This window comes from Shewanella ulleungensis, assembly GCF_014648315.1.
Taxonomy (GTDB): domain Bacteria; phylum Pseudomonadota; class Gammaproteobacteria; order Enterobacterales; family Shewanellaceae; genus Shewanella; species Shewanella ulleungensis.
In genome coordinates, this window is the sequence record NZ_BMQW01000008.1 from 1 (window position 1) to 57,671 (window position 57,671).

Below are 57,671 nucleotides of genomic sequence, written 5' to 3' on the forward strand. Positions count from 1 at the left end.
CCAGTCTTGATCAAGAGCGGAGTGGACAGATTTACTTGACCACATCAGTGCTGGCAATATCCTCACGCACTAGGTTGTAAAAAACAAAAAGCCCCGCATTGCTGCAAGGCCTTTTATTTCGAAAGAGGTGAGTTGGCCGATAAGCCGGGTCCTGTCGTGGACAGTTATTCATCTAGGCCTGCAATCGCTCACAGGCTCAAGCAACCTACCCGGTTCCTACGCGAGCAGCGCATATACTATTTAAAGTAATGGAACCCTATTTGGTCTTGCTTCGGGTAGAGTTTACCTTGCTACGAACTATTGCTAGCCGCACGGTGCGCTCTTACCGCACCCTTTCACCCTTACCATTTGAGCCAAAGCTAAAATGGCGGTCTCCTCTCTGTTGCACTTGTCGTCGGTTCACACCGCCCAGGCGTTACCTGGTACCCTGCTCTTTGAAGCCCGGACTTTCCTCCCCGTACCTAAGTACGCGGCAACTGTCTGGCCAACTCGGCGCGGATTATAGCCTAAGCAAGCCGACAAACCAATGCTAAAAAGCATTCGCGGTTATAAATCCAATTCTAGGCCGTATTTATACAAGGCATTTTTCTTTAAGCCGTGGATCTGAGCTGCAATAGCGGCGGCTTTTTTAAGCGGTAACTCTTCATTTAACAATTTTAATGTGGCCACAGCAACGGCAGGTATACCTTCTTCATCAGATAACGCAAAACCATGACACATTAAGACAATTTCACCTTTTTGCTGATTGTCATCAGCTTCAACCATAGCGAGCACTTCTGCAGCGGTACCCGTTAAAAAGGTTTCAAAGGTTTTAGTCACTTCTCGCGCCATAACCACTTGCCTATCGTCGCCTAATACTTGTGCAATTGCGTTTAAACTGTATACAATCCGGTGCGGTGATTCATAGAAGATTAGCGTGCGTGGATCTTCTTTTAGCATTTCAAGCTTATCGATACGGGCTTTTTCTTTTGACGGTAAAAAACCTTCAAAACTAAAGCGATCTGATGGTAAGCCAGATGCACTTAGCGCCGTAATAGCAGCACACGCGCCGGGTAACGGCACCACGCGATGACCAGCTTGACGAACATGATTCACCAAATGATATCCAGGATCAGAAATAAGCGGTGTGCCCGCATCAGATATAAGTGCAATGGATTTACCTGCGGCCAATTGCTCAACAATCCATTGAGCACGATCGCGCTCATTGTGGTCATGTAATGCCGTTTTACGGGTTTCAATACCAAAGTGACTCAGCAGTTTTCCGCTGTGCCTAGTGTCTTCACAAGCGATTAAATCGACTTGCTGCAACACCTCTAATGCACGAGCGCTGATGTCGCCTAAATTACCTATAGGGGTGGGAACAATATACAGCGCGACCATTTGGTCCATAATTACCTCGATAATGAATCTACCTGATACTTTCGCCCAGCGTAAGAGCAGGTTAAACTAGTGCCAGTATCTTAACAGAGTGAAGCCAAGTGTTAAAAAGACTGAATACAACAAAATTAGTGTGCGCGATGATTTTCTCTGTCTTATTGGTAGGTTGTGCTACCGAGCAACAGCGAAAGCAAAGAGAATATGTTGAAATAAGCACATCATTGGTTGCCGCCGAACATCCGGCTAAAATCTACTTAACCGAAGCCAAAAATAGCAGTTTACCAGAAAAGCGTGACCGTTATTTATTACTGGCAGCCCATGCTTACATTAATAATGGTAACGTCAATTCGGCTACGAGCATTTTAACCTCGATGCAAAAATCGATGGTGAATGTACCTACGTTACAAGCTGAACATATATACTTGCGTGCTCGCATTGCAGAAAAAACAACAAGCCCCGAAGCCGCATTGGAAATATTACAATATCCTCCACATTGGCAACTTCCTCGCTGGCAAATGGCAAGCTATCACCAATATAAAGCGAAGCTGTATAAAAACACTCAACAATCGATTGATCAGGTTAAACAACTGAGTTTACTCAGTAACTATTTACCTAAGTCAGAAACCACTGCTGTAAACAATGTGATTTGGTCAATATTGCAACCGCTGCAAGAAGAAACGATACAGTCGTTTATGCGCGATCCGTCAAACCCTATTTTTGCAGGTTGGTTACAGTTAACCTATATCGCTAAACATTATGCCGTTGAACCAACGCAGTTAGTGCGTTATTTAGGTGAATGGCAGCGAAATAATCCCTATCACCCCGCCGCCATTAAGCTGCCTGCCGATCTTGAAAAAGCATTAAGCGCTAAGCCATTTAGACCACAAAACATTGCCGTTTTATTGCCTTTAACAGGTCCGAGAGCTGTTGTGGCTGAGCCTATTCGTCAAGGCATTATCGCCAGTTACTTGTCTGAATATGACAATAATGTCGCAATTAATTTTTATGATACTCAGTTAGGTGTCGTCGCGGCTTATAATGAGGCTGTCACCCAAGGTGCTGAATTTATTATTGGTCCTTTGCTGCCTAATGAAGTAGAAGAACTACAAAAAATAAACGACAAGCAAAAGAGCACGATTCCACAGCTCTATTTGAATCAGACAGAACATTTTAATCCGCAGCCAAATCAGTTTTATTTTTCGCTATCTCCTGCACAAGAAGCTAGCGACGCTGCACATAAACTGTTTAGTGATGGTGTGAAGTTACCGCTTTTATTAGCCAGCAATGACCCTATTGGTAAACGCATGGCTGAAAGCTTTAAACAAACTTGGCTTACGTTAACCAGCGACAATGCCGAAGTGCATTATTATGATCCGGGTGACCAAATTAAAGTTGCGGTACAAGAAGCATTGGGCGTAAACGACAGCCAGGCACGTATTAGTAGAATGCGAGATTTACTAGGCAGTCGTTTAGAGTCTGATTTCCGCTCTCGCCAAGATATTGATGCGATTTATATGATCTCAGGTTCACAAGACTTGGCGTTATTAAAACCATTTTTAGACGTTAACTTTAGCGTGTTCTCTGAACCTGTTGCGTTATACACCACCAGTCGTAGTCGTCTAGAAACCGAGTCAACCCAGGCGGCTCAAGATCTAAACAACTTGATGATAAGTGATATTCCGTGGTTAATGCGTCCTAGCAGTGAGACTCAAATGGTGTCTGAATTATGGAGCTCTTGGAACAACAGCCAAAAACGACTCTATGTAATGGGGTTTGATTCACTTGAGTTAGTCAATCGCTTAGCACAAATGCGTGCGTTCCCTGGCTACCAATTTATGGGGCGTAGCGGTGCATTATCGGTGAAGTCTAATGGCATTATTGAACGCCAGCTATCATGGGGCCAATATACTCAGGGGCAACTCAAACCGTTATGAACCGCGGACAATTAGCTGAACAACGCGCCAGAACTTATCTTGAACAACAAGGTCTGATGTTTGTAGATGCTAACGTACGTTATCCATTTGGTGAAATTGATTTAATAATGCGCCAACAGGATGTTTGGGTGTTTGTTGAAGTGAAATTTAGGGCGTCAAACCAATTTGGTGGCGCCATCAATGCATTAACCTCTAAGCAAATTACTCGCATTCGTTTAGCAGCAGACCATTATCTACAACGACAAAAATTAAACCCACCTTGTCGCTTTGATGTCATTGCGATGAGTATTAATGAAATAAACTGGCTACAAGGCTGTTTTTAAGCCACAACTGATTACCATAACTTGGTTTTGTGGCATCATATATCTAACTTACCAACGCGGATTGATTTGCTAACAAAAAGCTTATCACCGGCATGGTAGATATTATTTTATCGTAAGGATTGTTGCATGTTAGAACGTATTAAAGATAGTTTCACCGAATCAATTCAGACCAAAATTGATGCTGCAGAAGCACTACCTGAGTCAATTGAAAAAGCAGCAGAGATGATGGTGCAATGTCTTCTTGGCGGCAATAAAATTCTATCATGTGGTAATGGCGGTAGCGCTGGTGATGCACAACATTTTTCAGCGGAATTACTAAACCGTTATGAAATAGAGCGCCCACCATTACCTGCTATTGCATTAAGTTGCGACACTTCTACAATTACTGCTATTGCTAACGATTACAGCTACGACGAGATTTTCTCGAAGCAAATTTTAGCCTTAGGTCAACCTGGTGATATTTTACTGGCCATTTCAACCAGTGGTAACTCAGGCAACATCATTAAAGCAATGGAAGCAGCATTAAGCCGTGATATGACCATTGTAGCCTTAACTGGTAAAGACGGTGGTGCAATGGCTGGCTTAATGAGCGCTGGAGACGTGGAAATTCGTGTACCATCAAACGTGACTGCGCGTATTCAAGAAGTTCACTTGCTGGTGATTCATTGCCTATGCGATAACATCGACCGCACCTTATTCCCACAGGATGAGCAGGCATGATGAATAGATTATTCGTCGTCTCTGTATTTGCATTGCTGCTTCAAGGATGTGCCGGTGCCGTTATGGTTGGCGCTGTGAGCGGTGCTAAAATGGCAAATGATGAACGCAGTATGAGTACGCAAATTAGCGATACTAACGCTGACTTTACGATTGCTAGCGCCTTGTCTAAATACGATGACTTGAATAATCAAACCAATATCGCTGCTGTTGTGATGAATAACAATGTATTGATGATTGGCCAAGCGCCAAACTCAATGCTGCGCGATAAAGCGATTAGCGTTGTGCAAGACTTACAAATTGGCGGTAAGATACATAATCAAATACGAATTGGTACGCCAACTTCTTTTACCACGCGCAGCAATGACACTTGGGTAACGACCAAAGTAAAAGGGCGCATGTTAAACGAAAAGTCGCTCGATATAACCCGCATTAAAGTTATTACCGAAAATGGTGAAGTATTTTTACTTGGGTTAATTGACCGTAAACAAGCTGATTTAGCGGTAGAAATTGCTCGCAACACTGCCGGGGTTCGTAAAGTGGTTAAGGTTTTTGAGTACACCGAACTTTAACCGCAATAATGATAATCTACTATGTAAAAGCCATCGATAATCGATGGCTTTTTTGCATATAAAAAAGCCAGTAAATCATCACTGGCTTTAGGTATTTATCGATTGGGTTTATACAATCAACCCAATTTTTTCATACACTTTTTTAATCGTCACTTCAGCACGAGCTTGCGCTTTTTCAGCACCTTCTGCCATGACTTGTCTTAAGAATGCATCATCAGCACGGTAATCTTTAAAGCGTGCTTGTAATGGCTCTAACATCCCCACAACAGCTTCACCGGTAGCCACTTTCAAATGGCCATACATTTTACCCTCAAACTCCGCTTCTAGAGACGCAATTGACTGGCCAGTACAACCAGACATTAAGCTGAGCAGATTAGATACTCCTGGCTTTTGCTCAATATCAAAACGCACAACTGGTGGCTCTTCGCTATCGGTCATGGCTTTTTTTACTTTCTTTAAAATTGCCTTTGGGTCTTCGAGTAACCCAATAACATTATTGCGATTATCGTCAGACTTAGACATTTTCTTTAGCGGGTCTTGCAGCGACATAACCTTAGCACCATGTTCAGGAATAAAAGGTTCAGGAATAGTGAAAGTATCACCATAAGCATTGTTAAAACGAGTAGCAATGTCGCGAGTCAGTTCAAGGTGTTGTTTTTGATCTTGCCCAACAGGGATCTCATTAGCTTGATATAATAAAATATCCGCAGCCATTAAAACCGGGTAGCCGTATAAGCCAACGTTAATGTTATTAGCGTGCTTTTGCGACTTGTCTTTAAACTGTGTCATGCGATTCAACTCACCCATTTGGGTGTAACAGTTTAACGCCCAGCCTAATTGAGTATGCTGTGGTACTTGCGATTGAATAAACACAGTGCTTTTTTTAGGATCAACACCACAAGCAAGATAAAGCGCTAAGGTGTCTAGGCAGGCCTCACGTAGTTTTTGCGGGTCTTGACGAACCGTAATGGCATGCAAATCAACTACGCAGTATAAGCAATCATGGCTATCTTGCATGGCAACCCATTGACGTAGTGCGCCCATATAATTACCTATGGTTAATTCACCTGATGGCTGTGCACCGCTAAGAACTATGGGTTTGGTCATGTGTTTTATTGCTCCAGATTATCTTATAAAATTCAAATTATTGAGAAAGTAAGTATTGCGCTATATCGGCAAAGTTTTCGCATACCGCATTAGGTTCACTTAAGCCGATATCTTCGCCGTAGTTATAGCCGTAGGTCAAGCCAATCGACATGACATTTGCCGCTTTGGCCGCTAAAATATCATTCTTTGAGTCGCCAACCATCAGTAATTGCTGAGGGGTTAGCTGCCATTGCTGTAATAAATGTTGCAACGGCATAGGATCTGGCTTCATTTTAACTAATGAGTCGCCACCTAGGACCTCAGAAAATAATCCATCTAGACCAAATGCGTCGAGTAATGGCACAGTGAAACGATACGGTTTATTGGTCACAACGGCGAGTTTATAGCCCGCTTGCTTAAGCTTTTGCAAAACAGTAAGTACATCAGAGTATAAACGACTGTGCTGCTGTAAATGCTCACCATAATGATGCATAAAGCGTGGCATAATGTGTGCTAACTGTGTTTGTAATTCAGCGCTATCTTGTGCCATAGAAGAGGCATGGCTTAACGCTCTTTGCATCAGCACTTGTGCACCATTGCCTACCCAACTTCGGACAAGATCTTCAGATACCGAGGCTAAATGACATTCAACCAAAGTGGCATTAGTCGCAGCAGCTAAATCCGGTACGCTATCAATTAATGTTCCATCCAAATCAAACGCAATGGCTTGAATATTTGCCCATTGATTCATCGACAACCTCACTTTGGTTTACATGTATGGGTTAAACTTTGGCTAATTCAGCACGCATTTGGTCAACAACGACTTTGTAATCTGGTTGATTGAAAATAGCAGAACCCGCTACAAACATATCAGCTCCAGCAGCAGCGATTTCAGCGATATTGTCAACTTTAACGCCGCCATCGACTTCTAGGCGAATATCAAATCCACTGACATCGATACGTGCACGCACTTGACGTAGTTTATCTAATGTTGCTGGGATAAATGATTGCCCACCAAATCCAGGATTAACTGACATCAACAAAATGACATCTAACTTGTCCATGACGTGATCAAGGTAATGCAGAGGGGTCGCTGGATTAAATACTAAACCTGCTTTACAACCTGACTCTTTAATTAACTGTAATGTGCGGTCGATATGTTCTGAGGCTTCTGGATGAAAAGTAATAATAGATGCACCCGCTTTAGCAAAATCAGGAATTATACGGTCAACCGGTTTAACCATAAGATGCACATCAATCTCTGCTGTGATCCCATAATTGCGTAAAGCCGTACATACCATAGGTCCAATTGTTAGGTTAGGAACATAATGATTATCCATTACGTCAAAGTGGACGACGTCTGTACCGGCATCTAATACCGCTTTAACATCATCACCTAAACGGGCGAAATCGGCAGACAAAATCGATGGTGCTATTAAAAATGGGCGCATAATCTTCTCTATTGGCAGATCAAAGTGACGACATTTTACCCTTTGCAGCAGCAAGCCTCTAGGTTGAAAAGCTAAAAAAGCCCTTAGAGTTTCAGATATTTGTCAAAAAGTAGAGCATAAGTCGGATTTGTTATTTTTTACGGATAAAGCAGTGTTCAATAACTAAGCTATTTTGCTATAATAAAAAATGTTACTTATTATGTCAGTCCGTATACAAAGTAACATTCATAAAGTAACAAACGATATACATGAAGTGCAGGGTTGAATATAGTCATTAAATACAGCCCATGAATAGGATTGATTAGATTTTAGAGACTGAATACTAATGTAGGCATATAACCCTCAGTTCCGCTTTAGGTTATAATCACAAGTGTTCAGCCGCAGAGCATAAACCACGGATAGGGTACACCTTATGGTTAAGCAATTATTGAGCAAGATTTCTGGTCGTGATGGTAAATTATTGCCAACACCGGTTTATGCTGTATTTGCAACCTCTGCTTGCGTACTGCTGATCAGCCAAGTAATAATGGCAAATGAAGCAAAATCAGCAAACACCAAAGCCTGTGTATGCGATAGTAATAACAGCTACAATGCCAGTTTACCAAGCAGTCATCCTGCTAACCGTTGTGCAGAACAATCTAGTAACGTCAGTTGGGGGAATTGGGTAACAGGTAATAGTCGTTCTAGCCAATTTCATTTTATCGATTTACTAGAATTGATCCACGGACATAAAGATAAACCGCTTCAAGATATGCCAACCTCTAGTAGCCCTAAGCAGATTTAAGCATCATGTCTTTATGGCGAATTTTCTGTAGTACTGTTGCAGCCTTTTTTGGCGTGCAAACAGAACAAAATCGACAACAAGACTTCCAATCACAATCCCCACTGCCTTTTATTATCATGGGCATCATTCTAGCCATTGGCTTAGTGTTAACTTTGGTATTAATCGTTAAACAGGTTTTGAGCTAACGCTTCCATTCGAGTAAATTCAATGGCTAATCATCATGACGATAATGGTGATCATATAGCGCCATAATTTCATCGACTTTGTTACGTGAACTGCCTTTTTGACTGATATTACGTTGTACTGATATCGTCGAAAACTTGGCACCGCGGTACAATTCACGAGTGAGAGGAATATCATGATTACTAATTAATACAGGGATATTACGCTCGTGCGCAATATGTCTTGAGTGACGAGCTAACAGCGCTTGATCATCTAAACTAAAACCCGGACCAGCATAAGTCGTAAAACTTGCTGTGGTAGATAAAGGTGCATATGGCGGGTCACAATAAATCACATCCCCAGCTGCAGCTAGTTCAAAGGCTTGCTCATAACTAATGCACTTAAACGTCGCCTTTTTTGCCTTTAAAGAAAAATTTCGAATTTCGGCTTCAGGAAAATACGGTTTTTTATATGAGCCAAATGGCACATTAAAACCACCTTTACGGTTATAACGGCACAGGCCGTTAAAGCCATGACGGTTCATATACAAAAAATACACAGAACGAATAAAGGGATCAAGAGTGGCATTAAACTCTGTTCGCACTCGATAGTAAGCTTCGCTATTATTCATATCATCGACAAACATAGCCTTAGCCGCTTGAATGTAAGCATCCGGCTGCTGTTTAACAATGTTATACAGATTGATTAAATCTTGATTGATATCGCAGAGCAAGTAATGCTCATAATCGGTATTAAGAAAAACCGATCCCGCTCCCACAAAAGGTTCAATCAGGCGATTTCCTGCTGGAAGGTGTTTTGCTAGCTCATCAACGAGTTTATATTTTCCGCCTGCCCATTTTAGAAAGGCTCTATGCTTTTTTATCATGAATAGGAACTATGCCAGCAAAATTAAAGCTGATGATTGTACTCTGTTTAATGGTAATTATCATCGGGTAAAACCGATTAAATATCTATAACATGCACATTTTTGAAACAAGTCAAAAATAAGCTAAATATTAGTCTACACGTTGATAATCGGTTAAGTCAGCCCATTTTCTTACCCAGGGAGCAGCTAAACGATATTGAGTTTGAATTTGTTTCGATTTAGCTTCAGCTGCTGCAGAAGTATCAAAATCGCCAAGCAAAATCACAAATCGTTGCTTATAACTCATAATATACACATGTGGCTCTTGAGTTAACTTAGTCAAAATAGGAGACAACGAAGACTTATCGTTAACGCTAGCAAGTTGGAGTGTAAAGCCTTTTATTTTATTCTGAGTCTTATCTCTCTCTACAATCTGTTGAGGCTGGCTAACCGCTTGAGGCTGTGCTTTTGGCAGCTTCCCTTGAAAAGACAACCCTTCTACCGATGAATTAACCACTATATCGGTATGATTATCGATAGGGACCACATCAGGGTCAACACTGATGTCTATATCCAGCAGTTTAGCATCGCTTTGTTGTTTAATCAGCAAATCAGCTTGTTGATTAGCAATCTGTTTAGTTTGAGCTAAGCGACGTTGTGTAAAATATGGCATTAACTTAAGTTCGCCATATTCAACCAAGAATGAATGAGCTTGCTTTCTAATCTTTGCCTGCGCAGCAGTTAGTTCAAGTGATGGTTTTGATACATTTACTGTGGAAAGGTAATTATTGATAAACCATCCAAATACCAAAGTACATAATACCACTACAGTGAAAATCGCAAGCTTAGCCATTATAGATTGTGGTTTTTGCATCTCTTCAGGAGACTCTATCGCTAGCATCAACAAATCAACGACTTCTTTAGGAGTGCCTAGCTGTTTTTCGAGTTGTTTATGAATTATTTCACGAGGAATAAAGGGTGTTTTTTGGCTACGTAATAATAAGCTTTGATATAAACCGTCGCGCTCTGCAATGGGGAGTGATTCAATATTTACTTGTAACAATAATGCTCGAGTCTTATCTGCTAGATCGGCGGTTAAGCTACGCCAAAAACCAGGCTCAATTGTCATAGTGACAGCTACAGGTTTACCGGCACAGCGAATTTGACTCAATAAAATACATTCCGCCCAGATATCTTTAGGCAGCAAATGAGCATCATCAATAATTATGTGTAGCGGTTTATCTAGACTGGACTGGATCCTAAGCACAGTATCCATCAGAGGACGCTCATCATCAAAAATAGGGGCGGAAATTAATTGCACCAATATTTTACGACGTATTTCAGCGCTGTCAGCATGCTGAGGACACACAACTAGAGCAGAATTATAGTCATCTAACTCACTCGCCAATGCGGCAACAAGCGTAGACTTTCCTGCACCTTTATCGCCACACAAGACCAGTAGCTGTTCGCTATAACTGGCAATATGTTGTAAACGCTGAACTAGCGCTTCCTGAGTAGGTAGTAATAAAAGTCCTGAAGCAGTCAAAGAATCACCACACTTGAGTTTACGCGCGGTTAATAACCTGTTTGAGTAAGTCTTCGCTGACATCAGAGAACACATCAGCCTGACCGATTTGAGTCGGTAATATTAACCGAATTTTGCCACCTAACACTTTCTTATCACGACGCATATGCTTAATAAAACTTTCAAAATCCATTGATTTAGGCGCTTTAATCGGTAAATCAAACGCTTGCATAAGCAGAGTAATTCTCTCCACATAGGCTTCATCGAGTAAGTTTAACACTTGGGCAGTTTGAGCAGCCAAAATAGTTCCTGCTGCAACAGCTTCACCATGCAACCACACTCCGTAGCCCATTTCAGCTTCAATAGCATGGCCAAAAGTATGACCCAGATTCAACAACGCGCGTACACCCTGCTCGGTTTCATCTTGTTCTACAACGTCAGCCTTGATTTGACAACATTTTGCTATTGCATAAGTTAATGCATCGGTATCAAGTGCTTTTAATGGCTCAACATTCTGCTCGAGCCATTGAAAGAAATCTGCATCCCAAATGATGCCATATTTGATCACTTCAGCCATACCTGCAGCAAACTCCTTTGCGGGTAATGTCTGTAAACATAGTGTATCAATAATGACTGATTTAGGTTGGTAAAAAGAACCGATCATGTTCTTACCTAGAGGATGATTAACCGCAGTTTTTCCCCCAACAGATGAGTCAACTTGCGATAGCAGCGTCGTAGGAACTTGAATAAAATCGATACCTCGTTGATAACATGCAGCAGCAAAACCTGTCATATCACCAACTACACCACCACCTAGAGCAACTAATACTGAATCTCGAGCAAAGTTATGCTCAAGTAATCCACTAAAAATTAAATCGAGGTGTTGTAAATCTTTGTATTTTTCGCCATCAGGCAAAATAACTGTTTCAATAGACGTGCAAACGCTCATCGCTTGTTGTACCTGTTTTAGGTACAACGGAGCAATGGTATCGTTTGAAACAATTAGGGCTTTTTTATGTTGTAGGTAGCGAGTAAAAATCTCGCTTTCATTCATCAAATTCTGGCCAATGTAAATGGGGTAACTTCTATCACCTAATTGAACCTGAATCTGTTGCATGTTTTTTACCTAAAAGCCAAGTTGCTCGATAATTTGGTTAGCGACGATCTTTGCGCTTTGTTCGTCAGTCTTAACAATCACATCCGCAATCTCTTCATACAAAGGATTACGGATCTCAGCTAAGCTTTCGAGCACTTCACGGGGATCATCTACTTGTAACAACGGACGACGCTTATCACGCTGAGTACGCGCAACTTGCTTGTCTATCGTTGTTTCTAAGTAAACAACTATACCTCGAGCAGAAAGATAATTGCGGATATCTTTACTCTGAACAGAACCACCACCTGTTGCGAGAACGATACCTTGCCTTTCTGAAAGATCAGCGATGACTTGAGCTTCACGACGACGGAAACCCTCCTCACCTTCAACATCAAACACCCAGGCAATATCTGCACCGGTACGTTGTTCAATCTCGTGATCTGAATCGTGGAAATCTAAATGCAGCATTTGTGCCAGATGGCGACCAATTGTGCTTTTACCTGCGCCCATAGGGCCTACCAGAAAAATATTACGTTTTTCAGCCATTTCGTATACGTCTGAATCTTATATGGAAGAATGCCTTATCGACTTAAACTCAAGCCGACCTATAATTTAACCTTGCTCTAATGAGACTTGACGGAGGATTATCTCAGCTAAGGGCTATTACTTGCAAGCCATCGGCGCTATTTAAACTGATTTAATTAATTTACACCATAAAACACCGCTAAGCACAGCTTGCTGAAACAGCGCAATTTGCAATAAAAAACCAGCTACAAGTAGCTGGTTTTATTATACTCAACATATGTAAATCGTGTTGATTTAACTTACAATTTCTCTGTTACGATTTTAGGAGTAACGAATATCAACAACTCTTGGCGCTCATTAGAATCTGATGTGTTTCTAAATAAAAAACCTACCAACGGAATGTCGCCTAATATAGGAACTTTGCTTACGCTGCTAATAAGATTTTGTTGATATATACCACCAAGTACAATTGTTTCACCATTATTGACTAGCACTTGAGTGCCAATCCGTTGAGTGTCAATTGCAACTGCGTCACCTGTACCAGTAGATACGGTTGTACCTTGAGAGTCCTGGGTAATCTCAAGATCTAGGATAACACGGTCATCTGGTGTGATTTGAGGCGTTACGCGTAATGATAATACCGCCTTTTTGAAGCTGACTGTTGTTGCACCACTAGAAGCTGATTCTACATAAGGTATCTCAACACCTTGCTCAATGTATGCCGATTTCTGATTTGAAGTCGTAATACGAGGGCTGGCAATAATTTCACCTTTGTTTTCTTGTTCTAATGCGCTTAACTCAAAATCTAAAACAGTACCATCTGCAAGTTTCGCTACATGGAATGCGATACTAGATGCAGAAGTCGCGGCTGAAGGTAAGTTCACATTTAAGCGATCATCAATACTAGGAATTGTTCCACCGGCAATGCTAGCTGCGCCCTCAAGCGTCCCAGAAGTTCCGTCAGACCCTTGTTGATCAGTAATCCCCCAACGAACACCTAGGTCTTCACTGACATCATCTTTTACTGTCACCATTCGTGCTTCGATTAATACTTGCTTAATAGGAATATCAAGCACTTCAATTAAACGGTGTATATTTTCTAAAATTTCAGTCGTATCTTTCACTAGCAATGTATTAGTACGCTCATCTACAGCGACACTGCCACGATTAGATAACAAAGAAGAGTCGGTCGTTTTCAGCAATTCTGCAATATCGATAGCTTTTGCATAATTAATTTGTAAATACTCTGAATACAGTGGTGCTAACTCTTTTACTTCTTGTTTATTTTTAAGGTCATTACTTTCACGGATCGCAAGTTCTTCACTTGGCGCAACCATCAAAATATTACCTTCAATACGCTTATCAAGACCTTTGGTTTGTAAGATTAAATCTAACGCTTGGTCCCAAGGCACATCATCTAAACGTAACGTAATCTCACCCTCGACAGTATCACTCGTAACGAGGTTAAAATTGTTATAATCAGCAATAATCTGCAGCACTGTTCGTACAGAAATATTTTGGAAATTTAATGATAATGAACGGCCATTATATTTCTTAGCTTCTTTAGCAACGGAAACTCGTTCAACTTTATCAATGCTAACTTTAAACACATCGCCATCTTGGCGATAGTTGTAATCATAGTTGCCATTAATATCTACCATTACTCGCGCAGTTAAATCGTCTTTAAAAGTCTCGAAGCTACTCACTGGCGTCGCAAAATCTTGTACGTCCATGACATACAATAAATCGTTACCAATATCAGTATTGTATAGTTTGATCTCGAGTTTAGATCCGACTTGCTCAACATTCGCAGCGACTGAACGATTATTTAAATTAAATAGTATCTCTCCGCCGCCGGTTTTATTACGACGAAAATCAATACTCTTAATGCCATTCACAAAAGGATTATTAGCTTGATCTGGACCTGCGACATCGTCGTTAATCGTTAATCGATAGCTATTACCTACAATTTTACCTTGATAAGGTTTAACCTTATTTAGGGCGACAACAATTTGTAAATCTCCACCTTGTTGTTGCGCTGTAAGTTTTTCAACACCAACACTATCTACAGGTATTACACCCTTATTTAAATTAGAAATTGTGTCTGCAAAGTTAAGCATAATTTCTGCAGGTTCTGCTGAAAGATCAACCGTAGGCGACGTCACTTCCGACTCAAAAACAAGTTCTAATTCTAATTGGTGATCCACCATAGAATGGTATTTTACGTCCATAAGACGATTGGCAGCTAATGCATTTGGCACAATACCAACGATTAATACTGCACCAATAAGCGCTCTACAAAATGATGAGTTTGTTATTGCTTTTTTCATCGCGGCAGAAGATTCCATTATTCCCTCATCCTTCGCACGTTATTTTCCTGAAAGTTCTAAGTTACTGGATCTTTCTGCCCAGCAACCTGAACCATCAGGGATTAATTCAATAATTTCGATAAATTGCGGAGTTACTTTAGCAATTCGGCCATGATAAAGCCCTAAATATTCACCTACACCTAAACGATAAACATTGGCATCAGTTGATTCTACTAAAGCCCATATTGTACCGTCTTCACTTAGTGTCCCGCGCATTCTTAAATTATCAAGAGCGTAAGTTTCTAAACGCCCTTTTCGACGTTTTAAGTCAGGTTGCAAACAGTCCTTAGACGTATCGATAACTTCTTCTGTTAACTCCCTTGAAGGAGGAACAAAAGGGCTACGCATAAGTTCTGCTTGATATGCAAAATGTTCAAATTTTGGCGTCTCTTTTAAAGGCGGAATACGTGCGACATGTTGCGCCTTAGTAGTAGTAACAAATAGCTCTAAATCACTACGATCGCCAATACAACCTGTTAATAAAAACACCATAACCACAAAAAGAGATAATAACTTCATTATTTTATCCCCTTATTTGCAGGCGTTAACTCAGCACCTTCTTTAAAGCGATATGTTTTAGCAAGAATATCCATGGATAACTCGCCAGCATCGTTTCGCTTAATAACAAAGTCGTGCAAACTGACAATACGAGGCAGTTTTGCCACACCGCTAACCATATTACCAATTTCGTGATAATCGCCTTCTACAGCCATTTTAATTGGGAATTCGATATAAAAATCACGCTCAATTTCAGCATCCCAATCTAAACTATTTATGCGTAACCCTGCATCAGTGGCAACAAATGTTAAGTCATCTAAGAGACCTGGCATTTCGTTTTCAGAAGGTAGCATTTTTAATAACTCTGCAAACTGTGCCTCCATTACTACAAGTTGTTCACGATATAATTTTAGGTTAGCAGCTAAACGATATTTATTTTCAAAATCTTCACGTAATTGAATTTCTTTAGCTTGTTCTGCTTCCATGATATCAATTGAGTCAGCAATAAATAAATAATAACTACCTCCTATGACACAAAGCGATAAAAAAGCAGCAAAAACAACTTTAACTAATTTAGGCCAGCCACCAATATTCTCAAAATCGATATCATTAAATTGATCTAGGTCGAGATTCATTTTCTCGCTCCTTGGCTGGTATCGACAGCAGTTGCCTGAGAATCATCACGGATCGTTACACGTAACTTAAAGCTTTGTAACTGCCTTAATTCCTCGTTTTGTGTCACGATTGACTGCATATTAGGATCATTTAAATAAGAAGATGTTTTCACCTTCCTCATCATATTAGCCACGTTATTGTTGGACTCACTGCGCCCCTCTATCCATAAAATACTGCCTTTCTTTTCAATACTAGAAAGGTAAATTCCTGGTGGCACAATTCTCACTAATTCATCTAAAACATGAGTTGGTAAATTACGCGATTGTTGTAAATTAAGAATAATCTCCGTACGACGCTCAATATCTTTTTTACGTTCAGTGATTTTTCTAATTTCAGCAATTTGGGTGTCTAATAAATCAATTTCAGATTGCAAATAAGCATTGCGCTGACGTTGATCATCGGTCACGACTTCTAAAAAGCTCAGAAATAAATATACCAATAGTGATGTCACCAAGAAAACAAGCGCTAAAACACCAATATAATCACGCTTTTGTTTTTCTCTGGCTTCTTCACGCCAAGGTAATAGATTTATGTTCGCCATTGAGCATAACTCCTCAGCGCAAGACCACATGCCACCATATACTTACTCATAGTAGGTTGAAGTTGGCTTTTCATCACATCGTCTGCGTGTAAACAGCCTTGGAAAGGATCGGCAACAATGGTGAGAGCGCCTAATTCATTTGTTAGTAGCTCCGCCATGCCTTCTAATTTTGCAGTACCACCACATAACACAATGTAGTCGACTTTTTCACGGCCGCTAGCGGTACAATAAATTTGAAGAGTGCGCTTTATTTGTTGTAATAATTGGGTTTGAAAAGGAGATAATACTTCGAACATATAATTTCGAGGTAGCTGTCCTGATACTTTTGCTCTTTCGGCTTCATCGTGTGGCATGCCATAAAACGATAAAATAGATTGAGTAAATAATTCACCACCGAAAGCTTGCTCACGAATAAACGTGGTCTCACCTTTTTCAACAACTGAGAAAGTTGTCATGTTGGCGCCAATATCTACCATTGCAATAGATTTTTGTTTCGCACCTTCTGGCAATTGACCATAAATTAGCTCAGCAGAACGGCCTAATGCATAGGCTTCAACATCTACAACTTTAACATCCAGCTCAACGGCATCTAATGCGTCAACTCTCGAGTCAATGTTTTCACTTCGACATGCACTTAACAACACATCGACTTTTGTCGGGTCAGTGACGTTGGGACTCAGGCGTTCAAAATCAATGCTTACCTCATCAAGCGAGTAAGGAATAAGGTTGTCAGCTTCAATTTCGATCTGAGCTTCCATCTCTTCTTCGTTTAACGCTGCATCCATATAAATGACTTTGGTCATTACAGCTGATCCAGAAACAGCTACCGCAGCAAATTTCACCGATTTAGGTAAAATACGCTTAATTTGCCGTAGCGACTCCATTACAGCTTCGGAATCTCGAATATCATGATCGACTACAGCTCCCTTTTTAACAGGAACTGACGCATGATTTTGAATTTTATATCCATCCGCAGTCTTGCTCAACAAAATGGCTTTTATTTCATGAGACCCAATATCAATCCCAACCATCTGAGGTGCTTGACGCTTCCATAGTTTAGAAAGCATAGTCCGTCATCACAATTCTATTATTATTTTGTAAGAGATTAGCACATAATCAACTCGTTATAAGTATTTGTATAAAATGTTTCGACATTTTACAAATACTATTTTAACTAGATCATGTTTTACTTCACCAAAAACACTGTGGCTTATATACTAGCACTACTATTTTTGTTTTTTCTTGGAATTATCGAGTGAAGTGGTTTAAACGTTTATTAATCGCCTTTTTTAGCCTATCACTTTTAGGAGTCGCTGCTATAACTGCGGCTTACTTCTATGTGCTCCCTGACTTGCCCGATGTTAATTCATTAAAAACGGTCCAATTACAAACCCCACTGCGAATATACAGTCAGGACGGCAAACTTATCTCTCAGTTTGGTGAGAAACGCCGTATTCCTGTTGAATATGATGAAGTACCAGTGCAATTAATTAATGCAGTACTTGATACCGAAGATGCTCGTTTTTTTGAACATAGAGGTATCGACCCTATTGGGATTATCCGCGCAGCAACCATTTTGATTACTACGGGTAAAAAAAGCCAAGGTGCGAGCACGATTACTCAACAGGTTGCCCGTGGTTTCTTTTTATCAAATGAAAAAACTTATATTCGTAAAGTTAAAGAAATCTTTTTAGCTTTAAAAATTGAAAAAGCATTAACTAAAAAAGAAATTTTAGCACTTTATCTAAATCGATCATTTTTAGGTAACCGTGCTTATGGCGTTGGTGCTGCAGCACAAGTTTACTACGGCAAAGAATTAAACCAATTATCATTACCTGAAATGGCTATGATAGCAGGTCTTCCTCAAGCTCCATCAGCAGCAAACCCAATACGAAATCCTGAGCGCGCCATCGCACGACGCAATTGGGTGCTTAGCCGCATGCTAGAAAAACGTAATATTACCCAAGCTGAGTATGAAGAAGCCATAAGCAGCCCATCAACCGCTAAATATCATGGCGCTGAAATTGATTTATACGCGCCATATGTTTCAGAGATGGCACGTGATTACATGATTCAGAAATACGGTGAAGAAGCGGCTTACACTAATGGTTATAACGTATATACCACCATTTCATCAGATTTGCAGTTAATGGCACAAGAGTCTTTACGCGATAATGTTTTTGCCTACGACCAACGTCATGGCTACCGTGGAGCTACGGCCGAATTATGGACTGACAGCCCATTACAGCGCGATGAAATTATTGATAGATTACAACGCACCTCTTCGATGCAGGGCATTATTCCTGCTGCTGTTATGAATGTGAGTGAGCAACAGGCACAGGTATTAGACAGTGATGGTCAACTTATTACTTTAGAGTGGAAAGGCTTAAAATGGGCACGTAAATTTATTAGTGACAAACGACAAGGCTTACCACCCAAACAAGCAAGCGACATTCTGACTGCTGGCCAACAAGTGTGGATCCGCAACAACGGTAAACACTGGCAGTTATCGCAAATACCATTGGTATCTAGCGCAACTGTCTCACTAGAACCACATAACGGCGCAATAAAAACGTTGGTGGGTGGATTTAGCTTTAGTCAAAGCCAGTTTAACCGTGTAACACAAGCTAAACGTCAACTCGGCTCAAACATTAAACCATTTATTTATGCTGCTGCGCTTGAAAAAGATTACACCTTAGCAACTCTTATTAATAATGCACCTATTAACAAACCAGATACTCGCCAAGGCACTGCATGGCGTCCTAAAAACTCACCTGATATTTATGGTGGCCCTACGCGTTTACGTGTCGGATTAGCTCAATCTATCAACGTAATGTCCGTTCGCGCGATGCGTCATGCTGGATTAGACAACACCATTAAAGAATTGGTTAAATTTGGCTTTGATCCTAATGATTTACCTCGTAATGAATCATTAGCTTTAGGTTCGCCATCGGTCACCCCTCTACAGGTTGCTACCGCATTTAACGTATTTGCAAATGGTGGCTACTTGGTTGAGCCGTATTTTATTGACCATGTTACTGATGGCTATGACAATATGATTGAGCAGACCATACCTGCTATTGCATGTGATATGCCTCAAGACACAGCACAAACGGTAATAGAAGTTGATGATCCGTTTGCTGCAATGGCTGATGAGCTATCTCAACCGCAAATAGAACAACCTTTTGCAACCCAAGAGACTGATGAATTAGACACGCAAACAGCATTAATTACCGCAGAAGAAAACGTCTGTAGTAACCCTAAGGCACGCTTTGCTAAAAAAGTGGTTTCAGAGCAAACCGCCTTCTTAATTACGGAAGCGCTGAAAAGTGTAATTTGGGGTGGGGGTGACTGGAGCCATGGTACAGGTTGGAACGGCACCGCATGGCGCGCAGCAAAGTTGATTAAACGCCATGATATCGCGGGTAAAACAGGTACAACAAACGAAGCTAGGGATACATGGTTTAGTGGTTTTAATCCAACGTTAACAGCCACATTTTGGGTTGGTTTTGATGACCACGGCCGCCAGTTAGGTCGTTCAAGCTGGGTAGCAAATGGTGAACCAGATCAGATTTCTGGCGGAGAAGCTGGAGCCAAAACAGCAGGCCCTGGCTGGAATGATTTTATGAATAAAGCACTAGCTGGCACAGCTGAATACGCGGTTATCCCGCCAAAGGGAATTGTATCTGCACGGATAGATTTAGCTACGGGTAAACTCACGCGTAAAACCGACCATACAACAGAATTTGAATATTTTGTCGAAGGGACCGAACCTAAAGAGTACGTGCCAGATACTCAACAAAATGGCGATATCTTTATCGACAATGTCGCTGAAGATTTATTCCAGTAAATAATATCAAATGACAGTTAATAAAAAAGCCATTCAGTTGAATGGCTTTTTACTCTTTGATTAATTCTCAGATTAATTTGAATGCAACAATTGATGTAATTCAGTTAAGTTATTGACTTGATAACTAGGCGAAATATCATCACTCACAGCTGCGCCATAATGATTTAACCAGCAGGTATCAATTCCCGCATTATTACCACCTAAAATATCGGAATGAAGGTTATCACCAACCATCAACACTTGATGCTTTTCAGGCTCTCCCATTAAGCTAAATGCATGGTTAAAGATAGCAATATCAGGTTTTGCTTTACCGAGCTGCTCGGAAATAACCACAGGACTAAACGCATCTTGAAACCCAGTACGGCTTAAGCGGATACTTTGTAATTCAGTAAAGCCATTGGTGATAATACCTAAATTGACTCTACCGCTTAATGAGTCAACTAGTTCACGTGCGCCAGGTAAAGGCTGACAAATATCTGCCATTGCGGCTAAAAACTGGCTATTTAAATGTTGAGGCGTAACAGACAACTTACTAGCCCACTCATTAAAACGCGTATGCTGCAAATGAGCTGCAGTAATTAAACCATTTTGATACTCAACCCAAAGTGGTTTATTGACTTGCTGATAAAGCGTAAAGTCGTTGGCACTAAAATCAATATCAAAACGCGAAAACATTAATTTTAATCCAGCAAAAGCATCAAAATGAAATAACGTTTCATCTGCATCAAATAAAATCCATTTATACTTATTCAGTAAAGTAGACATTCAAAATAACCTTATTTTTTATACGTCATCAAATCTAAATCGAGTTAATTAAATAGAGATATTAATTGCGGCTCTTGTTTAACTAGGCTTTGATAAATAGTTAACTGGTTTAATGCACGGTCTAGATTATGCTGCGGATGTTCAATAGTAAAATAAACATCCCCACTTAAATAGTCGCTTAAAAAACGCGTACCAAGCATCAATGCCATCACCTTAATACCCAACCATAAGCTCTGTTTTTCTAATGGTGTAATAATTGTGCTTAGTGCTTTTACATAGGCATTTGTGGCGCTAATAATAATCTCAGGCCGGGCATAAACATGATTTAGTGCGGTTGAGTCTTCGGGTTCAGGAGAACAAAATGCCCGCACCATATCACCAAAGTCATACATTAAATAACCAGACATACAGGTATCTAAGTCAATAATTGCCATGCTAGACATATCGCGTTTATCAAAGAGCATGTTATTAATTTTGGTATCATTGTGACATATGCGCCTAGGTAGTTTCGCCTCAAAATCTGCTAACAATAGCAAAATATCTGTTTGCGACAACACGAAATCAACCCATTTTTGACACGTTGATAATCTGCTATGAGTATCGCCTGCCGCAGCTTGAGTTAATTGATGGATACGCTGAGGTAGATTTAAAAAGTTGGGGATGACATCAACGATGCTGTCTGAGGGCATATCGCTAAGAGCTGATGCAAAATGACCAAAAGCATGAGCGGCCACTTCAGCTTGATGTACCTGAGTCACCACTTCAATTGTATGGCTGTATTCGATGTAATCAATCGCGCGCCAAAAACCTTGCGTACCCAAGTTGAGTCCAAGGTCGCCGCTGTCAGTCATCACAGGGCTCACCACTTGCAACGCATACTGGTTATGTTGGCGTTTAGATGATAAATGCCGACTTATTTTAGCGGCATTATTCACTACCACTTCAGGCAAAGTAAAGACTGAAGTATTGATTCGTTGTAGTACTATTTTTTTAGCTGAATCGGTCACAAAAAAAGTGTGGTTAATATGCCCATTACCCAGGCGGCTAATGGTTGCATTAACCGAATCAATACCAAACTGAGGCAACACAACTTGCCTAATAAACTCAATCAATCAAACACTCCACTGACATGATTAGTAGCCCGCATCTTACTCACGTTCTAGGCTCTTAAAATAGAGGTTTCTACAAACAATAGCCTTATATATTATTGACTCAATAATGATTCAAACTGCGAGTTTTGCATCAATGCTGCTTGGCTACCTTTTAGGCTAAATTCATAACCACACAATTTGAAATTACCACGCAATGCCACATGATTCACCATGACTGTTTTATCTAATGGGGAAAATCTCGCTTCGGTTGCACCATCGGCAACCAAGTCTACTGTCATGGGTCTAAATTGACTGCCATCATTAAACTCAAGATTTGCGCAGGTTTTATCACCCACAGCGCTAGCTAAACGCCATAAGTTCTGCGCATCACTGGCATCACCTAACCAACGTAAAATAAGCACATCACCTTCAAGCGCAAGCCAAAAACCATCGGGCAGCTTAACCATTTGCCGAGTCATACTCATGGGCTCAATAACACCTTGAGTCATTTGTGACTCGCCTTCATCATCAGAATTTGAAAAAGCATTGACCATTAGCATCACAAGGTAAATCACTAAACAAACAACCGCTATACCAGCTAAAATTTTACTGGCAAGAATCAACTTCGCCTGATGCGACTTAGCCACATTAATCCATGATTTAGCCAACTCTGTAATCGATCCAGATTTTAATGCATCTTGATCTACATACAATGGCTGATGACTTCGTTCGCGATTTACTGCAAAAATATCATCGTCAGATTTATCGTCAATGTGGCCATGCATATATGGTTCATCGTGCATGCTGTCAGTATTCGTCACAACGGTGTGATCGTCCTCTTCCGTTGCTGAATGTGACGTAGCAACGGCCTGCAAAACGCTCTTCTGTTGCTCCGCATAGTCATGTGAATCATGGTCAAGCTCATTAACAGGCGCATCGTCAGGAGACGTAGGTAAAAATTGGCCTTTCAGTACCGGATCTTGTCGGCGATGCATCGCACTAGGTGCCGCCCCCATAACCATATTAGGGCCATAATAACCAAGCACATACTGGATTTGATTTTTGCTCGGTAAAAAACTCAAATAAGCGCCACAAGCCAAGCCAAATAAAAATAATCCCGCTAATGCACCAAATGGCGCCATAAAGTATGCCGATATACCAAAAATCAATATCGGTAATAAGCAGACAATAGCCAGTTTAATGGTTTTGTTCGCATCAATTAAACGTCGCGCTGCAGACAAACCTACTACTGGTAATGACATTAAAGTGAATATCAAAATGATGACACTTGCAGGAAATACTATGGTTGCAATACTCAACAACGCAAATGCTGCAAATACTATGGCCATTAACCTTAGACCCGTGTCACGACCTTCGCGGCACAGCAGGGTTTTTACTAACATCAAACATTCCTATATTGGTTTACTGAGTCGATTTGTAATAAATGTTTTAAATACAATGCATTAACCTTGTTAATTACCATAAGCATTGCAGATACAACGTTGGCAAACGTGACAAATAAGACATAACAAATTGTCATTTCACATAATAGCGCAAAGCCTACAGAATTTATCTTATAAAGCCAGACCCAATGCGAGTTTTAAGCAATTATTTTATTGAAGACATATCTTAGTATCTATCTCAATATTTCTATTGTTGCATCACACTTGTTAGACGTAATTCTAAAGGTTTATAGCGCTAGCATAACCTTACTATTAACGAGTATAATATTAAGCTTTCTTAATGAATATTCGGATGAGAAACCCAATTTATGAGCACTCGTGGAAATCTTTTTATTGTGTCAGCCCCTAGCGGCGCAGGTAAATCATCTCTTATCTCGGCACTATTAAAAGATAAACCCAGCGATAAACAGGTTTCTGTATCGCACACCACTCGTCAGCCTCGCCCAGGCGAAATTAACGGCCAACATTACCATTTTGTCGACGTTGAACAATTTAAAGCATTAATATCTCAAGATGCATTTATTGAGTGGGCTGAAGTTTTTGGTAATTATTACGGCACATCAAAAACCGTAATAGAGCAAACACTAGAAAAAGGTATTGACGTATTTTTAGATATCGACTGGCAAGGTGGCGAGCAAGTTAAAAAGCTCATGCCTTATGCTGTTGGAGTGTTTATTTTACCTCCATCAAAAGCCGAACTTGAGCGCCGCTTAACGGGCCGAGGTCAAGACAGCCAAGAAGTCATCGACTCACGTATGGCGCAGGCAGTATCCGAAATGTCACACTTTTCACAATATGAATTTGTGATTGTAAATGATGACTTTGACAATGCTTTGGCAGATTTAACCGCGATTATTCGCAGTCAAAGGTTAACCTGTGCTAGTCAGCAGCATACCCACAATGATATGCTTGTTGATCTCTTGGCAGATTAATTGTCATAGTGTACAATTTTGCGTCATTTTTTCCCATAGATAACACTGGAGTTTCAACACATGGCTCGCGTAACTGTAGAAGACGCCGTAAACAAAATCGGCAACCGTTTTGATATGATCCTGGTTGCAGCGCGTCGCGCACGCCAAATCGCTGTGCAAGGTAAAGACCCTATGGTTGATGAGATGAATGATAAACCTACGGTTATCGCTTTACGTGAAATCGAATTAGGTTTAGTCACCTCAAACACTTTAGATGCTGATGAGCGCCAAACTGTTCGTGAACGTGAAGCTGCTGAAATTGCCGCTGTCGCAGCCATTGCAGAAGGCCGCGTTTTATAAGGAGTAGCGCCACTTGTATCTGTTTGAAGGTCTAAAAGAGTCAGCGTCCAGCTATTTAGAGCCGGAACAAGTAGAATTACTCAAGCAGGCCTATTTGGTTGCGCGTGATGCCCATGAAGGGCAAATGCGCACAAGTGGCGAGCCTTACATTACCCATCCAGTTGCGGTTAGCCGCATCTTGGCAGACATGCGTCTCGATCACGAGTCACTTATGGCTGCCTTGCTCCACGACACCATTGAAGACACCCCTGTAACCAAAGAAGAGTTAACTGAACTGTTTGGTATTACGGTTGCTGAATTAGTCGAAGGTGTATCTAAGCTAGACAAAATTAAGTTTCGCGACAAAAAAGAAGCCCAAGCGGAAAATTTCCGTAAAATGATGATGGCAATGACTCAAGATATTCGAGTTATTCTTATCAAATTGGCTGACCGTACACACAACATGCGCACGCTAGGAGCTCTTCGTCCTGACAAGCGTCGTCGTATTGCTCGTGAAACCTTAGAGATTTACGCACCGATTGCTAACCGGTTAGGTATTCACAATATCAAAATCGAACTTGAAGATTTAGGTTTTCAAGCCTACTACCCTATGCGACATAGGGTCATCCGCGATGTAGTAAAAGCTGCGCGTGGCAATCGCAAAGAGCTGATCAACAGCATTGAATCGGCTATCGAATCTCGTCTTGAAGAAGCAGGTATCCCCGCAAAAGTTAAAGGCCGCGAAAAAAACCTCTATTCTATTTACCGTAAAATGCGCAGTAAAGAGCTTCAATTTCAAGAAGTTATGGATATTTACGCCTTTAGAATCATTGTCGATTCTATTGACACCAGCTACCGTGTGCTCGGTGCAATGCACGGCCTATACAAGCCTCGCCCAGGCCGTTTCAAAGATTATATTGCCATTCCGAAAGCCAATGGCTATCAGTCATTACACACCTCATTATTTGGCCCACATGCAGTTCCAGTTGAAGTGCAAATCCGCACCGAAGAAATGGACCAAATGGCAGACAAAGGGGTTGCTGCACATTGGATGTATAAAAATAATACTGATGCAGCAAAACAAAACACGACTCAAGTTCGTGCTCACAAGTGGATGCAAAGCTTGCTTGAGCTACAGCAAAGTGCGAGCAGCTCATTTGAGTTTGTTGAAAACGTTAAAACCGAATTATTCCCAGAAGAAATTTACGTCTTTACTCCAGAAGGTCGGATCTTAGAGTTACCCGTTAATTCCACCCCTGTCGATTTTGCCTATGAAGTGCATACCGATGTAGGTAATACCTGTGTGGGTGCAAGAGTTAATCGCCAGGCGTACCCATTAAGCCAACCGCTTATTTCAGGGCAAACAGTTGAAATTATTACGGCTAAAGGTGCAAGACCAAACGCTGCATGGCTAAACTTTGTCGTCACAGGTAAAGCGCGCGGCAAAATTCGTCAAGTACTGAAAAGCCTTAAAGGTGATAACGCTATTGCGCTCGGTAGACGTTTATTAAATCATGCTTTGGTGATACTAAGCTCGAAACAATACCCACTGAATTACTAGAAAAAGTGATCAAAGAAACCAAGCATAGCTCCCTAGACTCATTGCTGGCTGATATTGGTTTAGGTAATGCGATGAGTATTGTGATTGCACAACGTTTAGTTGGCGAACAGTTTGACTCACATGATAACAACAAAGAAAAACCACAAATGCCCATCCGTGGAGCTGAGGGTATGTTAGTCACTTATGCTAATTGTTGTCGCCCTATTCCTGGCGATGCCGTTATTGCTCATGTGAGTCCAGGCAAAGGTTTAGTTGTTCATATGGAAAGCTGTGCCAACATACGTGGTTATCAAGGTGAACCAGACAAGTACATCTCTGTACATTGGGACAACGTAGAAGGCGCAGAATACCAAGCCAATCTTCGTGTTGAAATTGTAAACCATCAGGGTGCGTTAGCTAAAATCACGTCTATCATCGCATCTGCTGGATCTAATATTCACAACCTCAGTACCGAAGAACGTGATGGCCGTGTGTATTTGATTAATTTACGTATTTCAGTTAAAGATCGTGTTCATCTTGCAAACGTTATGCGCAGAATACGTGTTTTACCTGAAGTACTACGAACGTCAAGAAACCGTTAAATACAGATAACCATAAAGAGAATTCAACATGGCTGAAAAAATTATCATCGCAACCGACAAAGCTCCACAAGCTATTGGTACTTACTCACAAGCAGTTAAAGTCGGTAGTACCGTTTATCTTTCAGGTCAGATCCCGTTAGATCCAAAAACCATGACCATGGTAAGCGATGATTTTGCCGAACAAGTTGTACAAGTGTTCGAAAATTTAACCGCTGTATGTGACGCTGCTGGCGGAAAAATGAGTGACATAGTTAAGCTGAATATCTTCTTAACTGATTTATCGCATTTTGCCACGGTAAACGAAATTATGAGCCGTTACTTCCAACAACCTTACCCTGCTCGTGCCGCCATTGGTGTGAAAGAGTTACCAAAAGGTTCATTGGTTGAAATGGATGGAATAATGGAAATATAAGTACAGCTGTGCAATATTATCTTAAGGTGCCTTTGGCGCCTTTTTTATTGCCTATGGCTTTTCGTTGTAGAGTAATTGCTCAATATCTATTGTTTATTCAATAGATTCTGATAACGTAATTATAGCGTGACCCTGCACACATACTGTGCAAACTGTTTGCGCCAGCGCACAAAAATGGCCATACTAAACTAATCATTATCAAGCGTAGTAACTGTTTGGTCATGCTGGGGAATTATAATTAGCGTTAACCAAGACGAAGGCTAGAAGGCAGAGTGTTATATTAAATACTAAAGCGCGGTCTCCCAAAATAAAGTCGCTTTAGATTCACTAAGTTTGAGATGTTAGAACGATTAAGCTGATTAATATAACTAGTAAGAAAGCCAAAATAACAATAAAGAATATGGAAGTGCCGATGGAAAATTTAATTAAAACTCCTGTTGAGATGTTGTCTCATTGGGTAGAAACACAAGGTGATAGTATTTACCTTCGCCAGCCAGTTGGCGGCAAATATGTAGATTTAACTTGGCGCGAAGTTCAGCAGAAGGTTCAGAAGATCGCTGGTTCACTTCGTCATCTAGGATTAAAGCGTGGCGACAAAGTTGCCGTACTGTCAAAAAACTGCGCTGAGTGGTTTATTGTCGATTTAGCCTTAATGTACGGTGGTTACATCAGCGTGCCTATTTACCCAACAGCGAATGCTGAAACAATTCGCTATGTTGTTGAGCACAGCGGAGTTAAGGCTGTATTTACCGGTAAACTAGACCACTGGGCAGAACAAGAAGCCGCTATTGGAGGAGAGATCCTACGCTTGGCTATGCCGTACGAAACAATGCCAGCCCAATATCATTGGGAACAGCTGTTAACTCTTGGCCAGCCATTAATTGATGAGCCTCTGCCAACAACAGACCAGGTTATGACTCTCATTTATACTTCGGGTTCAACGGGCAAACCTAAAGGTGCGATTCAAACATTTGCCAGCTACGCTTGGGCATGTGAAGCGGTTGTTCGCGACTTAAAAACCAACACCACTGATCGTCTACTATCCTACTTACCACTCGCTCATATTACTGAGCGTGTTGCAATTGAAGGCTCATCGTATTATTCAGGCTCTACTGTTGCTTTTGTCGAAAGCCTCGACTCATTTGTGGATGATATTCAACGCTGCCGCCCTACGGTGTTTTTCTCAGTACCGCGGTTGTGGACAGTATTCCAGCTCAATATTATCAATAAGATTGGTGAGAAAAAACTTAAAACATTATTAAAGTTGCCTATCGTTAGCAGTATAGTCAAACGCAAAATCAAAAAAGGATTAGGGCTAGATCAAGCTCGCTTAAATGGCTCTGGTTCGGCGCCTATTCCACCATCATTAATACAATGGTACCACTCAATTGGCATTGATATTTGTGAGGCGTGGGGTATGACAGAAAACAGCGCTTACTCGATTATTAATTATCCGTTTAATCCCAATAAAATTGGTACTGTTGGCCGCCCAGTTGAAGGCAGTTTAGTACGCAAAAGTGAGCAAGGGGAACTGTTAGTTAAAAGCCCTGGATTAATGAGTGGCTACTACCTTCAAGAAGAAGCGACCAAAGCAGCGTTTGCAGAAGATGGGTTTTTCTATACTGGCGATTTATGTGAAATTGATGAAGACGGCTATATAGAGATTACAGGCCGGGTTAAAGACAACTTTAAAACGTCGAAAGGTAAGTATGTTGCCCCTGTGCCAATCGAGCGCAAGCTAGCTCAAGACTCACACGTTGAGCTTATCTGTGTCATCGGCTCAGGCTTACCGCACCCTGTTGCATTAGTTCAGCTTTCAGAAGGCTCTAAACTGCAACCTCGCGAAGAAGTAAGAACATCATTAAAAGAGACTCTGGATAGTGTTAATCCACATCTAGAGTCACATGAACATGTTGATGCCATTGTGGTCGTTAACGATGAATGGACCATCGAAAATGATGTGCTAACACCCACACTTAAAATTAAACGCCACGTGCTTGAAAAATCATTTAGCGCTAAAGTTGATGGTGTACGTGGAGCCGTAATTCGTTGGGAAGATGAGTTGTAATTTTGCAATAATTTTTTTGCATTAACGTCAAAAAAAATACACGCTAATTGCGTGTATTTTTTTGACATATTCTGTCAATATACGCGCAATTAAATAGGCAGTACTAATGTAGTGCAACCTACCCTTACAAGGCAGACTAAATCATGTTAATTGCGTTATCCATTATTGGCGGTTTTATTATTTTAACCTTTGGAGCTGAGGCATTAGTGCGTGGCGCCAGTGCTGTAGCGCTACGTTTGGGTATTGCCCCGCTTATCATTGGGTTAACTATTGTTGCCTTTGGTACCAGCGCTCCTGAACTCGCCGTTAGCGTAAAATCAGCCCTTGCTGGTAACCCAGGCATCGCGTTAGGTAATGTTGTCGGCTCTAACATCGTTAACATTGGCCTTATTTTAGCGATAACAGCGTTGATACGCCCTATTACCGTGCAATCACAAATGGTTAAGCGCGATATTCCTATCATGATCGCCGCATCGGTTTTAGTGTGGTTTTTATTACTCGATGGCGATGTCAGCTTTATAGACGGAGCCATTTTATTTAGCCTATTGCTTGGTTATTTAGGCTTTAGTTATATCAGCTCAAAAAATAATCCCGAAGAGTTAGACATTGATGCCACACCACAAAAACCACTGTTGTCAGTACTGCTCATTGCAGTAGGTATTGCCATGTTAGTTGGCGGTGGAATTTTGTTTGTCGATGGTGCGGTTGATTTAGCCAAACAGTTCGGCATTAGTGAAGTCATTATCGGCTTAACGATTGTGGCGATTGGCACCAGTATGCCTGAACTGGTCACCTCGGTGATGGCCGCATTAAAAGGTCAAAGCGATATTGCTATTGGTAACGTTGTTGGCTCGAACATTTTTAACGTACTGGGTATTTTAGGTGCTACCGCATTAATTCACCCAGTGTCTGCTGCTGGCTTTAATGAAATCGATTTTATCGCCATGCTGATTTTCGCCATTATGGTTTTGCCATTTGCCTGGAGTGGCTTACGCATTGGCCGCCGTGAAGGCGGTGTGTTACTCGCTGGATACCTGGGCTATACCAGCTATTTGGTTATGCAAGTGGTGTAATCAACTCACTTATTCCGGTGACACATACTGAGTAAATCAAATAAGGCCAACGACAATGTTGGCCTTATTTATTGGCAACACAACATGACATTTGTCACCCTGTTTTGGTGACCTTTGTGCCTGATAATCAAATCAGTGTTTCTCCATACTAGACCTATCCCAGCTTCATCTTGGTTGGGTTAATCAGGAGATAACCATGAAAACCTTACTACTTATTACTAGCCTTACATTAGCCAGCCACAGTGCAATTGCTGATATCAGTGAAATCGACAATGCAGCCAATACAATGGATGTCACTCAACTCAAACTGTTAAGCGAAAACAGCCATGATTATGAACATGCCTATGCTAATTACCGCTTAGCCGTGACGACCAATATTACTGGTCAACGACACCTTACGCTCAAGTCGTTAACCCAGGCACAAGACACCTTAGAAGCTCTGTTAACACAACAAACCTCAGCAGACTCTCAAGCACTCCTCGCAGCAGTGTATGGAATGCAAATCGCACTTGATAATAGTAAAGGCGCCGAATACGGCATGAAAACAGCTCTGTTATTACAGCAAGCAACCAAGCTTGAACCCAATAATCCACGTGTAAGCTTAGTCAAAGCAATTAATGCATTTTACACCCCTAGCGTATTTGGCGGCGGGATCAACAAAGCGCAAACCCTAGCTAGCCAAGCTATAACTCAGTATGAGCAACCTTGTGACACAATTTGTTGGGGCCACTCAGAAGCCTACACATGGAGAGGATTAGCCAAGCAAGAGCAAGGAGATCTGGCTGGTGCGATGCAAGATTGGCAACTCGCATTAGATATTGACCCGCGCTATGGGTGGGCTAAATTTTTACTAAGCCAGCAAGCAGTTAAGCAATAATGCCAACACTTGAGTTAATGCGCAGTTACTCTATGATTAACTGCGCTAGGAGGCATCATGACATCGGATTTATCAAAAAATAATCATAAAAGTTACGAGCAAAAAACCGCTTGGGTTTACCTCATAAACCTTGGGTTTTATTTTATCCCATTGTATTTTATGGCTGGCCAATGGCTAAAAATATCGGTTGCAGTCGTATTACTCGTGCCATTTATTGTTACTTATTTTTGGGCTTACAACAGCACTAAGCAGCAAGCTTTCAAGCCTATAATCCTAATGATTATCACCGCGATTGGTTCGTCATTCGTTAGTAGTGGTGCTATATCTCTATTCAGTTTTTGCTGTTTTTTTATTGGATTTTTTTATTCGCTTCGTACGGCAATATTGAGTTTTATCGCACTAAGTCTTCTACTGTTAGTGATCGATATCAGCTTGGGCTACCCAGCCTACTTTTTTACATTGTATGGCATGGGAATTTGTCTAGGTGTAGGTATATTTGGGGTAGTAGAACAAAATCGTCAGCGCATAAAACGCCAACAGCAACAGTCTAAAGATGAAATATATCATCTCGCAACAGCACTAGAGCGCGAACGTATTGCTCGTGATTTACACGATGTGATGGGGCACCATTTAGCCGCTATTGCCTTAAAGGCAGAACTTGCCGATAAACTCATTGCAGCAGGTAAAACTGAAATGGCTCAGCAGCAAATCAATCAAGTGAGCCAAATTACTCGCGACTGTTTAAGCCAAATTCGTCAAACTGTAACCGATTACAAACACCAAGGCTTAAGCCAAACCATTAATACACTGTCACAAACACTGAGAGACAAATCAGTCGCGGTCACTATTGAGGGGCAATGGCCAACATTAAATAACCTCACAGAATCTCAACTGTGTCTGATGCTAACCGAATTGGCAAACAATACGATTAAGCACAGCAAAGCTGATCATTGCACAATTTCATTCCAAATACAGCCAACAAGTCTGTTAGTAAACTATATCGAAAACGCTGCAATTAATGATTTTACTGAAGGTAACGGACTGAAAGGAATAAAAGAGCGCGCCTCCATTTTACACGCCGATGTAGAGTATCAATTGAGCCCACAATTTATCGTTACCATCACTTTGCCACTAACAGAGACAACATGAATATTTTACTAGCAGAAGATCAAGCCATGGTCCGTGGTGCATTGGCCGCCCTACTGACCCTCGCCGCCGATAATATCAATATTACCGAGGTAGAAGACGGCGATAAAGCCATGACATTGCTTAAAAATCAGCATTATGATTTATTGTTAACAGACATAGAAATGCCCGGTAAATCAGGTTTAGAATTGAGCCAATGGTTGCAGCAACAAGGCAGCAAAACCAAGGTGATTATTCTTACCACTTTTGGCCGAGCTGGTTACATCAAGCGAGCCTTAGAGTATGGAGTCAGTGGATTTCTACTTAAAGATGCGCCGTCGGATGAGCTTATCAGCACCATTAAGCAAGTGATGGTAGGCAAACGTATCATCGATCCAGAACTGGCGTTTAGTGCCATTGGCGAAATAGACCCGCTTAACGACAAAGAACGTCGTGCTTTGCGCTTAGCCAGTGAAGGATTATCAACCGCAGATATTGCTAACAAATTATTTATTGCCGAAGGTACTGTGCGTAACTACTTGTCAGAAGCAATTAATAAGCTCAGCGCCAGCAATCGCATTGATGCTGCGAGAATAGCTAAACAGAAGGGCTGGTTGTAATAGCCCTAGCATATTGCCTTGTTAGCAAACTCTGCTAAGATACCTTAAACACATGTATATAATTACAGTGATTTAGATTTTACAGTCTGAAATCACAATTGTTTTTATATGTTAACCATCAATGTAGGTACGCAAAATTTGCTACAACTGGATCTTGTTCCAATCACTGACCTTAAAGGCGTTGCCAAAAAAGTCGCTGAGAAACTTGCCAAGTTAAGTATTAAGACAGTACAAGATGTACTGTTTCATTTGCCGCTGCGCTACGAAGACCGCACTCAAATTCATCCCATTGCAGCATTATCACCAGGCAGTTATGGGACCATCGAAGCTGAAATTCAATCGACTCAAATCATGCAAGGTAAACGGCGCATGTTAGTATGCAATGTTCGCGACCATAGCGGTGTGATGAGCCTGCGCTTTTTTAATTTCTCGATGGCACAACGAAATGCAATGGAACATGGTGCGATTATTCGAGCTTACGGCGAGATCCGTCGTGGTAATCAACACAAAGAAATTGTCCATCCTGAATATCAAATAATTCACGCAGGAGAGACCATCACACTCAGTGATACACTGACGCCGATTTATCCTACTACCGAAGGGGTTAAGCAAGCCAGTTGGATAAAACTGACCGAACAAGCATTAATTATGTTAGATAACGGTGGCTTACCTGAGCTACTCCCCGCAAATTTGCAGCCCAATAATATTAGCCTGCGCGATGCATTGCATACATTACACCGTCCATCGAGCTCAGTATCACCTTATGAATTAGAACAAGGTCAGCATCCAGCTCAACAACGGTTGATTCAAGAAGAATTGCTCGCGCATAACCTCAGCATGTTGCAACTCCGCCAACGTAGCAATCAAGATGCTGCAATCGCAATGCCTACAACAGGGCAGTTAATGCAACCGTTTCTGGCTCAACTACCTTTTTCGCCTACTGGCGCGCAGCAAAGAGTTGTCGCAGAAATCAACCAAGATCTCCAATATCCAAGGCCAATGATGCGCCTAGTTCAAGGGGATGTTGGCTCGGGCAAAACCTTAGTGGCTGCCTTAGCAGCACTGCAAGCGATAGAAAACGGTTATCAAGTGGCGATGATGGCGCCCACAGAATTATTGGCCGAACAACACGCGACTAACTTTGCCATATGGTTTGAACCTTTAGGCCTCAAAGTAGGCTGGTTAGCGGGTAAACTTAAAGGCAAAGCCAGAGTTCAATCACTCGAAGATATCGCCTCTGGCGCTGCACAAATGGTGATTGGCACTCATGCAATATTCCAACAAGCCGTTGTCTTTAACAAATTAGCCTTGATCATTATTGATGAGCAGCATCGTTTTGGAGTCCACCAACGGCTCGGCTTGCGTGAAAAAGGGATTAATCAGGGGTTTCATCCTCATCAACTGATAATGACCGCAACCCCAATACCGCGCACACTCGCGATGACAGCCTATGCAGATCTAGATACGTCTGTTATTGATGAACTACCTCCAGGGCGAACACCTGTTACTACTGTAGCCATTGCTGATACGCGCCGAGAACAAATTATTGAACGTGTTAGGCATGCAGCCATACACGACAATCGCCAAATTTATTGGGTGTGCACCTTAATTGAAGAGTCTGAAGTATTAGAATGCCAAGCCGCAGAAGACACCGCCGCAGAACTGAGTGTCGCATTGCCTGAGTTAAAAGTGGGTTTAGTCCATGGTCGAATGAAAAGTGCAGAAAAACAATCAATCATGGCGCAGTTTAAGTCAGGCGAATTGAACTTATTAGTAGCCACCACCGTCATAGAAGTCGGCGTTGATGTGCCTAATGCCAGCTTAATGATTATTGAAAACCCAGAGCGCTTAGGTCTTGCTCAATTACACCAACTTAGGGGGCGAGTTGGACGAGGCTCAATAGCCAGCCATTGTGTGTTACTTTACAAAGCACCTTTGTCGCAAACCGCCACTAAGCGTTTAGGCGTACTGAGAGACAGCAATGATGGTTTTGTTATTGCACAAAAAGACTTAGAAATAAGAGGTCCAGGCGAAGTTCTTGGCACTAAACAAACGGGATTAGCCGACCTTAAAATTGCCGATTTAATTCGTGACCAACACCTCATAGCGCCAACCCAAAAGTTAGCGGTTCATATTAACCAACAAGTGCCGCAAAACATTGATGCAATCATTCAACGATGGTTAGGAGATCGCCAGCAGTATGTCCAAGCGTAAAGTTTGATCAAAAAAATGAATTATTGTGGATTATCGCCAGTTACCACTAGACAACGCTGTTGAATATTGCAAAATGGTATAATGACAATGCAGTATTTTTCGACTCCACCTAGATATCTATATCGATAGCAAACACGCCAAGGAATTGAAATGCAAGTTAATGAAGAAGATAGAATTACGCCACAAGCTGATGAGAAATCAGGTACCAATATAGCCTTTATTGCTATTGCGGTGATCGCATTGCTTGCTGCCAGTAGCTACTTTTATTTCACCAGTGATGACAGCGAAGAGTTTGAACCTGTTGTAATGACACCGGTTGAACTACCAGAGGCATTACCCGCAACGCCAATTGAACAAACGCCTATTGAAGAACCGCAACAAGTTGCTACAACGATGGATGATGTTGTGCCTTCAGGTGAACCAGAAGCGACTGGGACAACACCTGTCGCCGTTGAACCTTTACCCGCGCTAACAGAGTCAGATGACTTTATTGAAAGCAAAACCTTAGCCATCGCAAACGGAATGAAAATTGCGCCAATGATTTTGAAAAAAGACATTGCTCGCCAATTTGTAGTGTTTGTTGATAACCTCGCTCAAGGTGAACTAGTTCGTAAAGCCAGTCCGTTAAAAGGCCCTGAAACGGAGTTTTCCGTTAGCGAAATAACCAACAAAATATTCTTAAACCCAGACAGTTACCATCGCTATGATTTATATGCTGACTTTGTGGCAGGTTTGGACGAAAAAGATCTAGTCACCACTTATACTGAACTTAAACCTCTGTTTACTGAAGCATTTACTGAGTTAGGTTACAGTGACGTTGATTTTGATAAACGTATGCGTGCAGTGTTTACTATGGTTGCTGACGCTCCTATTATTGAAGACCCTATTGAATTATCGTCTGTCACGGTCAACTATCACTATGCAGATCCTAACCTGGAAGCTCTGCCTAACGCGCAAAAACTATTAATTCGTATGGGACCAGAAAACACCCGTAAAATTAAAGCCGCTGTCAAAAAGCTACAGGCTAGTTTTCCTGAACAATAATATTTATTCGGGGAATATGAAAATTCTTTGTAATCGCGCGGCTAAATTAGCCGCGCTTTTTTTTGAGCAAATGTTTTTTGAAAGAATATGTTCAACAAATAATCTAAAAATCGATTTTTGTTTTGTGTGACTTCTTAAACAACCCATGTTAGGTGTACAATTAGCGCCGTTAACAAATACTCATCGATAAGATAATGATTGTTAATACTTAGATAAGGATAGCTAGGCTGATATCGAGGCAAAGTAGTGCATTTAACATTTAAACTTCTCTCATGGGGCGCATGGTCACCAGACTTTCAAACCATTGAAAGTTGGCAACATTGGCAATCGCCAAACGCCACTGTGTCCGCAAACCAAGACGCCCCAGCTTTATCGCATATTCCAGCCATGCAACGTCGCCGGTTTAGCCGTTTGACTAAAATGATGCTATCTGCAGCACATGATTGTCAGGTCGCCCCGCACACTCGTAGTGTTTTTTCTTCTCGTCACGGCGAGCTCACTCGAACGTTAGGCCTACTGAAAGACATTACCCAGCAACAAGCGTTATCTCCAATGGCCTTTAGCCAATCAGTACATAATACTGCCAGCGGTATTTTTGGCATCGTCACTAACAACACAGCCGCTTCAACCTCTATCGCCGCAGGCGAGCAAACCTTGCCGCAGGCCTTAATTGAAACTTATGCCCAACTGGCGCAAGACCCTACGCCTATTTTGATGATTTTTGGCGATGACCCTGTCCCGCCGGTTTACAGCGAATTTATTCATGAGATTGAATTACCTATCGCATTTGGTTTGTACTTAGCACCCGCTAATAGTGAAGCAAAAAGTGACATGAAAAGGGAAGTAAAAAGTAGCGCAACACTGACTCTATCGGTACGTCCGCTTAACGACCAAAAAACTCATAACATCAGTCTAAGCGAGCTCATCCATCACATTGCAATAGCTCAAGATCTCCAAGGGTACTTATGTCACTGGTATTGGTCGCTAGAGCATCATGGTTAATTCACCGAATTCCGCACCATCAGCAAATCACCTTAATACCAATCAACCCGAAGCAAACAAGCTAACGGGGCTGAGGTATGTCCCAAGATGGATTGCAGGCGTATTGTGTTATGCAGCATTTGGTTTAGGTGGTTTACTCAGCTCATTAACCGTATTGCCAATATTGCGCTATTGGCCAGGAACACCACAAGCTCGTACAGCAAGAGTGCAACGTACGGTGAGTTTAATGTTTAAAGGCTTTGTTGCCTTGTTAAGTGGCGCTGGCGTTATTAATGTCAGCACTAAAAATTTGCATTTGTTACAACATGTCCAAGGCCATATCGTTATTGCTAACCACCCAACCCTAGTTGATGTCGTTGTGCTAATTAGCTTAATGCCCAACGCCGGCTGTATTGTTAAACAAGGTTTATGGCGCAATCCATTTATTAGAGGCGTACTATCAAGCGTAGGTTACATACCTAATCGCAGCGCCAAACTACTGTTGCAAGATTGTAAGCAAGTATTAACTAACACCACAAATTTAGTGATTTTTCCTGAAGGTACCCGCACACTGGTTGGCAACGTTATCAACCCGTTTGCCCGTGGCGCGGCAAATATTGCGATACGTACCAAAAGTGATATTTTACCTGTAGTTTTACGCACTGATGTTGCTGGACTAACCAAACAACAAGCGTGGTATCAAATACCACGACAAACCATCAATATGTCAGTTGAAATCGGTAGCCGCGTACTGCACCATGACTATAAGATTACCCAAGGTAACGAAGCAAAAATGGCTCGGCAACTTACCCGAGACCTACAACAGTTTTATTTAAACAGCCTATCAAACCCTATTGATAGCCATACTGATAAGAAACAAAATAATGAACTTACACAACCAAATTAAACAGCTGATTATTGACAGCTTAGACCTAGAAGATGTCACCATTGATGATATCGATACTGATGCAGCGCTATTTGGCGAAGGCCTAGGTTTAGATTCTATTGACGCACTAGAACTGGGTCTAGCGATAAAAAAAGAATTCGACGTCAAAATTGAAGCCAATTCAGACGCAACTAAAGCACACTTTTTCAGTGTAGCTAGCTTAGCTAGTTTCATTGAATCACAACGTGTTTAGGAGCCAGCATGCAAAACCGTGATCAAATTTTTGCCATGCTCAGCACCATTTTAGTGGACGAGTTTGAAATAGACCCAGCTGACATCAGCTTAGAAGCATCTTTATATGAAGAGTTGGATTTAGACAGTATCGATGCCGTAGATTTGGTGATCAAACTGCAACAACTCACGGGTAAGAAAATTCAACCCGAAGCGTTTAAAACCGTACGAACCGTTAATGATGTCGTCAACGCTATCGAAGGATTAATGCAAAGCTAATGCGGCTTATCCTGCAAGTTATTACCACGCTAGTGATTGTTGCTTACCCGTTAGCAGTGTATTTTGGATTACAGTATTTACCACCTGGGTACATCGCGCTATTGCTGTGTGTATTGTTGTTAACGCGTATGCTCGTCACTAGGCAACAAGTGCGGGCAATGGTATTACCATTAATAGTGGGAATTGGCTTAACAGGGGCAAGCTTTATTGCTAAGCGTAATGATTGGCTGCTGTATTATCCAGTGGTTATCAATCTAAGTTTATTAGGGTTATTTAGCTATTCGCTAATAAAGGGCCCCAGTATGATTGAACGCTTAGCACGTATTAAAGAGCCTGACTTACCAGACTCAGCAATTGAATATTTACGAACAATAACCACATTATGGTGCGGATTGTTTGTCTTTAATGGTGCCATGGCAACCTATACCGCAATTGCCAGCAGTATTGAAATGTGGACGCTTTATAACGGACTGATAGCTTATTTGCTGATAGGCATGCTACTCAGTGGTGAATGGATTTATCGCAGGTTTTGGCTGAAAAAACATGACTAAACTTTTGCTCAACTGGTTAACCGATGGCCCCGCTGCCCAGCAGCTGATTAGTTTTGACCACCATGACATGATGACGGGATCGCTGTTTTGTGCCCACGTCACTCACTTACACAAACAACTCAGCCAAAGCGATGCCAAACGTTGGTTACTGGCCGCACAAAAAAGTGATTTATTTGCTGCAGGCTTATGCGCTGCATTACTCGCGGGTAAGCAGGTAATATTGCCTGCCAACACTCAGCGCGGCACGTTAAGCGAGCTCAATCATGAGTTTGACGCCATTATTGCAGACAAGCCATTATGCGAAGTACGCGAGTTTATTGTCCTCAAAAAAGAGCTCAGCCTACCTGCGGCAACCTGGCCACAAGCCAAAAGCTTAGGCGAATTAATTTTATTTACGTCAGGCAGTAGCGGTCAGCCAAAAGCCATTACTAAAACCCTTGCACAACTAGATGCCGAAGTCAGTATTTTAGAGCATACCTTTGCCCAACACTTACCGCATTGCTCAGTGGTATCAACTGTATCGCATCAGCACATTTATGGCTTATTGTTTAAAATTTTATGGCCGTTAGCGGCAAGTCGCGCTTTTTTAAGCGAACAGATCGACTTTCCAGAAACACTGAGTTACTACCTCGCCATCATGCCAAATCTATGTCTAATTAGCAGTCCTGCGCAGTTAACTCGCTTGCCAGATGCCCTAGACAATCAGCCACAACAGCGTATTCCCAGTTTAATTTTCAGCTCTGGAGGCCCGTTAAACTTTGAGTCAGCGCAAGCGGTAAAACAATGCTTTAAACAATTACCTATCGAAGTGTTTGGCAGTACCGAAACTGGCGGTATTGCTTATCGTCGCCAGCATCAACCACTGCAAACATGGCAACCGTTTGAGCAAGTTAACATCGATGCAGACCCGCAAGACGGCGCGTTAATTTTACAGTCAGTTTATTTAGATAATCCAGATGCTTGGGTAAAATGTGATGACAAAATCGAGTTGGTTGAAAATGGCCAATTTCGTTTACTGCACCGATTAGACCGCATTGTCAAAATAGAAGAAAAGCGTTTATCTCTCGCGCAGTTAGAACATCTGTTGCAAACCCATCCGTTTGTCAGCGATGCCGCAGTAACAGTATTAGAGCAACCCCGTACCATGCTCGGCGCGGCCGTATGCCTAAATGAACTTGGCAGACAAACTCTTAAAGACGAAGGTAAGTTAGCGATTAACACGGCCTTAAAAAACCACTTACTGAGCCAATTTGAACGCATCACCTTACCTAAGCGTTGGCGCTACCCTAAAACCTTGCCACTTAACAGTCAGGGCAAACGCACTTCAGCTGATATAGCAGCTTTATTTATTCATGATTAAATCAGTATTACCGCAAATTATTCATCAACACGCAGAAGGCGAACAATGCCATTGGCGCTTGTTTATTAGTGGCGATCTAAATTTTTTTGACGGCCACTTTCCTGAGCAAGCGGTACTGCCGGGTGTAACGCAATTAGATTGGGCTGTAAAGCTAGGATGCGATGCTTTTGGTTATAGTGCCAATGTAGCTACGCTCGAAGTACTTAAATTTCAGCAGCTCATTTTGCCTAATACCTATGTCGATTTAGTTATCGAACATCAACCACAAAAATCGAAATTGATATTCAGCTACCGCGAAGGTGACAAACGCTTTGCTTCTGGTCGAATAGCCCTTAATTCCAGCATTAAGACAGAAACGAGCGCTACCTTGAATACCGAGAGTGTTACATGACATTTGCGTTAGTGATCCCTAATTACAACCACCATATCGCGATAGAAAAAACCTTAACCGATTTGGCTCAGTATCAATTGCCTTGTTATTTGGTCGACGACGGTAGTGACGATAAAACCCGTTACGTGCTTCAAACACTTGCCGACAAATTTAGCTGGGTCACCTTAATTCAACACCCTTATAATCGCGGCAAAGGCGCGGCGGTAATGAGTGGCTTACGCCAAGCGTACCGTGATGGCTTTAGCCATGCTTTGCAAGTCGATGCCGACGGCCAACATAATTTAGCCGACATTACCTTGATGATGTCCACCAGCGAGCAGCACCCTACAGCCTTGATATCAGGCCAACCACAATACGATGAGTCGGTACCCAAAGGTCGACTATATGGCCGTTATATTACTCATTTTTGGGTGTGGGTTGAAACCTTAAGCTTTGATATTCAAGATTCCATGTGTGGTTTTAGAGTTTATCCACTGGCGGCTACGGAGCAGTTATTTAGCCAGCAGGCATTAGGCGAGCGCATGGACTTTGACATTGAAGTCATGGTTAAACTGCACTGGCAAGGCACACCCGTGGTGCATGTGCCAACCAAAGTAATTTACCCAGAAGATGGCATTAGTCATTTTCAAGGCGTAAGAGATAATGTGCGCATTAGTTGGATGCACACTACATTATTTTTTGGCATGTTAGCCCGCTTGCCACGCATTATTACTAAGCAAAATCAAACCGCTCAATCATTACAAACAACCCAGCATTGGTCAGCCATGAGTGAACGTGGCAGCTTTTGGGGAATAAAGTTTTTAGCCCAGTGCTATCGTCTTGGCGGACATTGGTTATGCCGCGCTGTCATGTATCCGGTTATCTGTTATTTTTTCCTTACCGGTAAAACCGCTCGTGATGCGTCATTAGACTTTTTACATCGAATACAACTGCAACAGCCCAATCATCCACAGCTCAATCGTCCAGTCAATTGGCGCGATAGCCTTAAGCATTTCTTTGCGTTTGGTAATGCTGCACTCGATAGAATAGATGCCTGGTGCGACAGAATTAACCTCGCCCAGGTCGATTTTAACGACCGTCATATACTGGCAGATCAAGTGGCCACAGGACGCGGCGCAGTATTAATTGTGTCGCATTTAGGTAATATGGAACTGTGCCGCGCTATCTCCATCCACCAGCAAAAAGTCAAGGTGAATGTGATGGTGCTAACCCAGCACGCTGAGAACTTTAATAAAGTTCTGCAACAACTTAACCCACAAAGTAGCTTGAATTTAATCCATGTAAACGAGCTAGATCCAAGCACGGCCATGCTGTTACAGCAAAAAATTGATCAAGGTGAAATCGTGGTTATTGCAGCTGACCGCACCTCATCAAGCAGCCAAGGTCGTGTGACCTATTTGCCTTTTTTAGGCCAAGAGGCTGCATTTCCGCAAGGACCGTTCATTTTGGCCAGTTTACTAGATTGCCCGGTTTATACGTTATTTTGTATTCGGCAACATGGCCGTTATCAAGTGCATGTTGAACACTTAAGCGATACCTTAAAAGGCCCTCGCTCAGGCAGAACAGCACGTTTAGCCGATGCCATGAGCCAATACAGCCAACGTTTAGCCCATTTTGCGCAAATTGCGCCGATGCAGTGGTTTAACTTTTTCGATTTTTGGCGCAAGGACGAGCTGGTCACCCGTAACAACCAGCCATCAGCATCAAGCGCAGCTCCATTACCCAGTCAGGACAGATAATCTCATGAGTCATACATCTTCAGCAGGCGCTACCGATAACACCGTGTATTTGGGCCAACAGTACCTCAGCCTAGAGCAAGTAGTTGCAATAGCCAAAGGTGCCCAAGTTAAACTCTCTGACACAGCTGATTACGTTGAATATATTCAAAAGGGTGCCCGTTTCATTGACAGCTTGTTACATGAAGAAGGCGTAGTATATGGCGTCACCACAGGATACGGTGACTCATGCACCGTAAATGTGAGCTTAGATTTAGTCCACGAATTACCGCTACATTTAACCCGTTTTCATGGTTGTGGCTTAGGCGACATTTTCACTCCAATGCAGTCACGCGCCATCATGGCGTGCCGCCTAAACTCATTGGCTGTCGGTAAATCTGGCGTGAGTTATCAATTACTGCAACGTATTGAATGGCTATTGAACAACGACATCACCCCTATCATTCCTCAGGAAGGTTCTGTTGGCGCCAGTGGTGATTTAACGCCATTGTCTTACCTTGCGGCAGTGTTAGTCGGCGAGCGTGAAGTGATGTATCAAGGTAAACGCCAAGCCACTAAAGATGTGTATTTACAACTTGGCATTGTGCCACTGAGATTACGCCCAAAAGAAGGCCTTGCATTAATGAACGGCACCGCTGTCATGACAGCACTTGCCTGTTTAGCCTATGACAGATCGCAATACTTAAGCCGTTTATCGAGTCGTATAACCGCAATGGCGTCGTTAACCCTTAAAGGTAACTCCAACCATTTTGACGAGATTTTATTTGCCGCGAAACCTCACCCAGGGCAAAACCAAATTGCTAGTTGGATACGTGAAGACTTAAATCATCACACACATCCGCGTAATTCGGACCGTCTGCAAGATCGTTATTCAATCCGCTGTGCGCCACATATTATTGGCGTACTACAAGATGCACTTCCGTTTATGCGCCAGTTTATTGAAACTGAACTTAACAGTGCCAACGATAACCCGATTGTGGATGCCGAAGGTGAACACATACTTCACGGTGGTCATTTTTATGGTGGGCATATTGCCTTTGCCATGGATGCAATGAAAAACGCTGTAGCCAATATTGCCGACTTAATCGATCGCCAAATGGCTTTAGTGATGGACCCGAAATTTAATAACGGTTTACCGGCTAACCTATCTGCTGCAACTGGCGAGCGCCGTGCCATTAACCATGGTTTTAAAGCAGTACAAATTGGCGTATCGGCTTGGACAGCAGAAGCATTAAAAAACACCATGCCTGCCAGTGTGTTTTCTCGCTCAACTGAATGTCATAACCAAGACAAAGTCAGCATGGGTACCATTGCCGCGCGAGATTGCATGCGCGTACTACAACTGACTGAGCAAGTTGCAGCAGCGGCCTTGTTAGCCATGAGCCAGGGGATCCAACTACGGGTACTACAACAAGAGTTAGATCCGCAATCATTGACCTCTTCGCTGGCTAAAACCCTTGAACAAGTGAGCATCGATTTTGAGCTGCTCACTGAAGATCGTCCTTTAGAATCAGTACTGCGCCAAACGGTTGAAAAAATTCAACTCGGTCAATGGGAGGTGTGCTAAATGAAGGGGTTACTGCTTACCGAAATGGAAATGGTGATCCCGTTTCACGATGTCGACTCAATGGGTATTACTTGGCACGGTAATTATCTGCGTTACTTTGAAGTCGTTCGCTGTCAATTATTAGATAAACTCGGCTATAACTATCGCACCATGCTCGAGTCTGGTTACGCCTGGCCAATTGTCGATGTGCAAATTAAATATGTTAAAAGCAGTACCTTTGATCAAAAGATCAAAGTGATTGCCGCTATTGTTGAATGGGAAAACCGTTTGCGGATTAACTACCAAATTATCGATGCTCAAACTAATGCCCGTATTACCAAAGGCTATACCATTCAAGCAGCGGTAGATATTGCTACCCAAGAGTTATGCTTTGTGACTCCGGAGATATTTCAACAAAAAATTCGTCCGTTATTAGATGAGACCCAAGCCTAATGTCAGTAGTTAAAGCAATAAAGCTAACATTAGTCAGTCTCCTGCTGTGTTTGAGCGCGCCTATGCTAGCCGATGCTCAAGAAATTACGGCTCAACTAACAGATGCTCAATTGGTGCAAATTAACAGCTTGTACCAACAACCGGCTAGCTCCTCAGCCCTTAAGGCGTTAACGCAGCAATTGAATTTACACACCGATACTCGCGGACAGTTTATGCAACAGCGTCATTTAGCTGTGCTCAAAAAACCATTACAAAGTCAGGGCCGGTTTATTTTCAGCCCTATACAAGGTTTAGTTTGGCAACAACTTAAGCCATTTAGTAGCTTAATGGTGCTTAAAGATCAGCAGTTAATTCAGCAAAACAGTCAGGGGAAAGTGCAATACCTCAGCGCAGCAGCCAGCGGCAATCCCATAGCGCAGCAACTGCCACGCTTATTACAGGCCATCATGGCGGGCGACATAAACGCGCTCAGCACTGACTTTGCCTTATTTATGCCATCAGAAAATACAGGCTCAGTGTGGCAACTCGGCTTACAGGCAAAAGATCCGCAAGTACATGCCTCTATGGGTAACATCACTCTAAGTGGTGACACACACATTCGCACACTCATCATGACCAGTCAGCAAGCCAATATCAGCGACTACACTTACATACAATTTACCGATACCGAACAAGGGCCACTTCGCGACAGCGAACTTGCCCTATTTAGCCTTAACAGTGAGTTAGCTCAGTAATGCCACGGGGCCCGTTTAATGTATTTACCTCAGCCAAACGCCGCTTTGCGTTATGGCTAGTACTGCTACTTGCAATGCTCATTTGTGGCACGGTGCAATGGCAGCAAGGCGCGCGGATCCAAACTGATATTTTGGCCATGCTGCCACATTTACAACAAGATAAACTTACCGAAACCGCATTAGAAACTGTCGAAAAGAAACTGGCTAATCAAGTGTATATAGCCGTAATGGCAGAAAACGATAATCAGGCCATTACTGCAGCGATGCAATTAATGACCTCATTACAAAACCAGCCACTACAACCTTTTAGTGCCATTAGAAGCGGCTCTGATAACCAGTTAGAACAGTTAGCAAAGGTATATTTTGAGCATCGTTTTAGCTTACTGACCCCCGAGCAAGCACACGCGTTAGAATCAGATAACTGGCATGAGTTGTTAGCGAACGCGCAAAACCAACTTTATAGCGCCTTTGGTTTTGCTAACAGCCAACTGTTAGCGAACGACCCGCTGTTATTGTTTCCAGCAAACTTATTGGCGTTATCGCCAAATAACAAACTTCGTAGTCAACAGGGTATTTTACTCACTGACACGAATAACGGAGTCGCCGCTATTGTTATGGCAAAAGGCCGCGACAGCGCGTTTAGTCCTACAGCACAGCAACAGCAAATACTTGCGCTACAATCTGCATTTAGCCAAATAAATCAACAATATCCACAAATTAGTTTTCTCAAAGCTGGGGCATTGTTTCATGCCATCGCCGCAACCGAATCGGCCAAACAAGAGATCAGTAAAATCGGCTTAATTTCAATGTTGGGTATTGTATTACTGGTGTGGCTGGCATTTCGCTCAGTGATGCCATTAGTGGCAGCAACACTGACCTTAACCACTGGGGTGGTGTTTGCTTTTGTCGCCGTCCTTAGCCTATTTGGTGAATTGCATTTACTGACACTGGTGTTTGGCACCAGCTTAATTGGCGTAGCCATTGATTACAGCTTTCATTTTTATTGCGAAAAACAAGCACACCCCAATGACAATGCCAGTGACACCATCAAGCGTATTTTACCAGCGCTGACGCTCGCATTAGCCACCAGCACCAGTGCATTTATCGCCATTGGTTTTACGCCGTTCCCAGGGATGCAACAAGTTGCTGTTTTCTGCGCTGCAGGCTTAATAGGAGCGTGTCTCACCTTGCTGTTGGTGTTCCCACTTTTGGGTAATCAACAACTAAAACACACTCAAGGACTCCGACTTGCCCACGCTTATTTAAATTGGTTACAACGCTTATTTACCCCAACACAACCTAAACAAAAAGTCGCACTCGTACTGCTGCCTGTTGGCGTGTTAATTATGCTATTTTTGGGGTTGTCGCACATCACGACCAACGATGATATTCGTCAATTGCAGCAAAGCCCAGAGGCGATAACAACCGAGGAAAACCAGCTGAGGCAATTACTCAGCGGCGGCACAGACAACCAATTTATTTTAGTCAGTAGCGCTAATGAACAAGACTTATTGCAGACACTTGAGCAACTGACGCCAGTATTAGATATGGCCATTGCAGACAATGAAATAGATCAAGCTGTTAGTATCAGCCGCTTTATGCCTAGCATGGCGCGCCAGCAACATCACTACCAGTTACAACAGCAGCTCTATCAACAGCACCTGGCTGAAATCATCGAGCAAATGGGCCTAGATGACAGCATAAAGGCAAGTTTAATGGCCAAGTTAAACCTTGCCCATTCTGCATGGCTCACACCTCAAGCAGTGCTTAAACACGCCAATAATGACTTAACGGCCTTGTGGTTGGGTGATATTGCAAGCACTGACAACACTAAACAATTTGGCGCCATTGTATTACTAGGCGGCATTCATTCACTGCCCTCGTTAGCCCAACGGCTCTCCAGCCGAGACTGGTTATTGGGACAAGTGAAAATTGTTGATAAGGTTGGCGATATATCCAAACTTATGGGTCAATATCGCCAGCTTACGTTGCAATTGTTACTCTGGGTATTTGCGCTCGCCAGTATTGCCTTCAGTGTTAAATATGGCATTAAACTGGCGCTTGCCATTGTAGCGGTACCGGCACTTGCCGTGCTGCTGACTCTTGCTTGTTTAGGCTTGGTTGGCTCAAGTATTAGCTTATTCCACGCATTAGCCTTCATCTTAGTGCTAGGTATCGGTATTGATTACAGCTTATTTTTTGCCGAAGCCAAACATACTAATCATGGGGTAATGATGGCAATATTTATGTCGGCCTGTTCAACCTTATTAGCTTTTGGTTTACTAGCATTGAGCCAAACCCATGCGATTCACTTTTTCGGCCTAACGCTTTTATTTGGCATCAGCTTTGCTTTTTTATTAGCGCCGTTTATTTCATTTTTTACAAGGAAGTCACTGTAAATGTTAAGCAGTCAAACAGGTACGCTAAGCAACATGGACGTCGATATCGCCATTATTGGTGCCGGCCCTTCTGGCGCGATTGCAGCGAGCTTATTACACCAACAAGGCCACAAGGTTGTCGTCGTTGAAAAACAGCAGTTCCCGCGCTTTTCTATCGGCGAGAGTTTGCTGCCGTGTTGCATGCAATTTATTGAGCAAGCAGGCATGCTAGATGCGGTTAATCAGGCTGGGTTTCAGTTTAAAAATGGCGCGGCATTTCGTCATCAAGGCCGTTATACCACATTCGATTTTACCGATAAGTTCACGCCAGGTCCTGGCACAACGTTTCAAGTTCAGCGTGGCCAATTTGATAAATTACTGGCTGACACAGCCATCAGTCAAGGCGTCGATATTCGCTTCGGTCATCAGGTTGATTCGGTCGATATTAGCGCCGAGCCCACACTGCAAATTACGAATGAACAAGGCCAACACTATCAAATTAATGCTAAGTTTATTGTTGATGCCAGTGGCTTTGGCCGAGTATTACCAAGGCTATTAAACCTTGAGCTACCATCAAGTTTACCGTCACGCAGCGCTATTTTTACCCATATTGAAGACAACATTAAAGACAGCAAATTTGATCGTAATAAAATATTAATTAGCGTTCATCCAGAACATAAAGACATTTGGTATTGGCTCATTCCTTTTAGTAATAACCGCTGCTCCATTGGCGTTGTCGGTGAGCCACAGTTATTAGCGCATTTAACAGGTAGCTTAGAGCAACAGTTGCTGGCCATCATTGCAGAAGAGCCTGATTTAAAGCGTTTACTCGCCAATGCCAAAGTAGTCCAACCTTGCCAGACACTGCAGGGTTACTCGGCCAATGTGACCACTCTTGCTACCAACAAGTTTGCTTTATTGGGTAATGCTGGCGAGTTTCTTGACCCAGTGTTTTCATCTGGCGTCACTATCGCGATGCAATCGGCGGCCATGGCCTGTGTAAGTATTGATAAGCAACTCAAAGGTGAAACAGTCGATTGGCAAGCCGATTACGCCGACCCGTTAATGTTAGGGGTCAATACCTTTAGGACCTATGTTCAAGCCTGGTATGACGGCCGTTTTCAAGATGTGATTTTTTATCAGCAAGCAAACAATAATATTAAACAAATGATTTGCTCAATTTTGGCAGGCTACGCATGGGACTCCAATAACCCTTTTGTGAAAGAATCAGAGCGTCGTCTTAATACCATTGTTGAGTTATGTCGGGAGTTAGACGTTGCTTAAACGTAGTCATGTTATCAAGGTGCTTAGTGCACTGTTATTACTATGCGCATTGGCAAGTTGTAGCCAACAATTTGCCCGAAAAAGCTGTATGGCGATAACCAGCCAGGCTCAATATTGTCTTGCGCCTACAATAAATGCACTTAAGGCCCAAAGTGAGATCACTCAAAGCCAAATGATCAGCATGAGCCATGGCCAAGATAATCATGAAATACTGACACAATTAGAACTTACCCCACAGCGTATGACCTTAGTGGGCCTAGCGCCATTAGGCCAAGCATTATTTACCTTAGTGTACGATGGCCACACCTTGCAAAGTGAACAAAGTAGCTTACTCGGCGATACATTTAATGCCGAGTATTTAATGGCTATCATGCAGCTTATCTACTGGCCAACGGAGCAAGTCAATCAGCAACTCACAGCTGCTCAGTTGCTAGCTACACCTTGCGAAAATACATTATGTAAACAGTTAGTCGATGCCGATGGCGAGCAAATCAGGATCAACTATAGTGAGCTCAATCCGTGGCAAGCCAATATTAGCGTTACCATAAAATCAGCCGACATTTTGTTGCACATCACGCCACTCGAGTAACCAATGACACAGACTGAGCACACAACATGAATAACCGAATTGCAATAACTCATATCGGACTCTGTACGCCATTAGGCAACTCGCCTGAAACGGTGTTGCAGCGCTTAGTTAATGGCGACACTAGCGCTATGCAATACCGTGATGATTTATTGTTTAGCGGTCCAACGATTGTCGGCAGCGTAAATGATGACAACCTTATTGATATTCCAGAGCACTTACAGCTGTTTGCTTGCAGAAATAACCGTTTACTCAATACTGCAGCAATGCAAATAACCCATGCTGTAAACGAGGCTAAAGCCCGGTATGGCGCTGATAGAATTGGGGTTGTATTAGGCACCAGTACGTCGGGAATTTCCAAAGGTGAAGCCGCATTAGCATACCAACTTGAACATGGCCACTTTCCACCAAGTTACCATTACTCTCAACAAGAGTTGGGCAGCACTAGCGACTACCTAAAGCAGTTATTTGAACTCGAAGGCCCTTGTTACACTGTGTCGACCGCGTGTTCGTCAAGTGCCAAAGTGTTTGCGAGCGCACAACGATTACTGCAAGCAAATTTATGTGACATGGTCATCGTGGGGGGCGTAGACAGTTTATGCCAATTAACCGTAAATGGTTTTAATTCGCTAGAGTCTATCGCTAAAGCGCATTGCAATCCGTTTAGTCAAAATCGCGATGGCATTAATATTGGTGAAGGCGCTGCGTTATTTACCTTAGCGCGTGGCCAAAGCGAAGTCATGTTAGCAGGTATAGGCGAATCTGCCGATGCCCACCATATTTCAGCGCCACATCCTAAAGGCTTAGGTGCTATTGCCGCGATGCATGGGGCATTAGCCGCCGCGAACATCCAGCCACAGCAAATTGATTATGTTAATTTACACGGCACCGCAACCCCGAAAAATGATGCTATGGAGTCGCGTGCAATCACCAAGGTATTTGGCCCAATATTACCGCCGTGTAGTTCGACTAAACCCTTAACAGGCCATACATTGGGCGCTGCAGGCGCAATTGAAGCTGCATTTTGTTACTTATTGCTTAGCCAGCATAATCAGCTTGCGCAGCTGCCTCCCCACATATGGGACGGTCAAGCTGACAAAAATGACCCTAACCTTAAGTTAGTGAGCGCCAACACTTCACAACAAGCCAATTCACAACAAGGCGCACCACTCAAATACATTATGAGTAACTCATTTGCCTTTGGTGGCAGCAACACCAGCGTTATTTTTTGTAAAGAGGAGGCCTAAAGCCATGTCGACCCTTATTGCTGACGCCACGCTATTAACTCTCGATATCAGCGAGTTTGTGCCACATCGTGCGCCTATGATTTTGATTGATAACCTACTTGAGCATCAGCCTGATAACTTACTCACTGCCACTCATATTAGCAAAGCAAGTGCCTATTTTGACCAAGCAATTAATGGCGTACCCAATTATGTCGGTATCGAATATATGGCGCAGAGCATTGCAGCATTAGCTGGCGTAGAGGCTAAGTTAATCGGTGAAAAAGTACGCGTCGGTTTTTTATTGGGAAGTCGTAAATTACAGATGCATATAGACCACTTTGTACTTGGGCAAACTTATCACACCAAAGTGAAGCGTCTTTATCAAGAGCCTTCTGGTTTAGCGGTATTTGACTGTCAAATTTGTCATCAAGACCATGTCGTCGCGTCGGCAAACGTCAATGTGTTTCAACCAAGAGACGCCCAAGCATATATTAACGAAAACCAAATAGAATCGAGCAACCAATAATAATAAAAATAAACCAGCACATCATGGAGAGACTTGTGACTAACAGAGTATTAATTACCGGCTCAAGCCGGGGGATCGGCAAAGCCATTGCCATTAAATTGGCTGAAAATGGCTTTGATATTGCGCTGCATTTTCACAGCAACCATAGCGCGGCAGCAGAGGTGCAACAAACACTCAGTGCCCTTGGCGTTAATGTGAGTGTATTACAATTTGATATCGGCGATCGCCCTGCCGCAAAGCAAGCAATCGAAGCCGACATTGCCGAACATGGTGCTTATTACGGGGTAATTTTAAATGCGGGCATCAACCGCGACACGGCCTTCCCCGCCATGACCGAAAACGAATGGGACAGTGTTATCCACACCAATTTAGACGGTTTTTATAATGTGATTCACCCAACCATAATGCCTATGGTGCAAGCCCGTAAAGGTGGGCGCATTATTACTCTAGCATCGGTTTCGGGCATTGCAGGTAATCGTGGGCAAGTCAATTACAGCGCTTCTAAAGCCGGTATTATTGGTGCGACGAAAGCATTGTCGCTTGAGTTAGCTAAACGCAAAATCACCGTCAATTGCATTGCGCCAGGTTTAATCGAAACCGACATGGTGAGCGACTTCCCAACCGATTTAGTCAACCAAATGGTGCCAATGAAACGCATGGGGAAACCCAATGAAATTGCCGGTCTAGCAAACTTTTTACTGTCTGACGATGCCGCTTACATTACCCGCCAGGTTATTTCGGTAAATGGAGGCATGATATGAAGCGCGTAGTTGTCACGGGCATGGGCGGGATTTCAGCTCTGGGTCAAGACTGGCCACAGATTAAAGCAAGTTTATTAGCCAAGCATAATTGTGTAATCCGCATGGATGAATGGGATCGCTACCCAGACTTAAATACTCGACTCGCTGCGCCCGTGCGTGATTTTACAGTGCCATCTCATTACTCACGCAAAAAAATCCGCTCCATGGGTCGCGTGTCGCTCATGGCAACCCGCGCAAGCGAGCTGGCACTAGAAGATGCAGGGCTGTTAAACGACCCTCTATTGAGCTCTGGTCAGGTAGGAGTAGCCTATGGTTCATCAACCGGCAGTACCGACCCAATTATGGGCTTTGGTGACATGCTCAAAACAGGTGAAATGTCAGGACTGACCGCCACCAGCTATATCAAAATGATGGCCCACACGACGGCTGTTAATATCGGGGTATTTTTTGGCTTGCAAGGCCGTATTCATACCACGAGTAGCGCCTGCACTTCTGCTAGCCAGGGTATAGGTTATGCCTACGAAGCCATTAAATATGGTATGCAAACCGTAATGTTAGCGGGCGGTGGTGAAGAACTGTGCCCAACGGAAGCTGTCGTATTTGATACCTTATTTGCCACCAGCACTAAAAATGATACTCCCGAGCAAACACCACGCCCATTTGACAGTCAGCGCGATGGCTTGGTCATTGGTGAGGGGGCTTGTACGTTAATACTAGAAGAGCTAGAACACGCCCAAGCTCGCGGGGCAAAAATCTTTGCGGAGCTTGTCGGCTTTGGCACCAACTCAGATGGCCAACACGTTACTCAGCCTAACGCACACACAATGGAAGTCGCCATCCGTTTAGCGTTAAAAGACGCTAAGCTGTCGCCGCAAGACATTGGTTTCATTAGTGCGCACGGTACAGCGACAGACCGTGGCGACATTGCCGAAACCACAGCAACCTACGCTGTATTTGGTGCAAACACACCGATTTCATCGCTCAAAAGTTACACCGGACACACGCTTGGAGCCTGTGGTTCACTCGAAGCATGGACCAGTATCCAAATGATGAATGAAGGTTGGTTTGCGCCTACATTAAACCTTGATGAAGTCGACCCAGAATGTGGCGAGCTAGATTATATCAAAGACGATATCCGCCAACTGGATACCCAATACATCATGAGCAACAACTTTGCCTTTGGCGGCATCAATACCTCACTGATTTTTAAACGTTGGAACTAACACGATACTCACATGATAAAGGACATAGCATGATAAAGAATGTAACAAGCATGGCAATCAGCGGATTACTGATAGCCATAGGATTATTGAGTTCATTATTCACTTCATTAATCAGTGCGCAAGAACCGCTTGTCCAAGAGCAGCAATACTTGGCGATTTTTCAAAGTGACAGCCATGCTCAACAAATACAGGCCATTGAGACCTTAATTATTTCAGGGCCGCAAGATATAGCCGTATATGATGCGATAGAAGCATCGCTTAAACAGAGTTTGGCCAGCGCGACAGACAAGCACGCTATCGATTATTCATCTTGGCTTGCTAAAGGTTTAGGTTATTCTGGCAACGAGAAATATCGTGTTACGTTAACTCAAATAGTCGAGGGTGATTATCATAAAAAATTACGTAAATATGCTAACGAGGGGATTAGTAATATTAGCCAATACGCTATCTGGAATCCTATTTTACACGCGCAAACACATGCCGATTTATCACCACGTTTAAATGCATATAGCAACGCTTTAGCCAGCGATGACCTAATATTAATTCGCATCGCCGCTAAGCGAGTCATGTATGAACGAGAATATAGCGAAGTAATGTTAACTCTGCTGAGTGAACAACTAACTCAAGCGCGCCTGCTTGACGACAGCCGTTTAGCCATTGATACCTATGCCTGGCTAGCCAAAGCTCTGGCCAGCTCAGGTAACGATAAGTTTAAACCGGTCATTGAAGATATGGCTAACAATGCGGATAATAAAAAATTGCGTAACTACGCAAAAAAATACTTAAAAACCTATTTTTAACAGCCACTATCTAGGTGTTGATATTTGGGAGCAGATAAAATAAAAAAAGATGTTAGCAATCATACTAACATCTTTTTATTTCAAGCAGTTAACTAGCACTACACTTTATAAGCAGCTGCTTTTTCTTGATAATCTTCGGTTATACGCTTCATTTCAATAGCACCGCCCGCAAGCTTCTGCACTTGTTCAGACAACACAAGTACCGCTTTTGCATTATCTAAAATCTCTGCACCAATTTTGTTGAGATTATTAGCCTGCTCTTGAGTACCATTCGCCACATTATTGCTCAAAGTTGATACTTGACCAATTTGCGCAGCGCGTTGCTCTAATCCTTTAGCAATATTATTGGTATGTTGGACGTTTTCAGAAGTGCGCTTTTTACCTTGATCCATCGAGTCAACAGTTTTAAGCATACTGGTATTGAGGCGACTCAATACTTTCTCAATCTCATCAGTCGAATGGCTGGTACGTTGTGCTAACGCCCTCACCTCATCGGCTACTACTGCAAACCCGCGACCACTTTCACCCGCTCTTGCCGCTTCAATGGCAGCATTAAGTGCCAATAAATTGGTTTGCTCTGAAATGCTTCGAATAGCTTGAAGCAATGAAGTTATTGCCCCAACATCTTTGGTCAATTCGGTTAAAGACTCTGTCACCGCTGTAGTATTGGTTTCAAGCAGCTGCATGTCTTTCATGATGCTTAGCGCACTTTGACTATCGCTAATGCTTGAACTTGCGGCATCTTTAGCTTGCTCAGCAGATAACTGGCTATCGTGAGCCATTTGCTGAAAGTGATCGATAACCACTTGTGTTGCATCAGCAATCACATGGGCTTGATGAGTTTGTTGCTCTACTGAATGCTGAGTCTTATCACTTAAGCCCATTAAATTATCAGAGGTATGGGCCATTTTTGTGGCAATATCACGATAGTCGTGAAACAACTGAGACAACTCTTCAAGCATTAAATTAAACGACATTTCTGCAGGCGTATCAGCTGAGGGCAATCGAACAGACAAGTCTTTGTTAGCTGAAATAGTTTCAATAGCACCAGCAATGCGCTGGTTCGCCACAGCATCGGTGCGCATAAACAAACCAATACGAATTAAAATAAAGGTCTCAACAGCGGCAAATAGTGCATGGATCAACACAATAGTCCAATTACATTCACCGGCAAAAATCATTACTGGCGTGTCAAACAAGCTAACACCCTGAAGCTGAATATAGGTCAAACCAACGTGATGTACAGCCACAGTCAATAGTGCTGCAAGTAAAGGTTGCCAGCGCAAATAAATCAAAAACACGCCCATAGACGCAAATATATGAAAGTGCATCTCAAGCATGCCCATCTGGCTCTGAATCAACAATCCAGAAACGGTCATCATAATGACCGCGGCCACAATGGCAAACAACTCAGTGCCTTTTAATAAGCTGTAACTTAACTGCACTAAAACTAAGATCGCAATCGCAGCAATAGTACTAAATGTCAGCATTTGCGCGCCAAAAAAACCACTAACAAACAGCAGTGGAGCTTGAAGCATTAATATTTGGTAAATATATGAATCATGTTTTTTTAATAGTGTTGTTGTTTGGTTATCATTCATAAACAGACCTACATTTCAGATGAAATAATGTGCTTAAGCTCATGCAGCATTTTCGATGTTGAAAGCTGCTTAGCCGTGTATATTCGTGCAAGTTGTCCATCAGGGGACACTAAAAACAGTTTACCTACATGATTTATGCTGCTGAGTTCATGATTGATATTTTCAGACAACCGCCTGTCTAGTCGCTGTAGTTCAGCATCGGATAATGACGCGCTCACAAAACGAGGCGATCGATCATCGATTAAGCTTTTACGAACTTCAGGTGTGTCGTTATCTGGATCAATCGTTACAAACATAAATTGCACCTCAGCCTCTGTAAAAAAAGCATCCTGCTGTATATGTTGCTCCAATTGAATCATTTGTTGAACCCTTATCGGACAAATTTCAGAGCACGACAAAAATCCTAAGAATATGTATGTATATTTGCCCGCGGACGCAGGAAATTGATGCGATTGTAGTTCTACATCTTGCCAACTAAAACGTACACCTTGTTGGTCATTAATATTAATACCGTAAGCTTGTTCCCCTTCAAACCATTGACTTAACAGCATCAGGAGAGGAGCCATACCTAAAGAAATACAAATTAAAACTGACGCTATAACCACTTTTTTTAACTGCATAGGTTAACGCCTTTCTTTTGTTGTATGAAAAGCATACTCAACAATATAATTATAGCTACTTTTACGCTATTGCAATTGTTGATAAATACAAAAAGTATTAACAAACTATAGACATAACTATAACAGGCTAGACATATATAAAAAAGCCAATACGCTACTAGGCATAGCATTGATCACTTTATCTGCCATATTTGCAAAGAGATTAAAGATCAAGGTAAAGCTAATCGTCTAAGTGCACATTTTAAAATTAATCTGTATATAGCAAAACGCCTAAACCACGGTGGCTTAGGCGTTTGATATCGAAAATACTAATAATTTATAACGTCATTGCGTCGATTGCCTGCTTAGCTTGGCTAATGCCAACTTCCGCTGCATCAGGTCCCATGTTCAACGCTTCAGCGTATACCGTTTCAACCTGAGTAATACCAATAAAGCCAAGCACTGTAGTTAAATATGGCACCACGTGATCAGTGCTTCCGCCCTTGTGAGCGCCACCACGTGTGGTGACTATAATCGCACGCTTACCCTCAATTAACCCTACGGGTCCTTTGTCGGTATAAGCAAATGTCACACCTGCACGAGCGATAAAGTCAATCCAACTTTTTAACGTCGTCGGAATGCTAAAGTTATACATTGGCGCGGCAATCACAATAGTGTCATGAGCTTTAATTTCTGCAACTAATTCATCAGACAGTGCTAACGCCGTTAGTTGACGCTCAGACAAATTATCGCCACCGCGTAAACCAGCAGCAATCTCGCCATCTAACATAGGCACTGGGTTGCTGCCTAAGTCGCGTGTAGTGATCTCAACGCCTTGTGCGCTCCACTTCTTGCTTGCATAGTCAACAAGTGCTGAAGATTGTGAGTATTCGCCTAAAATGCTCGATTTTAACATTAATACTTTTGTCATCGCTAATTCCACCTGTTTGGTTAAGTTTGTTTTTGGGGTCGTGGCTTATCTGACCGATGTAATCAGTATATTCAACGAGAAAAAAGAATAATAGCGGATAAATGTAGCAATAAA

At 42.4% G+C, this 57,671-nt stretch carries 55 protein-coding genes, 1 other RNA gene and 1 pseudogene; 37 read left to right on the plus strand and 20 right to left on the minus strand.

Going from position 1 to position 57,671, the window contains the following annotated elements:
* Positions 1–124: 124 nt before the first annotated feature.
* Positions 125–492: RNase P RNA component class A (gene rnpB / locus IEY40_RS14570), an RNA gene on the minus strand.
* Positions 493–546: 54 nt separating this feature from the next.
* Positions 547–1,389, minus strand: a complete 843-nt coding sequence (rsmI, locus tag IEY40_RS14575; protein ID WP_188957421.1) for a 16S rRNA (cytidine(1402)-2'-O)-methyltransferase — start codon at positions 1,387–1,389, stop codon at positions 547–549.
* An 89-nt stretch (positions 1,390–1,478) separates the two neighbouring features.
* Here rsmI and IEY40_RS14580 point away from each other — a divergent pair, with 89 nt between their 5' ends.
* The 4 genes from IEY40_RS14580 to IEY40_RS14595 all read left to right on the plus strand — a co-directional run bounded on the left by IEY40_RS14580 (position 1,479) and on the right by IEY40_RS14595 (position 4,923).
* A complete protein-coding gene (locus tag IEY40_RS14580) occupies positions 1,479–3,311 on the plus strand; it encodes a penicillin-binding protein activator (protein ID WP_188957423.1) in 1,833 nt (610 codons plus the stop codon).
* A complete protein-coding gene (locus IEY40_RS14585) occupies positions 3,308–3,634 on the plus strand; it encodes a YraN family protein (protein WP_188957425.1) in 327 nt (108 codons plus the stop codon). The genes IEY40_RS14580 and IEY40_RS14585 overlap by 4 nt, the downstream gene beginning before the upstream one ends.
* Positions 3,635–3,760: 126 nt before the next feature.
* Positions 3,761–4,354 (plus strand): phosphoheptose isomerase, encoded by a 594-nt coding sequence (locus IEY40_RS14590; RefSeq protein WP_124017505.1) that lies wholly within the window; start codon positions 3,761–3,763, stop codon positions 4,352–4,354.
* Positions 4,354–4,923, plus strand: coding sequence for a BON domain-containing protein (locus tag IEY40_RS14595; RefSeq protein WP_188957744.1), 570 nt, complete (start codon positions 4,354–4,356; stop codon positions 4,921–4,923). The genes IEY40_RS14590 and IEY40_RS14595 overlap by 1 nt, the downstream gene beginning before the upstream one ends.
* A gap of 108 nt (positions 4,924–5,031) precedes the next feature.
* Here the strand turns inward: IEY40_RS14595 and trpS are convergent, their stop codons facing one another.
* The 3 genes from trpS to rpe are packed head-to-tail and all read right to left on the minus strand — an operon-like array spanning position 5,032 to position 7,460.
* Positions 5,032–6,030, minus strand: coding sequence for a tryptophan--tRNA ligase (gene trpS, locus IEY40_RS14600; RefSeq protein WP_188957427.1), 999 nt, complete (start codon positions 6,028–6,030; stop codon positions 5,032–5,034).
* A gap of 37 nt (positions 6,031–6,067) precedes the next feature.
* The gene (locus IEY40_RS14605) at positions 6,068–6,760 is read right to left on the minus strand and encodes a phosphoglycolate phosphatase (RefSeq protein ID WP_188957429.1); all 693 of its coding nucleotides are present in this window, start codon (positions 6,758–6,760) and stop codon (positions 6,068–6,070) included.
* Between the two features lie 31 nt (positions 6,761–6,791).
* On the minus strand, positions 6,792–7,460 hold the full coding sequence (gene rpe / locus IEY40_RS14610; protein ID WP_188957431.1) for a ribulose-phosphate 3-epimerase: 669 nt from the start codon (positions 7,458–7,460) through the stop codon (positions 6,792–6,794).
* Between the two features lie 412 nt (positions 7,461–7,872).
* On the opposite strand from rpe, the gene IEY40_RS14615 reads away from it, so the two are divergent.
* Positions 7,873–8,244: a hypothetical protein gene (locus tag IEY40_RS14615; protein ID WP_229777122.1), complete on the plus strand. Its 372-nt coding sequence runs from the start codon at positions 7,873–7,875 to the stop codon at positions 8,242–8,244.
* A 5-nt stretch (positions 8,245–8,249) separates the two neighbouring features.
* Positions 8,250–8,429 carry a DUF2970 domain-containing protein gene (locus tag IEY40_RS14620; protein WP_188957433.1) on the plus strand — a complete coding sequence of 60 codons (180 nt, stop codon included), beginning with the start codon at positions 8,250–8,252 and terminating at the stop codon, positions 8,427–8,429.
* A gap of 26 nt (positions 8,430–8,455) precedes the next feature.
* Here IEY40_RS14620 and IEY40_RS14625 read toward each other — a convergent pair whose 3' ends face one another.
* The 9 genes from IEY40_RS14625 to IEY40_RS14665 all read right to left on the minus strand — a co-directional run bounded on the left by IEY40_RS14625 (position 8,456) and on the right by IEY40_RS14665 (position 17,567).
* A complete protein-coding gene (locus tag IEY40_RS14625) occupies positions 8,456–9,292 on the minus strand; it encodes a Dam family site-specific DNA-(adenine-N6)-methyltransferase (protein ID WP_188957435.1) in 837 nt (278 codons plus the stop codon).
* Between the two features lie 130 nt (positions 9,293–9,422).
* Entirely contained in the window at positions 9,423–10,817 is a 1,395-nt protein-coding gene (locus IEY40_RS14630; protein WP_188957437.1) for an ATP-binding protein, read from the minus strand.
* Between the two features lie 19 nt (positions 10,818–10,836).
* Positions 10,837–11,913 carry a 3-dehydroquinate synthase gene (gene aroB / locus IEY40_RS14635; RefSeq protein WP_188957439.1) on the minus strand — a complete coding sequence of 359 codons (1,077 nt, stop codon included), beginning with the start codon at positions 11,911–11,913 and terminating at the stop codon, positions 10,837–10,839.
* 9 nt (positions 11,914–11,922) lie between these two features.
* Positions 11,923–12,438 carry a shikimate kinase AroK gene (aroK, locus tag IEY40_RS14640; RefSeq protein WP_160051903.1) on the minus strand — a complete coding sequence of 172 codons (516 nt, stop codon included), beginning with the start codon at positions 12,436–12,438 and terminating at the stop codon, positions 11,923–11,925.
* A 278-nt stretch (positions 12,439–12,716) separates the two neighbouring features.
* Positions 12,717–14,765 (minus strand): type IV pilus secretin PilQ, encoded by a 2,049-nt coding sequence (locus tag IEY40_RS14645; RefSeq protein WP_188957441.1) that lies wholly within the window; start codon positions 14,763–14,765, stop codon positions 12,717–12,719.
* Positions 14,766–14,786: 21 nt separating this feature from the next.
* Positions 14,787–15,305: a pilus assembly protein PilP gene (locus IEY40_RS14650; RefSeq protein WP_188957443.1), complete on the minus strand. Its 519-nt coding sequence runs from the start codon at positions 15,303–15,305 to the stop codon at positions 14,787–14,789.
* A complete protein-coding gene (locus tag IEY40_RS14655) occupies positions 15,305–15,919 on the minus strand; it encodes a type IV pilus inner membrane component PilO (protein ID WP_188957445.1) in 615 nt (204 codons plus the stop codon). The genes IEY40_RS14650 and IEY40_RS14655 overlap by 1 nt, the downstream gene beginning before the upstream one ends.
* Positions 15,916–16,500 (minus strand): PilN domain-containing protein, encoded by a 585-nt coding sequence (locus IEY40_RS14660; RefSeq protein ID WP_188957447.1) that lies wholly within the window; start codon positions 16,498–16,500, stop codon positions 15,916–15,918. The genes IEY40_RS14655 and IEY40_RS14660 overlap by 4 nt, the downstream gene beginning before the upstream one ends.
* Positions 16,488–17,567, minus strand: a complete 1,080-nt coding sequence (locus tag IEY40_RS14665) for a pilus assembly protein PilM (protein ID WP_188957449.1) — start codon at positions 17,565–17,567, stop codon at positions 16,488–16,490. Before IEY40_RS14665 ends, IEY40_RS14660 begins: the two co-directional genes overlap by 13 nt.
* Positions 17,568–17,755: 188 nt before the next feature.
* Between IEY40_RS14665 and IEY40_RS14670 the strand changes: the two genes are divergently transcribed.
* Positions 17,756–20,350, plus strand: coding sequence for a penicillin-binding protein 1A (locus tag IEY40_RS14670; RefSeq protein ID WP_188957451.1), 2,595 nt, complete (start codon positions 17,756–17,758; stop codon positions 20,348–20,350).
* A 72-nt stretch (positions 20,351–20,422) separates the two neighbouring features.
* Here the strand turns inward: IEY40_RS14670 and yjjG are convergent, their stop codons facing one another.
* The 3 genes from yjjG to IEY40_RS14685 form a co-directional block, all read right to left on the minus strand.
* The gene (gene yjjG / locus IEY40_RS14675; RefSeq protein ID WP_188957453.1) at positions 20,423–21,115 is read right to left on the minus strand and encodes a pyrimidine 5'-nucleotidase; all 693 of its coding nucleotides are present in this window, start codon (positions 21,113–21,115) and stop codon (positions 20,423–20,425) included.
* A 44-nt stretch (positions 21,116–21,159) separates the two neighbouring features.
* Positions 21,160–22,227: a phosphotransferase gene (locus IEY40_RS14680; protein WP_188957455.1), complete on the minus strand. Its 1,068-nt coding sequence runs from the start codon at positions 22,225–22,227 to the stop codon at positions 21,160–21,162.
* A gap of 92 nt (positions 22,228–22,319) precedes the next feature.
* Complete coding sequence (locus IEY40_RS14685; protein ID WP_188957457.1) at positions 22,320–23,609, minus strand: DUF805 domain-containing protein; 1,290 nt, start codon at positions 23,607–23,609, stop codon at positions 22,320–22,322.
* A 368-nt stretch (positions 23,610–23,977) separates the two neighbouring features.
* On the opposite strand from IEY40_RS14685, the gene gmk reads away from it, so the two are divergent.
* The 30 genes and pseudogenes from gmk to IEY40_RS14835 all read left to right on the plus strand — a co-directional run bounded on the left by gmk (position 23,978) and on the right by IEY40_RS14835 (position 54,426).
* Entirely contained in the window at positions 23,978–24,601 is a 624-nt protein-coding gene (gene gmk / locus IEY40_RS14690) for a guanylate kinase (RefSeq protein ID WP_188957459.1), read from the plus strand.
* A gap of 60 nt (positions 24,602–24,661) precedes the next feature.
* Positions 24,662–24,940 carry a DNA-directed RNA polymerase subunit omega gene (rpoZ, locus tag IEY40_RS14695; protein WP_188957460.1) on the plus strand — a complete coding sequence of 93 codons (279 nt, stop codon included), beginning with the start codon at positions 24,662–24,664 and terminating at the stop codon, positions 24,938–24,940.
* A 13-nt stretch (positions 24,941–24,953) separates the two neighbouring features.
* Positions 24,954–27,061: pseudogene (gene spoT, locus IEY40_RS14700) on the plus strand (bifunctional GTP diphosphokinase/guanosine-3',5'-bis pyrophosphate 3'-pyrophosphohydrolase).
* Positions 27,062–27,089: 28 nt separating this feature from the next.
* Complete coding sequence (locus tag IEY40_RS14705; protein WP_188957461.1) at positions 27,090–27,473, plus strand: RidA family protein; 384 nt, start codon at positions 27,090–27,092, stop codon at positions 27,471–27,473.
* A 412-nt stretch (positions 27,474–27,885) separates the two neighbouring features.
* Positions 27,886–29,541, plus strand: coding sequence for an AMP-binding protein (locus tag IEY40_RS14710; RefSeq protein WP_188957462.1), 1,656 nt, complete (start codon positions 27,886–27,888; stop codon positions 29,539–29,541).
* 143 nt (positions 29,542–29,684) lie between these two features.
* A complete protein-coding gene (locus IEY40_RS14715) occupies positions 29,685–30,614 on the plus strand; it encodes a calcium/sodium antiporter (protein ID WP_188957463.1) in 930 nt (309 codons plus the stop codon).
* Positions 30,615–30,810: 196 nt separating this feature from the next.
* The gene (locus IEY40_RS14720) at positions 30,811–31,491 is read left to right on the plus strand and encodes a tetratricopeptide repeat protein (protein ID WP_188957464.1); all 681 of its coding nucleotides are present in this window, start codon (positions 30,811–30,813) and stop codon (positions 31,489–31,491) included.
* 57 nt (positions 31,492–31,548) lie between these two features.
* A complete protein-coding gene (locus IEY40_RS14725; RefSeq protein WP_188957466.1) occupies positions 31,549–32,640 on the plus strand; it encodes a sensor histidine kinase in 1,092 nt (363 codons plus the stop codon).
* Positions 32,637–33,236 carry a response regulator transcription factor gene (locus tag IEY40_RS14730; RefSeq protein WP_188957468.1) on the plus strand — a complete coding sequence of 200 codons (600 nt, stop codon included), beginning with the start codon at positions 32,637–32,639 and terminating at the stop codon, positions 33,234–33,236. The genes IEY40_RS14725 and IEY40_RS14730 overlap by 4 nt, the downstream gene beginning before the upstream one ends.
* A gap of 108 nt (positions 33,237–33,344) precedes the next feature.
* A complete protein-coding gene (gene recG, locus IEY40_RS14735; protein WP_428848153.1) occupies positions 33,345–35,450 on the plus strand; it encodes an ATP-dependent DNA helicase RecG in 2,106 nt (701 codons plus the stop codon).
* Between the two features lie 150 nt (positions 35,451–35,600).
* Positions 35,601–36,494, plus strand: a complete 894-nt coding sequence (locus IEY40_RS14740) for a DUF3014 domain-containing protein (protein WP_188957470.1) — start codon at positions 35,601–35,603, stop codon at positions 36,492–36,494.
* A 246-nt stretch (positions 36,495–36,740) separates the two neighbouring features.
* The gene (locus IEY40_RS14745) at positions 36,741–37,496 is read left to right on the plus strand and encodes a beta-ketoacyl synthase chain length factor (protein ID WP_188957472.1); all 756 of its coding nucleotides are present in this window, start codon (positions 36,741–36,743) and stop codon (positions 37,494–37,496) included.
* On the plus strand, positions 37,489–38,382 hold the full coding sequence (locus tag IEY40_RS14750) for a lysophospholipid acyltransferase family protein (RefSeq protein WP_188957474.1): 894 nt from the start codon (positions 37,489–37,491) through the stop codon (positions 38,380–38,382). Before IEY40_RS14745 ends, IEY40_RS14750 begins: the two co-directional genes overlap by 8 nt.
* Entirely contained in the window at positions 38,360–38,614 is a 255-nt protein-coding gene (locus tag IEY40_RS14755) for a phosphopantetheine-binding protein (protein WP_160051926.1), read from the plus strand. The genes IEY40_RS14750 and IEY40_RS14755 overlap by 23 nt, the downstream gene beginning before the upstream one ends.
* A gap of 8 nt (positions 38,615–38,622) precedes the next feature.
* Positions 38,623–38,871, plus strand: coding sequence for an acyl carrier protein (locus IEY40_RS14760; protein WP_188957476.1), 249 nt, complete (start codon positions 38,623–38,625; stop codon positions 38,869–38,871).
* Positions 38,871–39,422, plus strand: coding sequence for a COG4648 family protein (locus IEY40_RS14765; protein ID WP_188957478.1), 552 nt, complete (start codon positions 38,871–38,873; stop codon positions 39,420–39,422). Before IEY40_RS14760 ends, IEY40_RS14765 begins: the two co-directional genes overlap by 1 nt.
* The gene (locus IEY40_RS14770; protein ID WP_188957480.1) at positions 39,415–40,782 is read left to right on the plus strand and encodes an AMP-binding protein; all 1,368 of its coding nucleotides are present in this window, start codon (positions 39,415–39,417) and stop codon (positions 40,780–40,782) included. Before IEY40_RS14765 ends, IEY40_RS14770 begins: the two co-directional genes overlap by 8 nt.
* Positions 40,775–41,173, plus strand: coding sequence for an ApeI family dehydratase (locus IEY40_RS14775; RefSeq protein WP_188957481.1), 399 nt, complete (start codon positions 40,775–40,777; stop codon positions 41,171–41,173). Before IEY40_RS14770 ends, IEY40_RS14775 begins: the two co-directional genes overlap by 8 nt.
* Positions 41,170–42,912 (plus strand): glycosyltransferase family 2 protein, encoded by a 1,743-nt coding sequence (locus tag IEY40_RS14780; protein ID WP_188957483.1) that lies wholly within the window; start codon positions 41,170–41,172, stop codon positions 42,910–42,912. The genes IEY40_RS14775 and IEY40_RS14780 overlap by 4 nt, the downstream gene beginning before the upstream one ends.
* Positions 42,913–42,916: 4 nt before the next feature.
* Complete coding sequence (locus IEY40_RS14785) at positions 42,917–44,476, plus strand: HAL/PAL/TAL family ammonia-lyase (protein WP_188957485.1); 1,560 nt, start codon at positions 42,917–42,919, stop codon at positions 44,474–44,476.
* Entirely contained in the window at positions 44,477–44,908 is a 432-nt protein-coding gene (locus tag IEY40_RS14790) for an acyl-CoA thioesterase (RefSeq protein WP_188957487.1), read from the plus strand.
* On the plus strand, positions 44,908–45,642 hold the full coding sequence (locus IEY40_RS14795; protein WP_188957489.1) for an outer membrane lipoprotein carrier protein LolA: 735 nt from the start codon (positions 44,908–44,910) through the stop codon (positions 45,640–45,642). Before IEY40_RS14790 ends, IEY40_RS14795 begins: the two co-directional genes overlap by 1 nt.
* Positions 45,642–48,041 carry an MMPL family transporter gene (locus IEY40_RS14800; protein WP_188957491.1) on the plus strand — a complete coding sequence of 800 codons (2,400 nt, stop codon included), beginning with the start codon at positions 45,642–45,644 and terminating at the stop codon, positions 48,039–48,041. The genes IEY40_RS14795 and IEY40_RS14800 overlap by 1 nt, the downstream gene beginning before the upstream one ends.
* A complete protein-coding gene (locus IEY40_RS14805) occupies positions 48,042–49,304 on the plus strand; it encodes an NAD(P)/FAD-dependent oxidoreductase (RefSeq protein WP_188957493.1) in 1,263 nt (420 codons plus the stop codon).
* Positions 49,297–49,893 carry a DUF3261 domain-containing protein gene (locus IEY40_RS14810; protein ID WP_229777123.1) on the plus strand — a complete coding sequence of 199 codons (597 nt, stop codon included), beginning with the start codon at positions 49,297–49,299 and terminating at the stop codon, positions 49,891–49,893. The genes IEY40_RS14805 and IEY40_RS14810 overlap by 8 nt, the downstream gene beginning before the upstream one ends.
* Before the next feature lie 26 nt (positions 49,894–49,919).
* Positions 49,920–51,137, plus strand: coding sequence for a beta-ketoacyl-[acyl-carrier-protein] synthase family protein (locus IEY40_RS14815; RefSeq protein ID WP_188957495.1), 1,218 nt, complete (start codon positions 49,920–49,922; stop codon positions 51,135–51,137).
* Between the two features lie 4 nt (positions 51,138–51,141).
* Positions 51,142–51,642, plus strand: coding sequence for a hotdog family protein (locus IEY40_RS14820; protein ID WP_188957497.1), 501 nt, complete (start codon positions 51,142–51,144; stop codon positions 51,640–51,642).
* Between the two features lie 35 nt (positions 51,643–51,677).
* Positions 51,678–52,403 (plus strand): 3-ketoacyl-ACP reductase FabG2, encoded by a 726-nt coding sequence (locus IEY40_RS14825; protein ID WP_188957499.1) that lies wholly within the window; start codon positions 51,678–51,680, stop codon positions 52,401–52,403.
* On the plus strand, positions 52,400–53,626 hold the full coding sequence (locus IEY40_RS14830; RefSeq protein WP_188957501.1) for a beta-ketoacyl-ACP synthase: 1,227 nt from the start codon (positions 52,400–52,402) through the stop codon (positions 53,624–53,626). Before IEY40_RS14825 ends, IEY40_RS14830 begins: the two co-directional genes overlap by 4 nt.
* A gap of 29 nt (positions 53,627–53,655) precedes the next feature.
* Positions 53,656–54,426 (plus strand): hypothetical protein, encoded by a 771-nt coding sequence (locus IEY40_RS14835; protein ID WP_229777124.1) that lies wholly within the window; start codon positions 53,656–53,658, stop codon positions 54,424–54,426.
* Between the two features lie 98 nt (positions 54,427–54,524).
* Here IEY40_RS14835 and IEY40_RS14840 read toward each other — a convergent pair whose 3' ends face one another.
* The 3 genes from IEY40_RS14840 to IEY40_RS14850 all read right to left on the minus strand — a co-directional run bounded on the left by IEY40_RS14840 (position 54,525) and on the right by IEY40_RS14850 (position 57,557).
* Positions 54,525–56,027, minus strand: a complete 1,503-nt coding sequence (locus tag IEY40_RS14840) for a methyl-accepting chemotaxis protein (protein WP_188957503.1) — start codon at positions 56,025–56,027, stop codon at positions 54,525–54,527.
* Positions 56,028–56,035: 8 nt separating this feature from the next.
* Positions 56,036–56,647, minus strand: a complete 612-nt coding sequence (locus IEY40_RS14845) for an SCO family protein (protein WP_188957505.1) — start codon at positions 56,645–56,647, stop codon at positions 56,036–56,038.
* Positions 56,648–56,963: 316 nt separating this feature from the next.
* On the minus strand, positions 56,964–57,557 hold the full coding sequence (locus IEY40_RS14850) for an FMN-dependent NADH-azoreductase (RefSeq protein WP_188957507.1): 594 nt from the start codon (positions 57,555–57,557) through the stop codon (positions 56,964–56,966).
* Positions 57,558–57,671: the final 114 nt, after the last annotated feature.

What these genes read in the sequence shown, in the direction of transcription:
- rsmI (WP_188957421.1), bottom strand. Translation starts at nt 1,389, where the DNA reads ATGGACCAAATGGTCGCGCTGTATATTGTTCCCACCCCTATAGGTAAT.
- IEY40_RS14585 (WP_188957425.1), top strand. Translation starts at nt 3,308, where the DNA reads ATGAACCGCGGACAATTAGCTGAACAACGCGCCAGAACTTATCTTGAA.
- IEY40_RS14590 (WP_124017505.1), top strand. Translation starts at nt 3,761, where the DNA reads ATGTTAGAACGTATTAAAGATAGTTTCACCGAATCAATTCAGACCAAA.
- IEY40_RS14595 (WP_188957744.1), top strand. Translation starts at nt 4,354, where the DNA reads ATGAATAGATTATTCGTCGTCTCTGTATTTGCATTGCTGCTTCAAGGA.
- trpS (WP_188957427.1), bottom strand. Translation starts at nt 6,030, where the DNA reads ATGACCAAACCCATAGTTCTTAGCGGTGCACAGCCATCAGGTGAATTA.
- IEY40_RS14605 (WP_188957429.1), bottom strand. Translation starts at nt 6,760, where the DNA reads ATGAATCAATGGGCAAATATTCAAGCCATTGCGTTTGATTTGGATGGA.
- rpe (WP_188957431.1), bottom strand. Translation starts at nt 7,460, where the DNA reads ATGCGCCCATTTTTAATAGCACCATCGATTTTGTCTGCCGATTTCGCC.
- IEY40_RS14615 (WP_229777122.1), top strand. Translation starts at nt 7,873, where the DNA reads ATGGTTAAGCAATTATTGAGCAAGATTTCTGGTCGTGATGGTAAATTA.
- IEY40_RS14620 (WP_188957433.1), top strand. Translation starts at nt 8,250, where the DNA reads ATGTCTTTATGGCGAATTTTCTGTAGTACTGTTGCAGCCTTTTTTGGC.
- IEY40_RS14625 (WP_188957435.1), bottom strand. Translation starts at nt 9,292, where the DNA reads ATGATAAAAAAGCATAGAGCCTTTCTAAAATGGGCAGGCGGAAAATAT.
- aroB (WP_188957439.1), bottom strand. Translation starts at nt 11,913, where the DNA reads ATGCAACAGATTCAGGTTCAATTAGGTGATAGAAGTTACCCCATTTAC.
- aroK (WP_160051903.1), bottom strand. Translation starts at nt 12,438, where the DNA reads ATGGCTGAAAAACGTAATATTTTTCTGGTAGGCCCTATGGGCGCAGGT.
- IEY40_RS14645 (WP_188957441.1), bottom strand. Translation starts at nt 14,765, where the DNA reads ATGGAATCTTCTGCCGCGATGAAAAAAGCAATAACAAACTCATCATTT.
- IEY40_RS14650 (WP_188957443.1), bottom strand. Translation starts at nt 15,305, where the DNA reads ATGAAGTTATTATCTCTTTTTGTGGTTATGGTGTTTTTATTAACAGGT.
- IEY40_RS14655 (WP_188957445.1), bottom strand. Translation starts at nt 15,919, where the DNA reads ATGAATCTCGACCTAGATCAATTTAATGATATCGATTTTGAGAATATT.
- IEY40_RS14660 (WP_188957447.1), bottom strand. Translation starts at nt 16,500, where the DNA reads ATGGCGAACATAAATCTATTACCTTGGCGTGAAGAAGCCAGAGAAAAA.
- IEY40_RS14665 (WP_188957449.1), bottom strand. Translation starts at nt 17,567, where the DNA reads ATGCTTTCTAAACTATGGAAGCGTCAAGCACCTCAGATGGTTGGGATT.
- yjjG (WP_188957453.1), bottom strand. Translation starts at nt 21,115, where the DNA reads ATGTCTACTTTACTGAATAAGTATAAATGGATTTTATTTGATGCAGAT.
- IEY40_RS14685 (WP_188957457.1), bottom strand. Translation starts at nt 23,609, where the DNA reads ATGTTAGTAAAAACCCTGCTGTGCCGCGAAGGTCGTGACACGGGTCTA.
- gmk (WP_188957459.1), top strand. Translation starts at nt 23,978, where the DNA reads ATGAGCACTCGTGGAAATCTTTTTATTGTGTCAGCCCCTAGCGGCGCA.
- rpoZ (WP_188957460.1), top strand. Translation starts at nt 24,662, where the DNA reads ATGGCTCGCGTAACTGTAGAAGACGCCGTAAACAAAATCGGCAACCGT.
- IEY40_RS14705 (WP_188957461.1), top strand. Translation starts at nt 27,090, where the DNA reads ATGGCTGAAAAAATTATCATCGCAACCGACAAAGCTCCACAAGCTATT.
- IEY40_RS14710 (WP_188957462.1), top strand. Translation starts at nt 27,886, where the DNA reads ATGGAAAATTTAATTAAAACTCCTGTTGAGATGTTGTCTCATTGGGTA.
- IEY40_RS14715 (WP_188957463.1), top strand. Translation starts at nt 29,685, where the DNA reads ATGTTAATTGCGTTATCCATTATTGGCGGTTTTATTATTTTAACCTTT.
- IEY40_RS14720 (WP_188957464.1), top strand. Translation starts at nt 30,811, where the DNA reads ATGAAAACCTTACTACTTATTACTAGCCTTACATTAGCCAGCCACAGT.
- IEY40_RS14725 (WP_188957466.1), top strand. Translation starts at nt 31,549, where the DNA reads ATGACATCGGATTTATCAAAAAATAATCATAAAAGTTACGAGCAAAAA.
- IEY40_RS14730 (WP_188957468.1), top strand. Translation starts at nt 32,637, where the DNA reads ATGAATATTTTACTAGCAGAAGATCAAGCCATGGTCCGTGGTGCATTG.
- recG (WP_428848153.1), top strand. Translation starts at nt 33,345, where the DNA reads ATGTTAACCATCAATGTAGGTACGCAAAATTTGCTACAACTGGATCTT.
- IEY40_RS14740 (WP_188957470.1), top strand. Translation starts at nt 35,601, where the DNA reads ATGCAAGTTAATGAAGAAGATAGAATTACGCCACAAGCTGATGAGAAA.
- IEY40_RS14750 (WP_188957474.1), top strand. Translation starts at nt 37,489, where the DNA reads ATGGTTAATTCACCGAATTCCGCACCATCAGCAAATCACCTTAATACC.
- IEY40_RS14755 (WP_160051926.1), top strand. Translation starts at nt 38,360, where the DNA reads ATGAACTTACACAACCAAATTAAACAGCTGATTATTGACAGCTTAGAC.
- IEY40_RS14760 (WP_188957476.1), top strand. Translation starts at nt 38,623, where the DNA reads ATGCAAAACCGTGATCAAATTTTTGCCATGCTCAGCACCATTTTAGTG.
- IEY40_RS14765 (WP_188957478.1), top strand. Translation starts at nt 38,871, where the DNA reads ATGCGGCTTATCCTGCAAGTTATTACCACGCTAGTGATTGTTGCTTAC.
- IEY40_RS14770 (WP_188957480.1), top strand. Translation starts at nt 39,415, where the DNA reads ATGACTAAACTTTTGCTCAACTGGTTAACCGATGGCCCCGCTGCCCAG.
- IEY40_RS14775 (WP_188957481.1), top strand. Translation starts at nt 40,775, where the DNA reads ATGATTAAATCAGTATTACCGCAAATTATTCATCAACACGCAGAAGGC.
- IEY40_RS14780 (WP_188957483.1), top strand. Translation starts at nt 41,170, where the DNA reads ATGACATTTGCGTTAGTGATCCCTAATTACAACCACCATATCGCGATA.
- IEY40_RS14785 (WP_188957485.1), top strand. Translation starts at nt 42,917, where the DNA reads ATGAGTCATACATCTTCAGCAGGCGCTACCGATAACACCGTGTATTTG.
- IEY40_RS14790 (WP_188957487.1), top strand. Translation starts at nt 44,477, where the DNA reads ATGAAGGGGTTACTGCTTACCGAAATGGAAATGGTGATCCCGTTTCAC.
- IEY40_RS14795 (WP_188957489.1), top strand. Translation starts at nt 44,908, where the DNA reads ATGTCAGTAGTTAAAGCAATAAAGCTAACATTAGTCAGTCTCCTGCTG.
- IEY40_RS14800 (WP_188957491.1), top strand. Translation starts at nt 45,642, where the DNA reads ATGCCACGGGGCCCGTTTAATGTATTTACCTCAGCCAAACGCCGCTTT.
- IEY40_RS14805 (WP_188957493.1), top strand. Translation starts at nt 48,042, where the DNA reads ATGTTAAGCAGTCAAACAGGTACGCTAAGCAACATGGACGTCGATATC.
- IEY40_RS14815 (WP_188957495.1), top strand. Translation starts at nt 49,920, where the DNA reads ATGAATAACCGAATTGCAATAACTCATATCGGACTCTGTACGCCATTA.
- IEY40_RS14820 (WP_188957497.1), top strand. Translation starts at nt 51,142, where the DNA reads ATGTCGACCCTTATTGCTGACGCCACGCTATTAACTCTCGATATCAGC.
- IEY40_RS14830 (WP_188957501.1), top strand. Translation starts at nt 52,400, where the DNA reads ATGAAGCGCGTAGTTGTCACGGGCATGGGCGGGATTTCAGCTCTGGGT.
- IEY40_RS14835 (WP_229777124.1), top strand. Translation starts at nt 53,656, where the DNA reads ATGATAAAGAATGTAACAAGCATGGCAATCAGCGGATTACTGATAGCC.
- IEY40_RS14840 (WP_188957503.1), bottom strand. Translation starts at nt 56,027, where the DNA reads ATGAATGATAACCAAACAACAACACTATTAAAAAAACATGATTCATAT.
- IEY40_RS14845 (WP_188957505.1), bottom strand. Translation starts at nt 56,647, where the DNA reads ATGCAGTTAAAAAAAGTGGTTATAGCGTCAGTTTTAATTTGTATTTCT.
- IEY40_RS14850 (WP_188957507.1), bottom strand. Translation starts at nt 57,557, where the DNA reads ATGACAAAAGTATTAATGTTAAAATCGAGCATTTTAGGCGAATACTCA.